Below are 57,671 nucleotides of genomic sequence, written 5' to 3' on the forward strand. Positions count from 1 at the left end.
GTTTACGCGCCATGGTGTAGATCGCATCGAGGCGTTCTTCCAGGTATTGCAGACGCGCGGGGTCGGCATCGAAGTTGTCGAGGAAGCGATTCAACTCGCCCACGGCCTCTTCAACCTGAATCTGCGCACTGGTCAGCAAGCTGCTGGCCTCTCCCAGCGCGCCAATTGAGTTGTTCACACTCGACAAGCGATTGAGGCTGGCGGTCAGGGCATTCAGGACATTGCCGGAATCACTTTCGCTGCACTGTTCGACCACTTGTCGGCAGATGCCCAGCAAGGTTTCAGCGTTGGTCAGGTTTTTGTGTTCCTGTTCCAGCTGCTCCAGTTCGTTTTCGCCGAGGCCGAGGTTTTCCAGCTCTTCGAGTTGATAGCTGAGCAATTGGTGGCGGGCGCGCTGCTCATCGCCGGAGTTGGACAGGCGTTCCAGCTCCTGGCGGGTCTGGCGCCAGCGTTGGGCGGCCAATTGCACCTGGCGGGCAAGGTCGGTGGCGCCCGCGTATTCGTCAAGCAGGCGGCGGTGGGTGTCGGTCTTGAGCAGGGATTGGTGCTCGTGCTGGCTGTGGATATCAATCAGCAATTCACCCAAGGCCTTGAGATCGCCGAGTGGGCAGGGGGTGCCATTGATATAGCCACGCGAGCGCCCTTCAGCGGTGATCACCCGACGCAGGATGCACGGGCCGTCGCTTTCGAGGTCGCGCTCGGCCAGCCAGTTACTGGCCTCGGGAATGTCGATCAGGTCGAAGGTGGCCAGGATGTCAGCCTTGTCGGCACCGGGGCGGACCACTCCACTGTCGGCGCGATCGCCCAGGGTCAGGCCGAGGGCGTCGAGCATGATCGACTTGCCGGCGCCGGTTTCCCCTGTGATCACACTCATCCCGCGATCGAGTTCGAGATCGAGATGTTCAACGATGGCGTAATTGTGTACGGACAGGTGCACCAGCATAAAGGCCGCTCCCAGGCTTTAGGTCTGGTTATTTATACAGTGTTTTATTTGCGGCTGACAATGGCCTCGCTTAGCTCGATTGGCTTGATCCGACGAAATCGCTAGCGCATCGAGGAATGACAATGCAGCTGTTTTTTGTAGGGTTAATCACAACAAACCCCTTGAAGCTGATTTTTGCGGCCCCATATAGCTGGACAGAAGCGCGAGTTGAGCTCGCGGACGATATTGAAAGGAGAAATCTATGGCTGACGAACAGACAGTGGATACGCAAAATCAAGATGCCAACCAGGGCTCCGCGGCTTCGGGTGAAGACCTCGCGGCTCGTGTACAAGTGCTCGAAGAGCAACTGGCAGGCGCGCAGGATCAGGCTTTGCGTGTTGCCGCCGATCTGCAGAACGTCCGCCGTCGGGCCGAGCAGGATGTCGAAAAGGCCCACAAATTTGCTCTGGAAAAATTTGCCGGTGATCTGCTGCCGATCATCGACAGTCTTGAGCGTGGTCTGGAGTTGTCCAACCCGGACGACGAAAGCATCCGCCCAATGCGTGAAGGCATCGAGCTGACGCTGAAAATGTTCCAGGACACCCTGAAGCGTTATCAGCTGGAAGCGATCGATCCGCATGGCGAACCGTTCAACGCCGTTCTTCATCAGGCAATGGCCATGCAGGAAAACGCCGACGTCGAGCCTAACAGCGTGCTCAAGGTGTTCCAGAAGGGCTATCAGCTCAATGGACGCCTGCTGCGCCCGGCCATGGTCGTGGTCAGCAAGGCTCCAGCGCCAGTTTCGCCTTCGATTGACGAGCAGGCTTGAAATTGGCCGCAAGGCCCCCATTTATAAGTCAAGCGTTTAAGTGCTACCGCAGTTAGCCACCACTGCTGCGGCAACCAAATCCAAAGTTTCGGGAGAGTTAACATGGGCAAAATTATCGGTATCGACCTGGGGACAACCAACTCCTGCGTCTCCGTGATGGAAAACGGCAAATCCAAAGTAATCGAAAACGCTGAAGGCGCGCGCACCACGCCGTCGATCATCGCGTACGCCAACGATGGCGAAATCCTCGTTGGCCAGTCGGCCAAGCGTCAGGCTGTGACCAATCCGCACAACACCCTCTATGCGGTGAAGCGTCTGATCGGTCGTAAGTTCGACGAAGAAGTCGTACAGAAAGACATCAAGATGGTCCCGTACAAAATCGCCAAGGCTGACAACGGCGACGCATGGGTTGAAGTGAACGGCCAGAAAATGTCGCCGCCACAGATCTCGGCTGAAATTCTGAAGAAAATGAAGAAGACCGCCGAAGACTACCTCGGCGAGCCAGTGACCGAAGCGGTGATCACCGTTCCGGCCTACTTCAACGACAGCCAGCGCCAGGCGACCAAAGACGCCGGCCGCATCGCGGGCCTGGACGTTAAGCGCATCATCAACGAACCAACCGCAGCCGCTCTGGCTTACGGTATGGACAAGGCGAAAGGCGATCACACCGTGATTGTTTACGACTTGGGCGGCGGTACTTTCGACGTTTCCGTGATCGAAATCGCTGAAGTCGATGGCGAGCACCAGTTCGAAGTACTGGCCACCAACGGTGACACGTTCCTGGGCGGTGAAGACTTTGACATTCGTCTGATCGACTACCTCGTCGACGAATTCAAGAAAGAAAGCGGCATGAACCTCAAAGGTGACCCGCTGGCGATGCAGCGCCTGAAAGAAGCCGCTGAAAAAGCCAAGATCGAGCTGTCCTCGGCGCTGTCGACCGACGTGAACCTGCCGTACATCACTGCAGACGCCACCGGTCCAAAGCACTTGAACGTGAAGATTTCTCGCGCCAAGTTGGAAGCACTGGTTGAAGACCTGGTTCAGCGCACCATCGAACCTTGCCGCATCGCTCTGAAAGACTCCGGTATCGACGTTGGCGCGATCAACGACGTGATCCTGGTCGGCGGTCAGACCCGTATGCCACTGGTTCAGAAGCTGGTAACCGAGTTCTTCGGCAAAGAAGCTCGTAAAGACGTGAACCCGGACGAAGCCGTTGCCATGGGTGCTGCTATCCAGGGCGCCGTATTGGCCGGTGACGTGAAAGACGTTCTGCTGCTCGACGTCAGCCCGCTGACCCTGGGTATCGAAACCATGGGTGGTGTGATGACTGCGCTGATCGAGAAAAACACCACGATTCCTACCAAGAAATCGCAAGTATTCTCGACTGCCGACGACAACCAGGGCGCCGTGACCATTCACGTGCTGCAAGGCGAGCGTAAGCAAGCCGCTCAGAACAAGTCTTTGGGCAAGTTCGACCTGGCCGAGATTCCACCAGCACCACGTGGCGTGCCACAAATCGAAGTGACCTTCGACATCGACGCCAACGGCATCCTGCACGTAGGCGCCAAAGACAAGGCCACCGGCAAGACGCAGTCGATCGTGATCAAGGCCAACTCCGGTCTGTCCGAGGAAGAGATTCAGCAGATGATTCGTGATGCTGAAACCAATGCCGACGAAGATCGCAAGTTCGAAGAACTGGCCGCTGCCCGCAACCAGGGCGATGCACTGGTTCACTCGACTCGCAAAATGGTCGCAGACGCTGGCGATAAAGTGACTGCTGAAGAGAAGACTGCAATCGAAGCCGCAGTGGTTGCCCTCGAAGCCGCCGTCAAAGGCGACGACAAGGCTGCCATCGAAGCCAAGGTTGAAGAGCTGTCGAAAGTCTCCGCTCCAGTGGCGCAGAAAATGTACGCCGAACAGGCTCAGCCTGCTGAAGGCGCGGCACCGCACGACGAAAAAGCTGAAAAGGCTGACGACGTTGTCGATGCCGAGTTCGAAGAAGTTAAAGACCACAAGTAAGTTGTTGGTCGCCCGGTTGACTGCCTTTAGGCGGTGACTGGTAGGATGTCGCCGCGCGGGAGCCTGCTCCCGCGTTGGCGTGTCTGGAGTACGCGAATTTTTGCAGCATGCGACAACGCTCGGGTGCTGATGGTATGGCCGGGAATGCTCCTGCTTTTCGAGCCGAAAGTACCGCATCGAATCAAAGACCAGGATCGTTGAATTGACGTGAGTTGGGTCCGGGCCTGTATTGGGGCTCAACGAGTTCGGCAGGGCTCAGGAGAGGTTTGCCGAACGTCCTCAAGAGTGCAAAGACTTATGGCAAAGCGTGACTATTACGAAGTATTGGGTGTTGAGCGTGGCTCAAGCGAAGCAGACCTGAAAAAGGCCTACCGTCGCCTGGCGATGAAGCACCATCCGGACCGTAATCCCGATGACAAAGCGTCGGAAGAGATGTTCAAAGAGGCCAATGAGGCCTATGAAGTGCTGTCCGATTCCAGCAAGCGCGCGGCGTACGACCAATACGGTCATGCCGGTGTCGACCCGAGCATGGGTGGCGGCGGTGCCGGGTTTGGCGGACAGAACTTCTCCGACATCTTTGGCGATGTTTTCAGTGACTTCTTCGGCGGCGGTCGCGGCGGTGCTCGCGGCGGTGCTCAGCGCGGCAGCGACCTGCGCTACACCTTGGAACTGAATCTGGAAGAAGCGGTACGCGGCACCACCGTGAATATTCGCGTTCCGACACTGGTCAACTGCAAGCCGTGCGAGGGCTCGGGTGCCAAGAAAGGCTCTTCGCCGGTCACCTGCCCGACGTGTGGCGGTATCGGTCAGGTCCGCATGCAGCAAGGTTTCTTCTCGGTGCAGCAGACCTGCCCGCGCTGCCATGGCCAGGGCAAGATCATTTCCGATCCGTGCAACTCCTGCAACGGTGACGGCCGCGTCGAAGAGTACAAAACCCTTTCCGTGAAAGTGCCGGCCGGTGTTGATACCGGTGATCGCATTCGCCTGTCCGGCGAAGGCGAGGCGGGCGCTCAGGGTGGGCCAACGGGCGACCTGTACGTGGTGATCAATGTGCGCGAGCACGCGATTTTCCAGCGCGACGGCAAGCACCTGTTCTGCGAAGTGCCGATCAGTTTCGTCGATGCGGCGCTGGGCGGCGAGCTGGAGATTCCGACCCTTGATGGTCGAGTCAAACTGAAAATCCCCGAGGGGACTCAGACCGGCAAGCAGTTCCGCGTTCGCGGCAAGGGCGTTGCGCCTGTGCGTGGCGGCGGTGCCGGTGACTTGATGTGCCGTGTGGCGGTGGAAACCCCGGTCAATCTGGGTCGTCGTCAGCGCGAATTGCTGGAAGAGTTCCGCAGCTCCCTGGCGGACGACAACAGCCATTCGCCGAAAACCACCGGTTGGTTCGAAGGCGTGAAGCGCTTCTTCGGCGATCTGTAGGAGTGAGCATGCGACGTATCGCTGTGATGGGTGCCGCTGGCCGCATGGGCAAAATCCTGGTTGAAGCGGTGCAGCAACGCGCGCCGCTGACCGGCCTGACCGCCGCTATCGTGCGCCCCGGCAGTACGCTGATTGGTGTGGATGCTGGTGAGCTGGCTTCGCTGGGGCGTATCGGCGTGCCGCTGTCCGGTCACGTAGAGGCGGTGGCAGAAGAATTCGATGTGTTGATCGATTTCACGCTGCCGGAAGTCATGCTGAAGAACCTGGCGTTCTGCCGCAAGGCGGGCAAGGCCATGGTCATCGGTACGACAGGGTTGGACGCTGCGCAGAAGCAGCTGCTGGCCGAGGCGGGCAAGGACATTCCTGTCGTGTTCGCGGCCAATTTCAGTGTCGGCGTGAACCTGTCGCTGAAGCTGCTCGACATGGCCGCGCGCGTGTTGGGTGATGATGCAGACATCGAAATCATCGAAGCTCATCATCGGCACAAGATCGATGCGCCTTCGGGCACGGCCCTGCGCATGGGTGAGGTGATTGCCAGTGCGCTGGATCGTGACCTGCAGAAGGTCGCGGTCTACGGGCGTGAAGGGCACACCGGTGCACGTGAGCGTGAAACGATCGGTTTTGCTACTGTTCGCGGCGGTGATGTGGTCGGCGATCACACGGTGTTGTTTGCATGTGAGGGTGAGCGCCTGGAAATCACGCACAAGGCGTCGAGTCGTATGACTTTCGCCAAGGGTGCTGTGCGTGCGGCGTTGTGGCTGGAGGGTCGCGAGCCGGGTCTCTACGACATGCAAGACGTGCTCGACCTGCGTTAAGATGCAGCTGAAACCGGGTTCCAGCATTGCGTTTGGGCCCGGTTTTATTACGCCAAGCGACGTCCTGTCGCATTCCCCGGCCTTTAAGGCTCATTGGCGGTAGACCAAAAATGCCTTTTTCTGTAAGCTACAGCTTTAGTGTGTTCACTAAAAGCGCGCAGAATAATTCAGTGAATGAGCGGGGTGACGTGTCCATACGTCACTCCGCTTTTTTACACCTGCGATCGCCCTTTCAGGCTTTATTTACGGGAGGTCTTCTTGACTAAGCCAGCCATACTCGCCCTTGCTGATGGCAGCATTTTTCGCGGCGAAGCCATTGGAGCCGACGGTCAAACCGTTGGTGAGGTGGTGTTTAACACCGCAATGACCGGCTATCAGGAAATCCTTACCGATCCTTCCTACGCCCAACAGATCGTTACCCTGACTTACCCGCACATCGGCAACACCGGCACCACGCCGGAAGACGCCGAGTCCGACCGCGTCTGGTCCGCTGGCTTGGTCATCCGTGACCTGCCACTGGTTGCGAGCAACTGGCGTAACACGATGTCCCTGTCCGACTACCTGAAAGCCAACAACGTTGTGGCCATCGCCGGTATCGACACCCGCCGCCTGACGCGCATCCTGCGTGAAAAAGGCGCGCAGAACGGCTGCATCATGGCCGGTGACAACATTTCCGAAGAAGCGGCCATCGCCGCAGCTCAAGGCTTCCCTGGCCTAAAAGGCATGGACCTGGCGAAAGTCGTCAGCACCAAGGAAACCTACGAGTGGCGCTCGACTGTCTGGGATTTGAAAACCGACAGCCACGCAACCATCGACGCGTCCGAGCTGCCGTACCACGTGGTTGCCTACGACTACGGCGTCAAGCTGAACATCCTGCGCATGCTGGTCGAGCGCGGTTGCCGCGTGACCGTGGTGCCGGCGCAAACGCCTGCCGCTGACGTGCTGGCGATGAAGCCGGACGGTGTGTTCCTGTCCAACGGCCCGGGTGATCCGGAGCCTTGCGACTACGCGATCCAGGCGATCAAGGACGTGCTGGAGACCGAGATTCCGGTATTCGGCATCTGCCTCGGTCACCAACTGTTGGCCCTGGCCTCTGGCGCCAAAACCCTGAAAATGGGTCACGGCCACCACGGTGCCAACCACCCGGTGCAAGACCTGGACAGCGGCGTGGTGATGATCACCAGCCAGAACCACGGTTTTGCGGTAGACGAAGCGACCCTGCCAGCCAACGTTCGCGCGATTCACAAATCGCTGTTCGACGGCACCCTGCAAGGCATCGAGCGTACCGACAAGAGCGCCTTCAGCTTCCAGGGTCACCCGGAAGCCAGCCCTGGCCCGAACGACGTAGCGCCTCTGTTCGATCGCTTCATCAACGAAATGGCCAAGCGACGCTGATCGCTAGCCTTGATGCAGCAAAGCTTGAGGGCGGTCCCGATAACGGCGGCCCCCTCAAGGCTTCAAAGATTGAACAAGACGGCTTGCCGACTGACCTGCGGATTTGAGTGACAAACCCATGCCAAAACGTACAGACATTAAAAGCATCCTGATTCTCGGCGCTGGCCCGATCGTTATCGGCCAGGCTTGCGAATTCGACTACTCCGGCGCCCAGGCCTGCAAAGCCCTGCGCGAGGAGGGTTACCGCGTCATCCTGGTGAACTCCAACCCAGCGACCATCATGACCGACCCGGACATGGCTGACGCCACGTACATCGAGCCGATCAAGTGGCAGACCGTTGCCAAGATCATCGAGAAAGAGCGTCCGGACGCGCTGCTGCCGACCATGGGTGGCCAGACCGCCCTGAACTGCGCCCTGGACCTGGAGCGCGAAGGCGTTCTGGAGAAGTTCGGCGTAGAGATGATCGGCGCCAATGCTGACACCATCGACAAGGCTGAAGACCGTTCGCGTTTCGACAAGGCGATGAAATCCATCGGCCTGGACTGCCCGCGCTCGGGTATCGCCCACAGCATGGAAGAAGCCAACGCAGTGCTCGAGAAGCTCGGCTTCCCGTGCATCATCCGTCCGTCCTTCACCATGGGCGGCACCGGTGGCGGTATCGCTTACAACCGTGAAGAGTTCGAAGAAATCTGCGCTCGCGGCCTCGACCTGTCTCCGACCAAAGAGCTGTTGATCGACGAATCCCTGATTGGCTGGAAAGAGTACGAGATGGAGGTTGTCCGCGATAAGAAGGACAACTGCATCATCGTCTGCTCCATCGAGAACTTTGACCCGATGGGTGTGCACACCGGTGACTCGATCACCGTTGCTCCGGCACAGACCCTGACGGACAAGGAATACCAGATCATGCGTAACGCCTCCCTGGCGGTACTGCGCGAGATCGGCGTGGAAACCGGTGGCTCCAACGTCCAGTTCGGCATCTGCCCGGACACTGGCCGCATGGTGGTCATCGAGATGAATCCGCGGGTATCCCGCTCTTCGGCACTGGCTTCGAAAGCTACGGGTTTCCCGATTGCGCGTATCGCTGCCAAGCTGGCGATCGGCTACACCCTGGACGAACTGCAGAACGAAATCACCGGCGGCGCGACTCCTGCGTCCTTCGAGCCGTCCATCGACTACGTCGTGACCAAGCTGCCACGCTTCGCCTTCGAGAAATTCCCGAAAGCCGACGCGCGCCTGACCACCCAGATGAAGTCGGTGGGTGAAGTCATGGCCATCGGCCGGACTTTCCAGGAATCCCTGCAGAAAGCCCTTCGCGGCCTGGAAGTGGGCGTTTGCGGCCTGGACGAGAAGCTCGACCTGAGCAACCCGGAAAGCATGAGCGTGCTCAAGCGCGAACTGACCGTGCCGGGTGCCGAGCGTATCTGGTACGTGGCTGACGCGTTCCGCGCCGGCCTGTCGGTCGAAGACATCTTCGGCATGAACATGATCGACCCGTGGTTCCTGGTACAGATCGAAGATCTGATCAAGGAAGAAGAGAAGGTCAAGACCCTGGGTCTGGCCAGCATCGACAAAGACATGATGTTCCGCCTCAAGCGCAAAGGTTTCTCCGACATGCGTCTGGCCAAGCTGCTGGGCGTGACCGAGAAGAACCTGCGTCGCCACCGTCACAAGCTGGAGATCTTCCCGGTCTACAAGCGCGTTGACACCTGCGCGGCCGAGTTCGCCACCGACACCGCCTACATGTACTCGACTTACGAGGAAGAGTGCGAAGCCGCGCCGTCGGGCCGCGACAAGATCATGATCCTCGGCGGCGGTCCTAACCGTATCGGCCAAGGCATCGAGTTCGACTACTGCTGCGTGCACGCGGCATTGGCCCTGCGCGAAGACGGTTACGAGACCATCATGGTCAACTGCAACCCGGAAACCGTTTCCACCGACTACGACACCTCCGATCGCCTGTACTTCGAACCAGTGACCCTGGAAGACGTGCTGGAAATCTGCCGCGTCGAGAAGCCTAAAGGCGTGATCGTCCAGTACGGCGGCCAGACCCCGCTGAAACTGGCGCGTGCCCTGGAAGAAGCCGGCGTGCCGATCATTGGCACCAGCCCTGACGCCATCGACCGCGCCGAAGACCGCGAGCGCTTCCAGCAGATGGTCGAGCGCCTGAACCTGCGTCAGCCGCCAAACGCGACTGTGCGCAGCGAAGACGAAGCGATTCGTGCTGCCAGCAAGATCGGTTACCCGCTGGTGGTGCGTCCGTCCTACGTGTTGGGCGGTCGTGCGATGGAAATCGTCTACGAAGAAGAAGAGCTCAAGCGCTACCTGCGTGACGCGGTGAAAGTGTCCAACGACAGCCCGGTGCTGCTCGACCACTTCCTCAACTGCGCCATCGAAATGGACGTGGATGCGGTCTGCGACGGCACCGACGTGGTGATCGGCGCGATCATGCAGCACATCGAGCAGGCCGGTGTTCACTCCGGTGACTCCGCATGCTCCCTGCCGCCGTACTCGCTGCCTGCGCATATCCAGGACGAGATGCGCGAACAGGTCAAGAAAATGGCCCTGGAACTGGGCGTTGTCGGGCTGATGAACGTGCAGTTGGCGCTGCAAGGCGAAGACATCTACGTCATCGAAGTCAACCCGCGTGCTTCCCGTACCGTACCGTTTGTGTCCAAGTGCATCGGTGTTTCCCTGGCAATGATCGCTGCACGCGTGATGGCCGGTAAGACCCTGAAGGAAATTGGCTTCACCAAAGAAATCATTCCGAACTTCTACAGCGTGAAAGAGGCGGTGTTCCCATTCGCCAAATTCCCTGGTGTGGACCCGATCCTCGGCCCAGAGATGAAGTCCACCGGTGAAGTGATGGGCGTGGGCGACACCTTCGGCGAAGCGTTCGCCAAGGCCCAAATGGGCGCCAGCGAAGTGCTGCCGACCGGCGGTACCGCGTTCATCAGCGTGCGTGACGATGACAAGCCACTGGTTGCAGGCGTAGCCCGTGATCTGATCAACTTGGGCTTCGAAGTGGTTGCCACTGCCGGTACTGCCAAGCTGATCGAAGCCGCAGGCCTGAAAGTGCGTCGTGTGAACAAAGTGACTGAGGGTCGCCCGCACGTGGTCGACATGATCAAGAACGACGAAGTTACCTTGATCATCAACACCACAGAAGGTCGTCAGTCGATCGCTGACTCGTACTCCATTCGTCGTAATGCCTTGCAGCACAAGATCTACTGCACCACCACCATTGCTGCTGGCGAAGCCATCTGCGAAGCGCTGAAGTTCGGTCCCGAGAAGACCGTGCGCCGCTTGCAGGATCTACACGCAGGATTGAAGGCATGATCAAGTACCCAATGACCGTCCAGGGCGCGAAAGCCCTGGAAGAAGAACACGCTCACCTGACCAAGGTTGTCCGTCCGAAGCTCAGCCAGGACATCGGCACGGCCCGCGAGTTGGGTGACTTGAAGGAAAACGCCGAATACCACGCTGCTCGCGAGCAGCAAGGTATGGTCGAGGCGCGGATTCGTGACATCGAAGGTCGGATCCAGAATCAGGTCATCATCGATGTCACGACCATTCCTCACACCGGCAAAGTGATTTTCGGCACCACCGTTGAAATCGCCAACGTCGAGACGGATGAGCGCGTCACTTACCACATCGTGGGTGAGGATGAAGCTGACTTCAAACTCGGCAAAATTTCGGTAGGTTCGCCATTGGCCCGCGCCTTGATTGCCAAGGAAGAGGGTGATGTGGTTGCTGTGAAAACGCCGGGTGGCGTTATCGAGTACGAGATTGTCGAAGTCCGCCACATCTGAAAGAAGGCGCCCGCTGCGTGCGGGCGCCATGCTTTGGCAGCTAACTCAGATGTTGTGGGTTGGTGGCCTGTGGCTGTTACACATCGGTCTGCTGCCGGTGCTGGGCCAAATTGGCTTGGCGCCGCTGTTGATCGACGAAATTGCAGGCATGCTGAATGCGCTGATGGTGGCTTTCGCCTCGGCGTGTGTCATTTTTCAGGCTTTGGTGCTGGTCCAGGCCGAGGGCCTTGCCAGTCTATTGCGCGATATTCGTGGGCAATTGCTGCTGATGGCGCTGTGTGCGTGCGCGATGTTTTTCGCGGTGCGTATCGGCTGGCCGGATGCAGTGCGTTGGCAGGTGTTCAGCTATCTTGTTCTGGGCTTTTCCGGGCTGGTGCTGGTCTTGCAGGCAGTGCCAGGATGGAGCGGCAGGGTGCGCGAAGCACACCCTTGACCCTTGTCATCACTTGAAGCGATGGACGTTCGACAGCTGCTTGTTGACGCTGAAGTTCTTGCGGTAAATCAGTGCCATCTTGCCGATGACTTGAACCAGATCCGCTTTGCCCACCTTGCAGAGTTCTGCAATGGACGCCAGGCGCGATTCGCGATCGAGAATGTTGAGCTTGATTTTGATCAGCTCGTGATCCGCCAAAGCGCGTTCAAGTTCGGCTAACACACCTTCAGTCAAACCGTTGTCAGCCACGATCAAAACTGGTTTCAGATGGTGGCCAATGGATTTGTACTGTTTCTTCTGCTCTTGAGTGAGCGGCATAATCTGACCCTTTCGTCTGGATTCTGTAAAATGGCGGCCATTTTACCCGAGGGTTCGTGGATCCGCCCAATTAATCACGACCCTTATCATCGAGGTGCCCAATGGCGCGTTCCAAGACAAGCCTTGGTTGGCTGAAAAGACATGTCAATGATCCCTATGTGAAGCAGGCGCAGAAGGATGGTTACCGCTCGCGCGCGAGTTACAAGCTTCTGGAGGTCCAGGAGAAATACAAGCTGATCCGTCCGGGTATGAGCGTTGTCGACTTGGGAGCGGCGCCCGGCGGCTGGTCGCAGGTCACTAGTCGGCTGATCGGTGGTCAGGGGCGTCTGATCGCCTCGGACATCCTGGAAATGGACAGCATTCCGGACGTGACTTTCATCCAGGGTGACTTCACCCAGGACGAAGTGCTCGCTCAGATCCTTGAAGCCGTGGGTAATTCGCAGGTGGACCTTGTGATTTCCGATATGGCCCCCAATATGAGTGGTACGCCTGAGGTGGACATGCCAAAAGCCATGTTTCTATGTGAGCTGGCGCTTGATCTGGCGGCTCGGATACTCAAGCCGGGTGGCAATTTCGTGATCAAGGTGTTTCAGGGCGAAGGGTTTGATGCTTACGTGAAGGACGCTCGTCAGAAATTCGACAAGGTCCAGATGATCAAGCCGGACTCTTCCCGTGGCAGTTCCCGCGAGCAATACATGCTGGCTTGGGGCTACCGCGGCCGTAGCGAGTAAATCGAGGTTTTTTTGCGGGTCGATAGGATTTTCGTATTTCGTCCTGTGGGAAATAGCGAATATTGTGTAGGAAGTGTTTCACAAAGGGTTACAGACGGCGCCTGCCAGTGTTGTAGGTAATGTAGTAAGTTAGGCCGGTGAATATCATGCGAAGCGCGCGCCATTAGCGGCGCTTGCTTCAGAGGGTAGTTAATTGAACGATATGGCAAAGAATCTGATCCTGTGGTTGATCATCGCGGCTGTCCTCGTGACGGTGATGAACAACTTCTCCAGCCCTAACGAGCCGCAGACCCTCAACTATTCCGACTTCATCCAGCAGGTCAAGGATGGCAAGGTCGAGCGCGTAGCCGTTGATGGCTATGTGATTACCGGTAAGCGCAACGATGGCGACAGCTTCAAGACCATTCGTCCTGCGATCCAGGACAACGGTCTGATCGGCGATCTCGTGGACAACCACGTGGTAGTCGAAGGCAAGCAGCCTGAACAGCAAAGCATCTGGACTCAGCTCCTGGTCGCGAGCTTCCCGATCCTGGTGATCATCGCTGTCTTCATGTTCTTCATGCGGCAGATGCAGGGCGGTGCCGGAGGCAAGGGCGGGCCGATGAGCTTCGGCAAGAGCAAGGCGCGCCTGCTCTCCGAAGACCAGGTGAAAACCACCCTGGCTGACGTTGCCGGTTGCGACGAGGCCAAGGAAGAAGTCGGCGAACTGGTCGAGTTCCTTCGCGATCCGGGCAAGTTCCAGCGTCTGGGTGGCCGCATTCCTCGCGGCGTGCTGATGGTCGGTCCTCCGGGTACCGGTAAAACCTTGCTGGCCAAGGCGATTGCCGGCGAAGCCAAAGTGCCGTTCTTTACCATTTCCGGTTCCGACTTTGTCGAAATGTTTGTCGGTGTCGGTGCCAGTCGTGTTCGCGACATGTTCGAGCAGGCCAAGAAACATGCGCCATGCATCATCTTCATCGATGAAATCGACGCTGTTGGTCGCCACCGTGGCGCCGGCATGGGCGGTGGTCACGATGAGCGCGAGCAGACGCTCAACCAGTTGCTGGTAGAGATGGACGGCTTCGAAATGAATGACGGCATCATCGTCATCGCCGCCACCAACCGCCCGGACGTATTGGACCCGGCGTTGCTGCGTCCAGGCCGTTTCGACCGTCAGGTTGTGGTCGGTCTGCCGGACATCCGCGGTCGCGAGCAGATTCTCAAGGTCCACATGCGCAAAGTGCCAATGGGTGACGACGTTGCTCCGGCCGTGATCGCTCGTGGCACGCCTGGCTTCTCGGGTGCTGACCTCGCCAACCTTGTGAACGAGGCGTCGCTGTTCGCCGCCCGCACCGGCAAGCGCATCGTCGAGATGAAAGAGTTCGAGCTCGCGAAAGACAAGATCATGATGGGCGCCGAGCGCAAATCCATGGTCATGTCCGAGAAAGAGAAGCAGAACACCGCTTATCACGAAGCAGGCCACGCCATTGTGGGTCGCGTCGTGCCTGAGCATGATCCGGTCTACAAAGTGTCAATCATCCCGCGCGGTCGTGCGCTGGGTGTGACCATGTTCCTGCCGGAAGAAGATCGCTATAGCCTGTCCAAGCGTGCGTTGATCAGCCAGATCTGCTCGCTGTACGGCGGTCGTATCGCTGAAGAGATGACTTTGGGCTTTGACGGTGTCACTACCGGCGCATCCAACGACATCATGCGTGCCAGTCAGATTGCACGGAACATGGTGACCAAGTGGGGGCTGTCGGAGAAACTCGGCCCATTGATGTACGCCGAAGAAGAGGGCGAAGTGTTCCTCGGTCGCGGCGGCGGTGGTCAGAGTGCAAGCTTCTCCGGTGAGACAGCCAAGCTGATCGACTCCGAAGTACGCAGCATCATTGACCAGTGCTACGGCACGGCCAAGCAGATCCTGACGGATAACCGTGACAAGCTCGATGCCATGGCTGATGCCTTGATGAAGTACGAAACGATCGACGCCGATCAGATCGACGACATCATGGCGGGTCGTACGCCTCGCGAGCCTCGCGACTGGTCGGGCGGCACCGGTACCTCCGGAACGCCTCCGGTGGTACAGGACGAGCGTCCGGAAACACCGATCGGCGGTCCGGCTGCTGACGTTTAAGGTTTGAAATGACTTCTGTTCAGTCCTCGACCCGGTTGCCTTGCGGCAACCGGGTTCTTGATTTAGCCCAGACGCATGTCATGGGCATTCTCAATGTCACCCCCGATTCCTTTTCCGATGGCGGCCAATACAGCCAGCTCGATGCGGCGCTGCGCCACGCCGAAGCCATGGTGCTGGCGGGCGCCACGCTGATTGATGTCGGTGGCGAGTCGACCCGGCCCGGTGCCAGGGCGGTTTCGCCGCTCGAAGAACTGGAGCGTGTAGCGCCGATCGTCGAGCGCATCAACCGTGAGCTGGATGTAATTATTTCGGTTGATACCTCCACACCAGCTGTCATGCGCGAAGCGGCGCGGCTGGGGGCCGGTTTGATCAATGACGTCCGTTCGCTACGTCGAGAGGGGGCTCTGGATGCGGCGGCCGCCACGGGCCTGCCGGTTTGTCTGATGCATATGCTCGGTGAGCCGGGCGACATGCAGGACAATCCGCATTATCGGGACGTCACCCAAGAGGTCGGAGAGTTTCTTGTCGAGCGCATGGCGCAGTGTGCATCAGTCGGAATTCCGGCTGAGCGGATCATCCTTGATCCGGGTTTCGGCTTCGCGAAAACCTTGCAGCACAACCTGAGCTTGTTCAAACATATGGAAGCCCTGCATGCCTTGGGGCGGCCCCTTTTGGTCGGGGTTTCGCGAAAGAGCATGATAGGTCAGGCCTTGAATCGCCCGGTCGGAGAGCGACTGCATGGCGGTTTGGCACTCGCGGCGCTGGCTTCATTCAAGGGGGCGCGTATATTGCGCGTCCATGATGTGGCCGAAACCGTCGATGTGGTGCGGATGATCGCCGCGGTGGAATCAGCCGAATAAGAATGATGGAGCACTTATGACTAAGAAATACTTTGGCACCGACGGCATTCGTGGTCGGGTCGGCGTGTACCCGATTACTCCTGAATTCATGCTCAAGCTCGGTTGGGCTGCGGGCATGGCGTTCCGCAAAATGGGCGCCTGCAAGGTACTGGTAGGCAAAGACACCCGGATCTCCGGGTACATGTTCGAATCGGCGCTCGAGGCCGGGCTGACTTCGGCGGGCGCCGACGTGATGCTCCTGGGCCCGATGCCGACGCCGGCCATTGCCTACCTGACGCGTACGTTCCATGCCGAAGCCGGGATTGTGATCAGTGCCTCGCACAATCCTCATGATGACAACGGCATCAAGTTTTTCTCAGGCAAGGGCACCAAGCTGCCGGATGAAGTCGAGCATATGATCGAGGAGTTGCTCGATACCCCGATGACCGTGGTTGAGTCGAGCAAGATCGGCAAAGTGTCGCGAATCAACGATGCTTCGGGCCGTTACATTGAATTCTGCAAGAGCAGCGTACCGACCGGCACCAGCTTTTCGGGTCTGAAGATCGTGATCGATTGCGCTCACGGTGCGACCTACAAGGTGGCGCCTAGCGTATTCCGCGAGTTGGGTGCTGACGTCGTTGTGCTTTCCGCGCAGCCAAACGGCCTGAACATCAATGACAACTGCGGTTCGACCCATATGGGTCAGTTGCAGGCTGCTGTTCTGGCCGAGCATGCCGATCTGGGTATTGCCTTCGATGGTGATGGTGACCGGGTCCTGATGGTCGATCACACCGGCGCCGTTGTCGATGGTGACGAACTACTGTTCATCATCGCTCGCGACTTGCATGAGCGAGACTTGTTGAAAGGCGGTGTAGTCGGGACATTGATGAGCAATCTGGGGCTGGAACTGGCCCTCGCGGATCTGTCGATTCCTTTTGTGCGTGCCAACGTCGGTGACCGTTATGTGATCGCGGATCTGCTGGAGCGCAATTGGCTGGTAGGTGGTGAGAACTCGGGCCATATCGTCTGTTTCAATCACACCACCACCGGTGATGCGATCATTGCTGCGTTGCAGGTACTGATGGCCTTGAAGACTCGCTCCGAAGGGCTGGCCCAGGCCCGTCAGTCGCTGCGCAAGTGTCCTCAGGTGTTGATCAACGTGCGTTTCGGTGGTGGTGCGAGCCCGCTGGAACATCCGTCGGTCAAGGAGGCGAGCGAGCGCGTTACCAAGGCGATGGCCGGGCGAGGGCGCGTGCTATTGCGCAAGTCCGGTACCGAGCCGTTGGTGCGGGTCATGGTCGAAGGTGAGGACGAAACACAGGTTCGCGGCTACGCCGAAGAGCTGGCAAAACTGGTTGCTGAAGTTTCTGCCTGAATTCGGCTTGCCAGCCATGATTGTGTTGGGTAACATCTGCGCCCACTTTGACCGACGAGGTACAGCATGCGTCGCCCTATGGTAGCTGGTAACTGGAAGATGCACGGTACCCGCGCCAGCGTCGCTGAGCTGATCGAAGGCTTGCGTAATTTGGCCTTGCCGAGCGGTGTTGATGTAGCGGTATTCCCGTCTTTCTTGCACGTCAACCAAGTGATTGATGGGCTGGAAGGCAAGTCGATCAAGGTCGGCGCGCAGAACGCTGCGGTGGAATCCAAACAAGGTGCATTGACTGGTGAGGTTGCGCCGAGTCAGTTGGCTGATGAGGGTTGTTCCCTGGTGCTTGTCGGGCATTCCGAACGCCGCCAGATCATCGGCGAGAGTGATGAAACGCTGATTCGCAAGTTCGCAGCGGCACAGGAATGCGGTTTGATTCCAGTGTTGTGCATTGGGGAAACCCTTGAGCAGCGCGAAGCCGGTAAAACGCTTGAGGTTGTCGGTCATCAGCTCGGCAGCGTCATCGAGAAGCTGGGTGTCGGTGTTTTTGCAAAGGCAGTAATCGCTTACGAGCCGGTCTGGGCCATTGGCACTGGGCTGACTGCTTCGCCGCAACAGGCGCAGGATGTGCATTCAGCCATTCGCGCTCAGTTGGCGGCAGAGAATTCTGAAGTCGCACAAGGTGTGCGGCTTCTATACGGCGGCAGCGTGAAGGCGGCCAATGCGGTCGAACTGTTCGGCATGCCGGATATCGATGGGGGGCTCATTGGTGGAGCTTCCCTGAATGCAGATGAGTTCGGTGCGATTATTCGCGCCGCGGGAAACTGAAAAAATGCTGGAAACAGTCGTAGTCGTTTTTCATCTGCTGGGTGCATTGGGCGTAGTTGCTCTGGTTTTGCTGCAGCAGGGTAAAGGTGCGGATGCTGGTGCGTCTTTCGGAGCAGGTGCTTCAAATACTGTGTTCGGAAGCCAAGGTTCCTCTACCTTTCTTAGTAAGTTTACTGCTATACTTGCCGCCGGTTTCTTCATAACCAGCTTAGGGTTAGGTTACTTTGCTAAAGAGAAAGCTCACCAGCTGACTCAAGTAGGTTTGCCAAACCCGGCAGTGTTGGAAGTTCCAAAGCAACAACCGGCTTCTGATGATGTACCGGTGCTTCAAGAGCAAAAGTCGGCTACTCCAGCGACTGACGTGCCTCCAGCTCAAGAGCAAAAGTAAGAAGGGTTTCAAACGTAGTATTGCCGAGGTGGTGGAATTGGTAGACACGCAACCTTGAGGTGGTTGTGCCCATAGGGTGTAGGGGTTCGAGTCCCCTTCTCGGTACCAATTATCAGGAGAGCCCGCTGTTGCGGGCTTTCTTGTAGGTGGAAGGTTACATTGACCCTGTAAGGGATCGGTCGTATACTTCCGCCCCAGCTTTGTCGCGGGGTGGAGCAGTCTGGTAGCTCGTCGGGCTCATAACCCGAAGGTCGTCGGTTCAAATCCGGCCCCCGCAACCAGTTTAAGGAGCCCCTTTTAAGGGGCTTTTTGTTAGCTGGACACTTTCTACGCCGCTGTTCGACGGCGTTTCAAGGATGGGCGTTTCGCCCATTTTTTTATTTTGCATAGCATGCACATACATGCACGAGGGGGTTCAGGTGTCGAGCAAGCTAGAAGAGTTGCAGGCCTTGTTGGCCCCGGTGGTCGTGGCCCTAGGCTATGAATGCTGGGGTATTGAGTTTTCGGCTCAAGGTCGCCACTCAATGTTGCGCGTTTATATTGATAAAGAAGGTGGCGTGCTGGTGGACGATTGCGCCATCGTCAGTCGTCAGATCAGCGGTGTCCTGGACGTTGAAGATCCAATCGCCGTTGAGTACACCCTTGAAGTTTCCTCGCCTGGCATGGAACGCCCACTGTTCACTATTGAGCAGTTTGCAAAATTTGCCGGTGAACAAGTGAAGATCAAGCTGCGCTCGCCTTTTGAAGGACGACGCAACTTTCAGGGCCTTCTGCGCGGTGTAGAAGAGCAGGACGTCGTGGTGCAGGTTGAAGACCATGAGTTCCTGTTGCCGATCGATATGATCGACAAGGCCAACATTATTCCCAGTTTTGACTGAGACGCGGATCCCGCGGATCCAATGGCTTGCGAAAGGCGAGGCGTACGATGAGCAAAGAAGTACTGCTGGTTGTTGAGTCGGTATCCAATGAAAAGGGCGTACCGGCAAACGTAATTTTTGAAGCGCTGGAGCTGGCTTTGGCCACTGCTACCAAAAAGCGTTTCGAGGACGAAGTCGATCTGCGTGTGGAAATCAATCGCCACACCGGTGCTTACGAGACATTCCGTCGCTGGACGGTTGTCGAAGAAGCAGACCTGGACGATCCGGCCATCGAGACCTGGCCGAGCAAGGTTGCCGAAACGCACCCTGGAGCCCAGGTTGGTGATGTAGTCGAAGAAAAAATCGAATCCATCGAGTTCGGCCGCATTGCTGCGCAGACTGCCAAGCAAGTCATTGTGCAGAAAGTTCGCGAAGCCGAGCGCGCTCAAGTCGTTGACGCTTATCGCGAGCGCTTGGGAGAAATCATCTCCGGCACCGTGAAGAAAGTGACCCGCGACAACGTGATCGTCGACCTGGGCAACAACGCTGAAGCGTTGCTGGCTCGTGAAGACATCATTTCTCGCGAAACCTTCCGGGTTGGCGTGCGTCTGCGTGCGCTGCTCAAGGAAATCCGCACCGAGAACCGCGGCCCGCAGCTGATCCTGTCGCGTACCGCGCCGGAAATGCTGATCGAGTTGTTCCGCATCGAAGTGCCGGAAATCGCTGAAGGCCTGATCGAAGTAATGGCTGCCTCCCGTGACCCGGGTTCGCGCGCCAAGATCGCGGTCCGCTCCAAGGACAAACGCATCGACCCACAGGGCGCTTGCATCGGTATGCGCGGTTCGCGCGTCCAGGCAGTGTCGGGTGAGTTGGGCGGTGAGCGTGTTGATATCGTCCTGTGGGACGACAATCCGGCACAGTTCGTAATCAACGCCATGTCCCCGGCTGAGGTTGCGGCAATTATCGTTGACGAAGATGCCCATGCAATGGATATCGCCGTTGGCGCAGACAATCTGGCTCAGGCCATCGGTCGCGGTGGTCAGAACGTGCGTCTGGCTAGCCAATTGACTGGCTGGACCCTGAACGTGATGACCGAATCGGACATCCAGGCTAAGCAGCAAGCAGAAACCGGCGACATCCTGCGCAACTTCATCGACGAGCTGGAAGTCGACGAAGACCTGGCACAGGTGCTGGTAGATGAAGGCTTCACCAGCCTGGAAGAGATTGCCTACGTACCGGTGGAGGAAATGCTCAACATCGATGGCTTTGACGAAGAAACCGTCAACGAGCTTCGCGCTCGTGCCAAGGATCGTTTGTTGACCAAAGCCATCGCTACTGAGGAAAAGCTGGCAGACGCCCATCCGGCCGAAGACCTGCTCTCGCTTGAGGGTATGGACAAGGATTTGGCGATGGAACTGGCGGTGCGCGGCGTAATTACCCGCGAAGACCTGGCCGAGCAGTCTATTGACGATCTGCTCGACATCGACGGCATTGACGATGATCGTGCCGGCAAGTTGATCATGGCCGCCCGAGCCCATTGGTTCGAGTAATTAGGCGCGGCCTGAGGAGAGAAGTGCATGACGCAAGTCACGGTGAAACAACTGGCCGATGAGGTCAAAACACCGGTAGAGCGCCTGTTGCAGCAGATGCGTGAGGCAGGTCTGCCGCACACCGCCGCCGAAGAACATGTGACTGACAGTGAGAAGCAATCTTTGCTGACTCACTTGAAAAGCAGCCACAAGGCGAAAGTGGAAGAACCACGCAAGATCACGCTGCAGCGTAAAACCACCAGCACCCTGCGTGTTGCTGGCAGCAAAAGCATCAGCGTTGAAGTACGCAAGAAGAAAGTCTTCGTACAGCGCAGCCCGGAAGAAATCGAAGCCGAGCGCAAACGCGAACTGGATGAACGTCGCGCAGTAGATAATGCTGCACGTCAGAAGGCTGAAGAAGAAGCCAAGCGTCGCGCCGAAGAAGAAGCGCGTCGCCAGCCTGCTGCTGCGCAAACCGCTACCAACGACGCAGTCGCGGCTCCTGCTGCGTCCGCCGAACCTGTGCGTGCAAGCGCTCCGGTTGTGGCTGCTGCTCCAGCACCGTCTGCAGACGTTCGTAACAAGCAGAACGAACAGCGCCGTCCGGACAAACCACGTGCAGACGATAACAATCGTCGCAGCGGTGGTGGCGACGGCGAGCGTAAAAACGCTCCGCATCGTGCCTCGGTTAAAGAGAAAGCGCCTGCTCCACGCGTTGCTCCACGTACTACCGACGAAGAAAGCGATGGCTTCCGTCGTGGTGGTCGCGGCAAGGCCAAGCTGAAGAAACGCAACGCTCACGGTTTCCAGAGCCCAACCGGCCCTGTCGTGCGTGATGTGCAGATTGGCGAGACCATCACTGTTGGCGATCTCGCCAATCAGATGTCGGTCAAGGCTGCTGAAATCATCAAGTTCATGTTCAAACTGGGTACTCCAGCGACCATCAACCAGGTGCTTGATCAGGAAACTGCTCAACTGGTAGCCGAAGAACTGGGCCACAAAGTGACCCTGGTCAGCGACACCGCCCTGGAAGACTCCCTGGCCGAGTCCCTGAAGTTTGAAGGTGAGACGTTCTCCCGTGCGCCGGTTGTGACCGTAATGGGCCACGTTGACCACGGTAAAACCTCGCTGCTCGACTACATCCGTCGTGCCAAGGTAGCTGCTGGCGAAGCCGGCGGTATCACCCAGCACATCGGTGCGTACCACGTTGAAACTGATCGCGGCATGGTCACGTTCCTCGACACCCCGGGTCACGCTGCGTTTACCGCCATGCGTGCTCGTGGTGCCAAGGCGACTGACATCGTGATCCTGGTAGTTGCAGCGGACGACGGCGTAATGCCGCAGACCATTGAAGCTGTCCAGCACGCCAAGGCTGCCGGTGTTCCACTGGTGGTTGCAGTGAACAAGATCGACAAGCCGGGCGCTGATCTCGATCGCATCCGTAGCGAACTGTCGGTTCACGGCGTGACCTCGGAAGAGTGGGGCGGCGACACCCCGTTCGTATCGGTTTCGGCGAAAGTCGGTACAGGTGTGGACGAGTTGCTCGAAGCTGTCCTGCTGCAAGCTGAAGTTCTTGAATTGAAAGCGACTCCTTCGGCTCCTGGCCGTGGCGTCGTGGTTGAATCGCGTCTCGACAAAGGTCGTGGCCCGGTTGCAACCGTTCTGGTTCAAGACGGTACCCTGCGCCAAGGCGACATGGTCCTGGTCGGTTCGAACTATGGCCGTGTACGTGCCATGCTCGACGAGAACGGCAAGCCAATCAAGGAAGCCGGTCCTTCCATCCCTGTCGAGATCCTCGGCCTGGACGGTACCCCGGACGCTGGCGACGAGATGAGCGTGTTGTCGGACGAGAAGAAAGCCCGTGAAGTGGCTCTGTTCCGTCAAGGCAAGTTCCGCGAAGTCAAACTGGCTCGCGCTCACGCCGGCAAGCTGGAAAACATCTTTGAAAACATGGGCCAGGCAGAGAAGAAGACGCTTAACATCGTCCTCAAATCTGACGTCCGTGGTTCGCTGGAAGCGTTGAACGGTGCCCTTAACGGCCTGGGTAACGACGAAGTGCAAGTGCGTGTTGTCGGTGGCGGTGTCGGTGGTATCACCGAGTCCGACGCTAACCTGGCGCTGGCCTCCAACGCTGTACTGTTCGGTTTCAACGTGCGTGCCGATGCCGGCGCTCGCAAGATCGTCGAGCAGGAAGGTCTGGATATGCGTTACTACAACGTGATCTACGACATCATCGAAGACGTCAAGAAAGCCCTCACCGGTATGCTGGGCAGCGATGTTCGCGAGAACATCCTGGGTATCGCTGAAGTGCGTGACGTGTTCCGCTCGCCGAAGTTTGGCGCGATCGCCGGTTGCATGGTGCTCGAAGGTGTTGTTCACCGTAACCGTCCAATCCGTGTACTGCGTGAAGACATCGTTATCTTCGAAGGCGAGCTGGAATCCCTGCGCCGCTTCAAGGATGACGCTTCTGAAGTACGTGCCGGCATGGAATGCGGTATTGGCGTCAAGAGCTACAACGACGTCAAAGCTGGCGACAAGATCGAAGTCTACGAGAAGGTTCAGGTTGCTCGCAGCCTCTAACTCGCGCACTTCAAGGGCCACGCCAAGCCGCCGCATGCAGATGCGCGGCAACGCGTCAGGACTCTAAACGCAACGCCCGGTCTGGCTTTTGTCAGGCCGGGCGTTTGCCGCTTTCAGACCCCACGGGTTTCACCGTGAGGCAGTAACAGGTAACAAGACATGGCAAAAGAATACAGCCGTACCCAACGTATCGGCGATCAGATGCAGCGTGAGCTGGCACAGCTGATCCGTCGTGAAGTCAAAGACCCGCGCGTCGGCCTGGTCACCATTACCGCTGTTGAAGTCAGCCGTGACGTCGGTCACGCCAAGATTTTCATCACCGTCATGGGCCAGGACAACGCCGAGGACATCGCGCAAAGCATCAAGGTGCTCAACTCCGCCGCCGGTTTCCTGCGCATGCAGTTGGCTCGTGAAATGAAGTTGCGCAGCGTTCCGCAGTTGCATTTCCACTACGACGAAAGCGTCGTGCGTGGCGCGCACCTGTCGGCCCTGATCGAACGTGCGGTGGCTGAAGACAATCAGCACCCGGTTGCGGCAGAAGCCGAAGACACCAAGGAGTAATCGGTGGCTCAGGTCAAACGTATCCGTCGTAACGTCAGCGGCATCATCCTGCTCGACAAGCCGCTGGGGTTTACCTCCAACGCGGCGTTGCAGAAGGTTCGCTGGTTGCTGAACGCCGAGAAGGCCGGTCACACCGGCAGCCTCGACCCGCTGGCCACCGGCGTGCTGCCGTTGTGCTTCGGTGAGGCCACCAAGTTTTCGCAATACCTGCTCGATTCCGACAAGGGTTACGAAACCCTGGCGCAACTGGGCAAAACCACCACCACGGCGGATGCCGAAGGTGAAGTTTTGCAGGAGCGTCCGGTGACCGTTGGTCGCTCCGATGTCGAAGCGGTATTGCCGAAATTTCGTGGGCAAATCAGTCAGATACCACCGATGTACTCGGCGCTCAAGCGTGATGGCCAGCCGCTGTACAAGCTGGCGCGTGCAGGCGAAGTAGTGGAGCGCGAACCGCGTTCTGTTACTATTGCGCGCTTGGAATTGCTGGCCTTCGAAGGCGATACTGCGCGGCTTGCGGTGGATTGCACCAAAGGCACCTATATCCGCACCCTGGTGGAGGATATTGGCGAAGCACTCGGCTGTGGCGCTTACGTTGCGCAATTGCGACGTACCCAGGCCGGGCCTTTCACGCTGGCGCAGACTGTCACGCTCGAAGAGCTGGAAGCGGTACATGCCGAAGGTGGCAACGAAGCGGTTGATCGCTTCCTGATGCCATCGGACAGTGGCCTGCTGGATTGGCCATTGTTGCAGTTCTCGGAGCACAGCTCGTTCTACTGGCTCAACGGCCAACCGGTACGAGCCCCGGATGCACCGAAGTTCGGCATGGTACGGGTACAGGATCACAACGGTCGCTTCATCGGTATCGGTGAAGTGAGCGAAGACGGGCGCATCGCGCCGCGTCGACTGATTCGGTCAGAATGACCGGACGAGGGTGGCTGTTAACAGGCACGGTCACTACTCATTTTTAGATACAGGGATTTGTCCCTGGCCTGTTGAAGCTGTTTTTCTGAAACAGTTTCCTGATAAAAGGATTGCCTCATGGCTCTCGACGTTCAAGAAAAAGCTCAAATCGTAGCTGACTACCAGCAAGCTGTTGGTGACACTGGTTCGCCAGAAGTGCAAGTTGCACTGCTGACCCACAACATCAACAAACTGCAAGGTCACTTCAAGGCCAACGGTAAAGATCACCACTCCCGTCGTGGTCTGATCCGCATGGTAAACCAGCGCCGTAAGCTGCTGGACTACCTGAAAGGCAAGGATCTGGGCCGTTACCAGGCTCTGATCGGTCGCCTGGGTCTGCGTCGCTAATAAGCGATTGCGCTAGAGGTTGGTTGTCTGTCGTGCATCAGTGGGTTTCCGCTGGTGCATGGCAGGCTCCCAGCCTCAAGTTTTATCTGGATACACGTTTTACCCTGGACAGGCGTTGGGCCGATTCCCGACATTGCCCAAGAATTTCGCAAGAAGACAAGTTCCCCAAGAGCCACAAAGAAGGTAGGACACCGTGAACCCGGTTATCAAAAAATTCCAGTTCGGTCAGTCGACCGTTACCCTCGAGACAGGCCGTATCGCCCGTCAAGCCTCCGGCGCAGTGCTGGTTACCGTTGACGACGACGTCACCGTATTGGTGACCGTTGTTGGCGCCAAGCACGCTGACCCAAGCAAAGGCTTCTTCCCTCTTTCCGTTCACTACCAGGAAAAGACTTACGCTGCCGGTAAGATCCCTGGCGGTTTCTTCAAGCGCGAAGGCCGTCCTTCCGAGAAAGAAACCCTGACTTCCCGACTGATCGACCGTCCGATCCGTCCACTTTTCCCAGAAGGCTTCATGAACGAAGTGCAGGTTGTCTGCACTGTCGTTTCCACCAGCAAGAAGACCGATCCGGACATCGCTGCGATGATCGGTACCTCGGCTGCCCTGGCCATCTCCGGCATTCCTTTCGATGGCCCGATCGGCTGTGCACGCGTTGCGTTCCACGAAAGCACCGGCTACCTGCTGAACCCGACTTACGAACAACAGAAAGCATCGAGCCTGGACATGGTCGTTGCCGGTACTTCGGAAGCCGTTCTGATGGTTGAATCGGAAGCCAAAGAGCTGACCGAAGACCAGATGCTGGGCGCGGTACTGTTTGCTCACGACGAGTTCCAGGTTGTGATCAACGCTGTTAAAGAGCTGGCGGCTGAAGCTGCCAAGCCAACTTGGGCTTGGGCTCCACAAGCTGAAGCCACCGAACTGCTGGGCGCTATCCGCTCCGAGTTCGGCGCTGCTATCTCCGACGCCTATACCATCACCGTCAAGGCCGACCGTTACGCTCGCCTGGGCGAGCTGAAGGACCAGGTTGTTGCCAAGCTGTCCGGTGAAGAAGGCCAGCCTTCTTCCAGCGAAGTGAAAGCAGCGTTTGGCGAAATCGAATACCGCACCGTTCGCGAAAACATCGTAAACGGCAAGCCACGTATCGACGGCCGCGACACCAAGACCGTACGTCCTCTGAACATCGAAGTCGGTGTTCTGCCAAAGACCCACGGTTCGGCGCTGTTCACCCGTGGCGAAACCCAGGCTCTGGTAGTTGCAACACTGGGCACCGCCCGTGACGCACAACTGCTGGATACCCTGGAAGGCGAGAAAAAAGACCCGTTCATGCTGCACTACAACTTCCCTCCGTTCTCGGTCGGTGAGTGCGGTCGCATGGGTGGCGCTGGTCGTCGCGAAATCGGTCACGGCCGTCTGGCCCGTCGTTCGATTGCAGCCATGCTGCCTGCTGCCGACGTGTTCCCGTACACCATCCGTGTTGTGTCGGAAATCACCGAGTCTAACGGTTCCAGCTCCATGGCTTCCGTTTGCGGTGCTTCCCTGGCACTGATGGACGCCGGTGTGCCGATGAAGGCGCCGGTTGCTGGTATCGCCATGGGCCTGGTTAAAGAAGGCGAGAAGTTCGCCATCCTGACCGACATCCTGGGCGACGAAGATCACCTCGGCGACATGGACTTCAAAGTAGCCGGTACCGCCAAAGGTGTTACCGCGCTGCAGATGGACATCAAGATCAAAGGCATCACCGAAGAAATCATGGAAATCGCTCTGGGCCAAGCCCTGGAAGCGCGCCTGAACATCCTCGGTCAGATGAACCAGATCATTGGTCAGTCCCGCACTGAACTGTCGGAAAACGCTCCGACCATGATCGCGATGAAAATCGACACCGACAAAATCCGTGATGTCATCGGTAAAGGCGGCGCGACTATTCGTGCGATCTGCGAAGAGACCAAGGCTTCGATCGATATCGAAGACGACGGCTCGATCAAGATCTTCGGCGAAACCAAGGAAGCGGCTGAAGCAGCACGTCAGCGCGTTCTGGGTATCACCGCAGAAGCTGAAATCGGCAAGATCTACGTTGGTAAGGTTGAGCGCATCGTCGACTTCGGCGCATTCGTCAACATCCTGCCGGGCAAGGACGGTCTGGTTCACATCTCGATGCTGAGCGATGCTCGCGTTGAGAAAGTGACCGACATCCTGAAAGAAGGCCAGGAAGTGGAAGTGCTGGTACTGGACGTGGACAACCGCGGCCGTATCAAGCTGTCCATCAAAGACGTAGCAGCTGCCAAGGCTTCGGGCGTTTAATGACCCCCCGCCTGACCGCTTCAACGTTGTAAAAAATGCCCCGCAGTGAAAACTCCGGGGCATTTTTTTGTCTGCAAAACAGGGCTTGAAGTTGCTGCCTCTCAAGCCCGATGCTAGGTTTAGCGCACTGCCCGTGTAGCTCAGTCGGTAGAGCAGCGCACTCGTAACGCGAAGGTCGCAGGTTCGATTCCTGTCTCGGCACCATCCCCTGTTATTTCACCTTGCTCCTCAGATCATCAACGGTCCGTTTGAGCTGATCCAGTTGACTGTCCTGATTGCTGACGTCCCGTTTCAGACTGGACAGGTCGCTGGAACTCGCGCTGGAGTTCGAGCCGGCGCTGCGCTTAACGTCTTCCACCTGACTGGCGAGTTTCTTCAATTCGCTGTCCTGTGCGCTGACCGTGCGCTTGAGGTCGCTCACTTCACTGGAACTGGAACTTGAGCTGGAACTCGAGCCACTGCTGCGCTTGAGATCGTCCATCTGACTCGAGAGTTTTTTCAGGCCGTTTTCCTGTTCGGCGACGCTGCGCTTGAGATCGCTCACTTCGCTGGAGCTGGCGCTTGAACCGGAGTTCGAGCCGCTGCTGCGTTTGAGGTCATCCACCGCTTTGGCGAGGTTCTTCAGGCCGGTTTCTTGCTCACTGACTGTGCGCTTGAGGTTTGCCACTTCGCTCGAGTTTGAACTGGAGTTCGAACCGCTGTTGCGTTTGAGCTCCTCCAATTGCTTGGTGAGTTCTTTCAGGTCCTTGTCCTGGTCGGTAGCAGAGCGTTTGAGGTTGGTGATCTCACTGGTACTCGAGCTGGAACTCGTTCCGCTGTTGCGCTTGAGTTCTTCAATGAGGCGCGCCTGCGCTTCGAGGTCTTTTTTTAATTCCTTGATGTCATCCGTGTTGGTTTTAACGGTGCGCTGTAGTGCTTCCACCCCCTCAACACTGAGATTGCTCCTGACCATGACGTCTTTACCGTACCGGTTGTTGACGACGAGGAATCTGTCGGAGGAAGAAGGGTTGTCTGAGGTGAACTCCAAACTGGCCTGGGCCGTATTGGTCAGTGCCAGGTTGCCGAGCAAAAGGGCGGCCATGCCGGTTGCAAACAGGGTAGACGGAAGCTTCGAAAAATTGCGCGTCACCTGAGTTCCTTGTGAAGTGCCTAGATGGCACATCGCTATGACTTTGCTTTTTGAGGCTTGTTCCGGTGTGGCGAGGGAATATTTTCAGAAAAACCGCTCAGCGGTTTTTTTGTAGATTTGATGTAAAAGTCCATATAAATCGTCTTCCAAACGTCCTATATTCGGACCTTGTACGAGCATCACCCTGCAGTTTTCAAATGATCCACGAATGGTTCTGAAGGCCAGACAAACCGGGCTTCACACGGTTTTTTGCGTCAGAGAGATCCTTGATGATCCAGATCCATCTTCCATTCCCCCGATCAGCGAGAACGACATGACCGTTAAAGAATTGACCCAGGAAGCCAGGCACGAAGAAGCGCTGAAGAAGTACGTGCTGGACGCGCCCCAACTGCTGGAAGAGATCAAGGACTTGCCCGCCGACGATCAGAAAGACCAGATTCAATGGGCGTTCGAGGATGAGGCAGAAGCCCAGGGCTTGCAGCCGTGGGAGCTGACGCTCAAGTACACCTCTAGCCCGGAAGAGTTTGAAACCGCGCGCCTGGTGTTGCATAAAGAGGCGGCCGAGGTGTTGGGTGTCGAGTGGGAAGAGTACTGCGAGATGAATAATCTGGTGGTCTGACAAAAACGCCAGCCTCAATGAGGCTGGCGTTTTTCATTCAACAAGGCGTAATCAGAGGCTTAAACGCATCGACAGATCGACAGCCTTTACGTCCTTGGTCATCGCACCAATCGAAATGTAATCCACCCCGGTTTCTGCGATCGGCAACAGCGTGCTCTCGTTGATGCCGCCGCTGGCTTCCAGTTTTGCCTTGCCGCCATTCAGGCGCACGGCTTCACGCATGTCATCCAGGCTCAATTCGTCGAGCATGATGATGTCGGCACCGCCCGCCAGTGCTTCTTTCAGCTCCGCCAGGTTTTCCACTTCGATCTCCACCGGTTTGCCCGGGGCAATCTTGTGCGCGGCGCTGATTGCCTCAGGGATGCCACCGCAGGCGGCGATGTGGTTTTCCTTGATCAGGAAGGCGTCGTACAGGCCGATTCGGTGGTTATGGCAGCCGCCGCAGGTCACGGCGTACTTTTGCGCAAGACGCAGACCTGGCAGGGTTTTACGGGTGTCGAGCAGCTTCACCTGCGTCTGGGCGACGAAATCCGCCAGGTATTGCGCGCGAGTGGCCACGCCGGAGAGCAACTGCAGGAAATTCAGGGCGCTGCGTTCGCCTGTCAGCAGCGAGCGAGCGGGGCCTTCGAGGTGGAACAGCGCTTGATTGGGCTTCACCCGTTCGCCATCGCGCACCTGCCAATGCACAGCAACGCGTGGGTCCAGTTGCCGGAAAACCGCATCAACCCACGCTGTGCCGGCGATGACTGCGGCGTCGCGGGTGATGATGGTGGCTTTGGCCAGGCGTTCAGCCGGGATCAGTTGCGCGGTGATGTCGCCGCTGCCGATGTCTTCGAGCAACGCACGGCGCACGTTGGCTTCGATTTCGGCGGTCAGATCGGCGAGACGTAGATTCGGCATAACGGACTCCACAAACAAAGTGGCCCGATTATAGGGCCATGGTGCGGGGCAACCCAAGGCGCGCGAGACCTTCCGTGCGCTCTGAAACCTGCATTTGGTCGATTCCCTTGAGCCATCGAGGTTAAGCGGCGTTCCTCTACATGTGTCTATTTCAAAGGGAAGCAAAGAGTCTGCTGGCACACGGGACATCTTTTGCAAGATAATTCGCCTTGTATTTGACGCCATGGCTTTGACGCATCTTTGGTTCGCCGATTATTGAATGACTGCGCACGGGCATTGTCTTCTGTTGCGCGGGGCTGTGAGGCTGGCGTACCCGATTGTTCTAACCGAACCGAAGAATTACCGTTGCAGGAGACCAGGATGCACAACGACGGGAATGTAGTGCCTTTGCGCAAGGCAGCTACCGATCAGGCGAGTCACTCGCCGCTCGCCCGCCTGCCTGTGATTCTGCTTCAGGTTCGCGACAAGGCCGCTCAACAGCTCAGGCATGCGCTGCAGGAATTGTTCGATAACGCCGACGACACGCTGTTCGAAATGGCTGACCGGGCCAGTGATGACGTCGAGCAGAACATCTTTTTTGAAGCCATGCGCGACTTGCGCCTCAAGCGCAAAAATATCGAGCGGGTGTTTCTTGAACAATTCTTCGAGGCGTTTGTCCGTCTCGCAGGCAGTCTTCAGATGGCTTTGCCTCAGGCATTCGATAGCCCGGCGCAACAGTCTGGCGATGACCTGGAACGTCGCGTAGCGGTGGAGGCCATGGTTAATAAAGTGCTGAACCACGACGGCTTTGCGCTTGATCAATTGACCGCCCGACTCAGCACGTTGCTGACCAAGAAGCTTGTGACTGCGCACAATCCGCTGGGCCCGGCGATGCTCTGTGAGTATTTCATGCAGGCTGGCCGCAACCTGGGGGTCGAGATCAAGGTCAAGCTGATCATCCTGAAGCTTTTCGAACGCTATGTGCTCAGTGATGCCGACCAGCTCTACACCGAAGCCAACCAGATATTGATCGCCACCGGGATATTGCCCGACCTGAAGCCTGCCCCGAATCGGCGTGCCATTGATCGTGCGCAGGCCAGTGCCCGTGCCGAACCCGTCGAGGCTGGCGATCGTTCCGACAGCACGCCAATCGACGACAGCGTGCTGGAAGTGTTCGCGGCGTTGCAGGGGTTGCTGTTCCACGTGCGTGGCAGTGTCGCGCCAACGCTGGAGACCAGTGCTCAGGCACAACCGATATCCACCCGCGACCTGCTGCGGCTGCTCTCGCACTTGCAGCAGTACGTGCCGGCGCCTGCGCTCCAGGACGACTTCGACCTGCGAAACCAGCTTGAGCAACTGCTGACCCGAGTCAGCGTCAAAAGCGGCAAGTCGCGCGTGGTCGGTGTCGCTGACGAAGATGTGATCAACCTGATCGCCATGCTCTTCGAATGCATCCTTGATGATCGCAATCTGCCGGACTCGCTCAAGGCGCTGATCGGACGCTTACAGATCCCGATGCTGAAAGTGGCCGTGCTCGACAAGAGTTTCTTCAGTCGCAGCAGTCACCCGGCCCGCCGTCTGCTCAACGAAATTGCCGCCGCGGCCCTGGGCTGGGGCGAGTGCGATGACCATGAGCGCGACAGTTTGTACCTGCGCATCGAGCAAGTGGTGCAGCGTTTGTTGAACGACTTTGTCGATGATCCGGCGATTTTCTCCGAATTACTGGCGGATTTTCTCGCGTTCACCAACGACGAACGCCGGCGCAGCGAGTTGTTGGAGCAGCGTACCCGCGACGCCGAAGAAGGCCGCGCCAAAACCGAACTGGCCCGGCAACGCGTCGAGCTGGCGTTGAATCAGGCGCTGTTGGGCAAAGTGCTGCCGCAACGGGTGGTGGCGTTTGTTCAGGACGCCTGGAGCCAGGTGCTGCTGCTGACCTGCCTCAAGCACGGCGATCAGTCCGCCGAGTGGCATGCCGATGTGCAAACCATGGCGCAATTGATCTGGAGCGTGCAGCGCCATGACGAAACTGACGCAAGCCTGCGCCTGTTGGCGTTGGTGCCAGGGTTGCTCAAGGCCTTGCGCGACGGGTTGAGCCGTTCGGCGTTCGATCCGTTCGCCACCGGAGAGTTTTTCAGCGATCTGGAAGGCTTGCACGTTCAACTGTTCGAGCGTGCGGACCAGGCACCGGCCGCCACCAATACTGGCGATGCGCCGCTGATGGTTGAAGTGCTCGAAGAAATCGATCTGCTCACCGCCGACGAAGGGCCGCTCGAAACGGTCTCGGTGCGCTTGCCGGCGGATGATCCGGGCCTGCTTCAGGTCGATCAGTTGCACGCGGGTTGCTGGGTCGAATTTCAGGAAGACGAGGAAAACACCTTGCGCTGCAAGCTCGCCGCGATCATCGAAGCCACGGGCAAGTATATTTTCGTCAACCGCACCGGGATGAAAGTGCTGGAGCGCAGCCGTACCGGGTTGGCGCTGGATTTTCGTCGTGGCGCGGTGCGCATCCTCGATGACACCTTGCTGTTCGATCGGGCCCTGGAGTCGGTGGTCGGCAACCTGCGGCGACTCAATCGCGGCAAGTGATCGCGCGCCGAGGGTCTATCGCGGCATACTGGGCACCAACACAGTCGTCGTTGAAGGAACCTGTATGCAGTTGGACCCCGCGAGCGGTTGGTGTCAGGGAGTGCGTTTATGCCCCTCACCCAACTTCAATGCGCGCCCCACGGGCGAAATTTCCCTGCTGGTGATCCACAACATCAGTCTGCCGCCGGCGCAGTTTGCCACCGGCAAGGTGCAGGAATTTTTCCAGAACCGGCTGGATGTCACAGAGCATCCCTACTTTGAAGGGATCGCTGACCTACGGGTGTCTGCGCATTTTCTGATTGAGCGTGACGGCACCGTCACTCAGTTTGTCTCTTGTCTTGAGCGTGCCTGGCATGCCGGTGTGTCGTGTTTCGACGGCCGGGAAACCTGTAACGATTTTTCCGTGGGTATTGAGCTTGAAGGCACGGATGATCTGCCGTTCACCGATGCTCAATATGACGCGTTGACGGCCCTGACCTTGCAGCTGCAAAGCGCTTTTACGGGTATTACCGCGCAGCGCATCTGCGGGCATAGCGACATCGCACCAGGGCGCAAGACTGATCCGGGACCGGCGTTCGACTGGGCGCGTTATCGCGCGGCCCTGGCTAAAGAGGAAGCACAATGAGTTTTCTGGTGTTGCTGTTGGCGGTCTGGATCGAGAAGTTCTCGGCCCTGCGCCATCGGGTTCAGCGTGATGGCGGTTGGGTGCGCGAGTTGCACAAGCTTGAAGCCAGCCCGCGTCTGGTCAATCGTCCGTGGTTGATTCTGCTGATTCTGGTGCTGCTGCCGGTGGCGCTGCTGGGGTTGCTGCTGGTGGTGCTGGAGCCGGTTGCTTACGGTCTGTTGGCGTTGCCGGTGCATTTGCTGGTGGTGATTTATAGCCTGGGGCGTGGTGATTTGCTGGCCGGTCTGGGGCCGTTTCGCGATGCTTGGCGCCGGGAAGACCTGCAAGCTGCCGCGCATGTGGCGAAACGTGACCTGGATATTTGTGCCGACAACGGCGAGCAGTTGCTGGAGCGGGTTCAGGCTCAACTGTTGTGGGAGGCTTACCAAAGCTTCTTTGCAGTGATTTTCTGGTACTTCCTGTTGGGGCCGGTGGCGGCGTTGAGCTATCGACTACTGGCACTCGCTGAAGAACACGGCCAGAACCCGGCCGTCGTCGAGCGCGCCGCTCAACTGCGTCACGCGTTCGATTGGATGCCGGTGCGTCTGCTGGCGGCGAGTTTTGCGCTGGTCGGCAACTTTGTCGCCGTCAGTCGGGTGATGCTGCACGAATTGCTGAACTGGAACATCAGCGCCGCGCAATTGATCGAGAAGGTCGGGCTGGTGGCCGGTGAAATTCCTGCGCCGGTGGTCGGGCCCGATGGCATCAACAGCCTCGACCGGATCTGGGAGCTGCTGCTGCGTGCCGCGGTGCTCTGGTACGCCGGTTTTGCGCTGTGGACAGTCCTTGCCTAAACACCACCTTCTGTAGGAGTCAGCTTGCTGGCGATGCCTGCGCCTCGGTGTTTCAGGAACACCGCATTGAGGCCATCGCCGGCAAGCCGGCTCCTACAGGGACAGGGTTGGCATGGCGCCTTTTGAACGGCAGGACCCTCTCGTTCGATAAGCTGGCGTTAACCTTAAGTTACAAAACCCCCCGCCGATTTGAGCTATACAGAGACAGCACTCAATAGTGGCTATCTGCTGCTTGTCTGTGCCTGCCAATAAAAATAAGAAATCCAAGGGAGACTTCCAGTGAAGAGCTTGCTCTATCCCGCCGTCGCACTAATGAATCGCCTGAGCTTCGGCATGAAGTTCAGCCTGATCAGCGTTCTGTTCCTGGTGCCCATGCTGGTGACCAACTTTTATCTGGTGCGTGATTCCTATCGCGAATTCCAGGGCACCCGAGTGGAACTGCAGAGCCTCGACCTGCTGGGCAGCAGCCTGACGCTTCGACGCGATCTGGAAACTCTGAACAACCTGGTACAGATCAACGTCTACCTGGGCCAGGCCGGCAAGGCCGGCAATCTCGAATCCCAGATCACCGACCTGGAACACAGTGTTCTGGCTCGCCTGCAAGGGCTGACGGCGATGACCACCGATGCGGAACAGATTACGGTTTTCGATGGCAAGCGCGACGAGATGATCACCGCGTTCAAGGCCCAGCAAACGGAAAACTCGTTGCAAAGCAAAAGTGCGCTGATCGGCAAGTTGCTCGGCAACGCGCAAATTTTCAGCCAGATCATCGCCAGTCAGGCCGGTTTGAGCCGTGACAATCAGAGCGACATGCGTCAGCTCACCGAACTCATCACCAACGTCACGCCGCCCGTCACCCAGACCTTGGGCGATGGCCGCGCCATGGGCTCTTACTCGCTGGGGCAAGGGTTTCTCAATTCGTCGTCGAGCACCCGTTTCGATGAGTTGCTGGCGCAGATCGAAAAGCTGCAGGCCGAGTACGGTCTGAAGTTGCAGGATGCGCTGGGCTCAAGCAAGGCGGCACGTGAAACCCTGGCGGCGCAGGCCGAGAGCAGCAAGGCGTCGCTGAAAAAGGCCAGTGAACTGTTCGAAGAACAGGTGGTGATGGCAGACACCCTCGATGCGCCGTGGCAGGCTTTTTACGATCAGGTCACCGGCCTGATGGACCAGACTTACCAACTCAACGAAGCCACCCTGAAATTCCTCGATACCCAGTTGCAACAACGGCTGACCCAGAACCGCACGCACATGGTCTTGCAGGCCGTGGCGCTGACGGTGGTGTTTGTGCTGATTTTTTACCTCTACGGCGGCTTCTACGCCTCGACCCGCACCACCCTCAAACGCCTTGGCGCGATGATGGACAAGGTCGCGGCCGGCGACATGACCGTGACCTTCAACGCCAACAGCCGTGACGAGCTGGGCGAATTGGGCGAGGTGTTCAACGGCACGGTGAAGAAAATCCATGACTTGATCGAGCGTGTCGGCCATACCGTCGGGGAAGTCGAGCGTCAGGCCTGTCAGGTCGAGAACGTATCCGCCCAGAGCAACCAGGCTGTCGCGGGGCAACGCTCGCAAATCGAACAGGTCGCCACGGCGATGAACCAAATGTCGGCCACCTCACTGGAGGTGGCCCGCAGCGCAGCCGCGGCGGTCAGCAGCGCCCACAGCGTCAATGACGAAACCATCAGCGGTCGCGGGTTGGTGGAGTCTCAGCAGGGCAGCATTGCTGCGCTGGCGAGCGAAATCGATCAGTCGGTGCTGGTGATCAATCAACTGGCCAGTGACAGCCAGTCCATCAGTCGCGTGCTGGAAGTGATCAAAAGCATCGCCGAACAGACCAACCTGCTGGCGCTCAACGCAGCCATCGAGGCGGCCAGGGCCGGCGAGCAAGGCCGAGGTTTCGCGGTGGTGGCGGACGAGGTCCGGACCCTGGCCAAACGCACCCAGCAATCGACCGAAGAAATCGAACAGATGATCGCCAAACTGCACAGCGGTGTCGGCGCCGCAGTGAAGGCCATGGGCACCAGCCATCAAATGGCCAATGGCACGGTGGGGCAGTCGGAAAAGGTCCAGCAGGCGCTGGAAAATATTCTTGGGGCGGTAGGCATGATCGTCGATCAGAACCAGCAGATCGCCGCCGCCGTGGAACAACAGACTGCCGTCGCCCACGACATCGACCAGAACATCGTCGAGATCAACCGGGCTGGCGAACGCACCGCCGAAGGGGCACACAAGACCGAAGATGCCAGCCGGGCGCTGTCGGCTCAGGTGGTTGAGCTCAAACAGCTGATCAGCGCCTTCCGGGTCTGAAGAACCGCGTAACCCCTGTAGGAGCAAGCTTGCTCCTACAGATTTGTGCATCGTCTGTAGTACTTGTTCCCGTTACGTGTAGGCAGTATCCGATTTCCCTGCAGGCTCTGGCATTTGGTCTTCAATGAAGGATTATCCACAACCCTGACCTACCTTGAGGAGGCTCGGTTATGTCCTTCGCTACAACTGGAATCCAAGGGCACTGTGCTCATTGCGGAAACACTCGGCGACTCGAACCCTGGCAACTCAACGCCATCGCAATCAACGAAGCATTCTCTTGTTCCCACTGCCACAAAGCCTTGCAACTGAGCGATCCGAAGCAGATCAGGCGCATCAAGTCCCTCGACTCACTCGCGATGCTGCGGGCAAGCACGATGGTGATGGTATGCACCGCGTTGCTGGTGTTATTGGTGATGGAGTGGGTCGGGCTACTCAACGTGGTCGAGCAGCTGAATTTTTCGCTGATCGCGATTCTGGTCTACTTCGTGGTCATCCGGTTCGCCCGACACCGCCACCATATGACGCTGATTCTGGAAGCTGCCAAGGCTCACGCCGACTGACTACCAGTTGAACAGCTCGCACACATTGGCCGTGCTGACAGCCGCCAACCGTTCAGGACTGATCGCCATGATTTCAGCCAGCGCCTCGCAGATCGCCGGCAAATGCGCCGGGCTGTTGCGCTGACCGGGAAACATGGCGGGGGCCATGTCCGGTGAGTCGGTTTCCAGCACCACCGATTCCAACGGCAGCTCGGCCAGCACGCGGTGCATGCGCAAGGCCTGCGGCCAGGTCGCCGCGCCGCCAAGGCCCAGTTTGAAACCGAGCCTGATGTACTCGCGGGCCTCTTCCTTGCTGCCGGCGAAGGCGTGAATGATGCCTGTGCGTTTCAACTTGAAGCGCTTGAGCGTGGCAATCACCGCGGCATGGCTGCGTCGCACGTGAATCAGTGCCGGCAGATTGAAATCCGCCGCCAATTGCAGTTGTGCCTCAAACAGCGCTTGCTGGCGCTCACGGTCGAGGGTTTCGATGAAGTAATCGAGGCCGATCTCACCCACCGCGCACAGCTGTCGATGGCCGGTTAAACGGCTGAGCCAATCGCCGAGTTCGGGTAAATCTTCAGGCCGATGCTGCTCCAGATACACCGGGTGCAAACCGAACGCCGCATGCAGATCGGGATCGCTTTGCACCAGATCCCAAACTCGCTGCCAATTGGCCTGATAAACCCCCAGCACCACCATCCGCCGCACGCCAAGGGCGCGGCTCTCGGCGAGCAGCGCCGGGCGGTCCTCGTCGAAATCCGGAAAGTCCAGATGAGTGTGGCTGTCGATCAGCTCCACGGTTCAGTCCTGGCGAATACGCTGCTTGAAGGTCCGCGCGATGGCTTGCACGCCGGGCTGGTAATCAGACTGCTCAATGGCGGCCAGGGCCAGTTGCAGTGCTTTGTCGGCGATCAACTGGTGTTGCTGGGCCATGGCGTTGACCGGCAGTGGCAGGAAGTCCAGCAACTGCGTGTCGCCGAATGTGCCCAGGCGCAGCGGGCGGGTTTTCAACGGGAAGTCGTGCAAAGCGTCGAATACGCCTTGAAGCAGCACGTAGGAGGTGGTCACCAGCGCATCCGGCAAATGCCCCAGGCGCTGAAGCATTTCTTCCATCAACTGCTTGCCGCACTCGCGGCTGAACGATTCGCCGTGTTCGATCAGGATCTCGCCTTTGAAACCGCTCAGTGCTTCCTTGAATCCCGCCGCCCGCTCCTGGCTGATGCTCAGTTCGGGACGTGCACCGATCAGGGCGATCTGCTTGGGCAACGGATCGAGCAAGCTGCGCGTCAGTTGCAGACTGGCTTCGCGATCATCACTGATCACCGAGCAGAAATGCTCGGGCTCCATGACCCGGTCGATGGCGATGATCGGAATGCCTTTGGCTTGTAGCTGTCGGTAACTGTCGTCACCGGCCGGCAGGCAACTGGCGACGATCAAGGCGTCGCAACGTCGGGCGCGGAACAGTTGCAGCAGTTGCCGTTCGCTGTCCGGCGCATCGTCGGAACTGGCGATCAGCAACTGATAACCACGGGCCCGGGCACCTTGTTCCAGCAGCTTGGCGATTCGCGCGTAACTGGGGTTTTCCAGGTCCGGCAGAATGAAACCCAGCGTGCGGGTGTGCCGACTGCGCAGCCCGGCCGCTTGCGGGTTGGGCGTGAAGCCATGTTGTTCGACGACCGCGCGCACGCGCTCGACGGTGGCACTGCTGATGCGTTGCTGTGCGGCCTTGCCATTGATGACATAACTGGCGGTGGTCACGGACACACCGGCCAGTTGGGCGATATCACTGAGTTTCAACTCGGGTTTTCCTTGTTTGTCGGCCGACATTTTCGCCAATCCTACCCGATTCAGGCAGGCAACTATTGTCGCAACCTATCCGACAGGTTGGGCTTCAAGGATGGGACATAATCGAGTAACGTGCCAATCATTCTAGATTAAACGTTTCAGCAGGCGTATTTTCTACGTTATAGGTTCATTTGGCCGGTTCTGCCGCGAAACCGCCAAAAGTGATGATTAAGGGCCTAAGCTGATTCATTCAAAACAATACCTGGTGCCTCAATGCGCCAAAAAGGAGAAAGCATGCTCGAGCTCACCCTAGAGCAGATTTCCATGGGCCAGTCGGCCGTGGACAAGTCCGCAGCGTTGCATTTACTGGCAGGGCATCTGGTCGCCGATGGTCTGGTGGCCGAGGGGTATCTCGCCGGTTTGCAGGCGCGCGAAGCCCAGGGCTCGACCTTTCTCGGTCAAGGTATTGCCATCCCCCACGGTACGCCGCAAACCCGCGACCAGGTGTTTTCCACTGGCGTGCGGCTGATGCAATTCCCTGAAGGCGTGGATTGGGGCGACGGCCAGATCGTCTATTTGGCGATCGGCATTGCAGCCAAATCCGATGAGCACTTGCGCCTGCTGCAACTGCTGACCCGCGCCCTCGGCGAAACCGATCTGGGCCAGGCCCTGCGTCGCGCCAGTTCTGCCGAAGCGTTGCTGAAGCTGCTGCAAGGCGCGCCGCAGGAACTGGCACTGGATGCACAGATGATCGGCCTCGGCGTATCGGCCGATGACTTCGAAGAACTGGTCTGGCGCGGTGCGCGTTTGCTGCGTCAGGCGGATTGCGTGAGCAATGGTTTTTCTGCGGTGTTGCAGCAAGTCGAAGCGTTGCCGCTGGGCGATGGCTTGTGGTGGTTGCACAGTGAGCAAACGGTCAAGCGTCCGGGCCTGGCGTTTGTCACGCCGGACAAACCGATACGCTACCTCGGCCAGCCGCTCAGCGGCCTGTTCTGTCTGGCCAGCCTCGGCGAGGCGCACCAGGCCTTGCTCGAACGCCTTTGCGCGTTGCTGATCGAAGGCCGTGGTCATGAACTGGGGCGCGCCACCAGCAGCCGTAAAGTCCTCGAAGTGCTCGGCGGTGAACTGCCGGCGGACTGGCCCAGCGCACGCATTGCGCTGGCCAATGCCCACGGTTTGCACGCGCGCCCGGCGAAAATCCTCGCGCAACTGGCGAAGAGTTTTGACGGTGAGATTCGCGTGCTCATTGTCGATGGCCAGGACAGCGCGGTGTCGGTGAAAAGCTTGAGCAAACTGCTGAGCCTCGGCGCCCGTCGCGGTCAGGTGTTGGAATTCATCGCTGAGCCGAGCATCGCCGCCGATGCCTTGCCCGCCTTGCTGGCCGCGATCGAAGAAGGCCTCGGTGAAGAAATCGAGCCATTGCCTGCGGTTAGCCAACAACGTGAAGTGATCGCGGAGGTGGCCGAAGTGCTGCTCGCCCCGGCATCCGGCAGCCTGGTTCAGGCCATCCCTGCCGCGCCGGGCATTGCCATCGGCCCGGCACACATTCAAGTACTGCAAACCATCGAATACCCGCTGCGCGGTGAGTCCGCCGCCATTGAACGCGAGCGTCTCCAGCAAGCGCTGGCGCACGTGCGTCGTGACATCGAAGGCTTGATCGAGCGCAGCAAATCCAAAGCCATTCGCGAGATTTTCATCACCCACCAGGAAATGCTCGACGACCCGGAATTGACCGACGAAGTCGAAACTCGCCTCAAGCAGGGCGAAAGCGCCGAAGCGGCGTGGATGGCGGTGATTGAAGCCGCAGCGAAGCAACAGGAATCGCTGCAGGACGCCTTGCTCGCCGAGCGTGCGGCAGATTTGCGCGATATCGGCCGTCGCGTGTTGGCGCAACTGTGCGGCGTCGAGACGCCCAATGAACCCGATCAGCCGTACATCCTGGTCATGGACGAAGTCGGTCCTTCCGACGTCGCGCGTCTTGATCCTGCCCGTGTCGCCGGCATTCTCACCGCCCGTGGCGGCGCCACCGCGCACAGCGCCATCGTCGCCCGAGCGCTGGGTATTCCAGCATTGGTCGGCGCCGGTGCGGCGGTGTTGCTGCTGGCACCGGGCACGCCGTTGCTGCTCGACGGCCAGCGCGGTCGCCTGCATGTGGACGCCGATGCGGCGACCCTGCAGCGCGCCACCGAAGAGCGCGACACCCGCGAGCAACGCTTGAAAGCCGCCGCCGAACAACGTCATCAACCGGCGCTGACCACTGACGGCTACGCGGTCGAAGTGTTCGCCAACATCGGCGAAAGCGCAGGCGTCACCAGCGCCGTGGAGCAGGGCGCCGAAGGCATCGGCTTGCTGCGCACCGAACTGATTTTCATGGCCCACTCGCAGGCGCCGGACGAAGCGACTCAGGAAGTCGAATACCGTCGTGTACTCGATGGCCTCGCCGGTCGGCCACTGGTGGTACGCACCCTCGACGTCGGCGGCGACAAACCGCTGCCGTATTGGCCGATCGCAAAAGAAGAAAACCCGTTCCTCGGCGTGCGCGGCATTCGCCTGACCTTGCAGCGTCCGCAGATCATGGAAGCGCAATTGCGCGCCCTGCTGCGCGCCGCTGACAACCGCCCGCTGCGCATCATGTTCCCGATGGTTGGCAGCGTTGACGAGTGGCGTCAGGCCCGAGACATGACCGAGCGCCTGCGTCTGGAAATCCCGGTGGCGGACCTGCAACTGGGGATCATGATCGAAGTACCTTCGGCGGCATTGCTGGCGCCGGTGCTGGCCAAGGAAGTCGACTTCTTCAGCGTCGGCACCAACGACCTCACCCAATACACCCTGGCCATCGACCGTGGTCATCCGACTTTGTCGGCCCAGGCGGACGGCTTGCATCCGGCGGTGCTGCAACTGATCGACATCACCGTGCGTGCGGCCCATGCCCATGGCAAGTGGGTCGGCGTGTGCGGCGAGCTGGCGGCCGATCCGCTGGCGGTGCCGGTGCTGGTCGGCCTCGGTGTGGATGAGTTGAGCGTATCGGGCCGCAGCATCGCCGAGGTCAAGGCGCGCATTCGCGAACTCAGCCTGACCCAGACTCAAACCCTCGCCCGACAGGCCCTGGCCGTCGGCAGCGCAAATGAAGTGCGCGCATTAGTGGAGGCCCTGTAATGGCCAAGATCCTGACCCTGACCCTCAACCCGGCGCTGGACCTGACGGTGCAGTTGCCGCGCCTCGAGCCCGGCCAGGTCAATCGCAGTGACGAGATGCACACCCACGCTGCCGGTAAAGGCGTGAACGTGGCGCAGGTGCTGGCGGACCTTGGGCATTCGCTCACCGTCAGCGGTTTCCTCGGCGAGGACAACCTTCAGGCGTTCGAAGCCCTGTTCGTCAAACGCGGTTTTGTCGACGCGTTTATCCGCGTTCCCGGCGAGACACGCAGCAACCTCAAACTGGCGGAAAGCGCCGGGCGCATCACCGACATCAACGGCCCCGGGCCGAAGGTCAGTGAAGCGGCGCAGCAGGCGTTGCTCGATCGACTGGATCAGATTGCGCCGGGGCATGACGTGGTCGTTGTCGCCGGCAGTCTGCCGCAAGGCGTCAGTCCTGAATGGTTGCGGGCACTGATTCTGCGCTTGAAAAATCTTGGCTTGAACGTCGCCCTGGACACTAGTGGTGAAGCATTGCGCGAAGCACTCAAGGCCGGTCCGTGGTTGATCAAACCCAACACCGAAGAACTGGCCGAAGTGCTCGGCTGTGAAGTGGTTTCGGTCGCGGCTCAAGCCGAAGCTGCGAGCCGCTTGCATGCGCAAGGCATCGAGCACGTGGTGATTTCCCACGGCGCCGACGGCGTGAACTGGTTCAGTGTTGGCTCGGCGATGCATGCCACGCCACCCAAGGTTAGCGTCGCCAGTACGGTGGGCGCAGGGGATTCGTTACTGGCCGGCATGCTCCACGGTCTGCTCAGCGCCGACACACCGGAACAGACCCTGCGCACTGCCACGGCGATTGCCGCGATGGCGGTGACCCAGATCGGTTTCGGAATCGGCGATGCGGCTCAATTGGCGCGGCTTGAACAGGGTGTGCGCGTGCGTCCCCTGACAGAACAATAAGAGGGTTTGTCATGAAGTTAGCCATTGTTACGGCTTGCCCCAACGGCATGGTCACCAGCGTGCTTTGTGCCCGCTTGCTCGATGCCGCAGCGCAGCGTCAGGGCTGGAGCACCAGCGTCGAAGTGGTGGATGCGGCGCACCCGGAGCGCCAGTTGTCGGCGGCCACAATTGAAGCGGCCGAATGGGTGTTGCTGGTGACCAGCGCGCCAGTGGATATGTCGCGATTCATTGGCAAGCGGGTGTTCCAAAGCACCCCGGCGCATGCCCTGCAAGATGTCGAAGTCGTGCTGCGTCGCGGTGCTGAAGACGCTGAGGTTTACCTCGCCCCCGCAGCGGTCGCCGAACCGGTGGCCGTCACGAAAAACGCGCCCCGGCTGGTCGCGATCACCGCGTGCCCGACCGGCGTTGCACATACCTTCATGGCCGCTGAGGCTTTGCAGCAAGCGGCGAAACGTTTGGGCTACGACCTGCAAGTCGAAACCCAGGGCTCGGTCGGTGCTCGCAATCCGTTGAGTGCGACGGCGATTGCCGACGCCGACGTGGTGCTATTGGCCTGCGATATCGAAGTCGCGACCGAGCGTTTTGCCGGCAAGAAAATCTATCGCTGCGGCACGGGTATCGCCTTGAAGCAAGCCGAAGCGACGCTGAACAAAGCGCTGGCCGAAGGCCAGCAGGAAAGCGCCGCGACCGGCGCCAAAGGTCCGGCCAAACAGGAGAAGACCGGCGTCTACAAACACCTGCTGACCGGTGTGTCGTTCATGCTGCCGATGGTGGTGGCGGGCGGCCTGATGATCGCGTTGTCGTTCGTCTTCGGCATCACCGCGTTCAAGGAAGAAGGCACCCTCGCCGCGGCCCTGATGCAGATCGGCGGCGAGACCGCGTTCAAGCTGATGGTGCCGCTGCTGGCGGGCTACATCGCCTACTCGATTGCCGACCGTCCGGGCCTTGCGCCGGGGATGATTGGCGGCTTGCTGGCGAGCACGCTGGGTGCCGGTTTCATCGGCGGGATCATTGCCGGGTTCATCGCCGGTTACGCGGCGCAGGCGATCAATCGGTATGCGCGTTTGCCGCAAAGCCTCGAAGCGCTGAAACCGATCCTGATCATCCCGTTGCTGGCGAGTCTGTTCACCGGTCTGGTGATGATCTATGTGGTCGGCAAGCCGGTGGCCGGGATGCTCGCGGGGCTCACGCATTTCCTCGACAGCATGGGCACCACCAACGCGATTCTGCTCGGCGTATTGCTGGGCGGCATGATGTGCGTCGACCTCGGTGGCCCGATCAACAAAGCCGCGTATGCCTTCTCGGTGGGGCTGCTGGCGTCGCAGAGTTATGCGCCAATGGCCGCGACGATGGCGGCCGGCATGGTACCGCCGATTGGCCTGGGCATTGCCACGTTCATTGCCCGGCGCAAGTTCGCCCAGGCTGAGCGCGAAGCAGGTAAAGCGGCGTTGGTGCTGGGGTTGTGCTTCATCTCCGAAGGCGCGATTCCGTTTGCCGCCAAGGACCCGCTGCGGGTGCTTCCGGCGAGCATCGCCGGGGGGGCGCTGACGGGGGCGTTGTCGATGTATTTCGGCTGCAAACTGATGGCGCCGCACGGTGGGTTGTTTGTGTTGGCGATCCCGAATGCGATCAACCATGCGCTGCTTTATTTGCTGGCGATTGTCGCCGGGAGTTTGCTGACGGCGGTGGTGTATGCGGTGGTCAAGCGACCGGAAGTTGTTGAGCCGGCGGCAGAGCCCGTCAGCGCATAACCCGCCCCTGGAGCCGGCTTGCTGGCGATGGCGGTCTTTCAGCCAACATAAATGTTGAATGTCAGTCCGTCATCGCGGGCAAGCCCGCTCCCACAGGTTATGGCGTTGAACACCCGTCTTGTGTACGACAGAGATCACTGTGGGAGCGGGCTTGCCCGCGATGGCGTCAGCGACAACACCATCAAACCGAGGTGCGCCTCCTCCCGCTGCAACGCCCGCGCCTGAACCACATCCGGCACAGCACAGCCCTCACGCATCGCCAAACAAAGAAGGTGGCAGCCGTACGCGGGTTGGCCGACCGGGTACAGAAACCGGCGCACCCGAAGGTGTCCCACGCACAGCTGCCATAAAATATTCAAGTGGGGGATACCGAAGGCTCACAGGTAGCAGCTGATATACAGCATTAGGTTCCTGGGCAATTTAGTCATTGCGAGACGTTCAATTGCCTTGATCTGCCTGGCGGTCAGAAGATGGCTCGCCATGGCATCCTCTTCCTTATGCCAAGCCATTATCGGCATCAGGACATCGGTGGTTACGGTCGGGGGTAAATCGGTTTCGAATACAGCCAGGTCGCTGGCTTCTTCTCTTCCGTAAATCTGAAACTTCAAATCATATTTCATGGTTCAACCTTCCCGGTTCTGTTTGCTGGCTTTGTCTGCGCCCCGTGATTACCCGAGGGAGCCTCAAACTACTTGGATCGTTCAGGCGCTGGCGTGAGGACATTTCCCAAATCCAGCGCTGAAATTTCCTACTCCTTGGTAGGAACAGGAGGCACGATGAAAAATCAGAGCGAATACCTGCCGATCTGCAATTGCAGGGTTGCCCTGCAACATAGAGTCTTCGATAGGGCTCTGTGGTGTTGGCTGATTTGCGTGTCACGCCCGGTTCACACGGTCATGTTTTAGTTTTCCTTTTTCAGGGAGTACACCATGAGCGAATTCAACCTCAGTCGCCGTCGTGTCATCCAAGTGGTCGGCGCCGGGATTCTGCTTCCCGGCCTCGCGCCGGCGGTGATCGCTTCGGTCAAGGATCGGCCGCAACTCACCGATGGCGTGCAGTCCGGCGACGTGCTGGGCGACCGGGCGATGGTCTGGAGCCGCAGCGATCGTGCGGCGCGGATGGTGGTGGAGTGGGACACCCGCAGCCTGTTCACCAACCCTCGGCGTTTTGTCTCGCCACTGGCGGATGCCCGCAGTGATTTCACCGCGCGGGTCGAGCTCAGCGGTCTGCCCGCCGGCCAGGCGATTTTCTATCGCGTGCATTTCGAAGACGCTCAGAGCGGCGTCACCAGCGAGCCCTGGTTCGGCCACTTGCGCAGCGTGCCGCAGACCCGGCGCGACATTCGTTTCGTCTGGAGCGGCGACACCGTCGGCCAGGGTTTCGGCATCAACCCGGATATCGGCGGCATGCGCATCTACGAAGCCATGCGCCTGCGCCTGCCGGACTTCTTTATCCACAGCGGCGACACCATCTACGCGGACGGCCCGGTGCCGGCGCAGCTTATTACTGAAAGTGGCCGCGTGTGGCGCAACATCACCAGCGAGGCCAAGAGCAAAGTGGCCGAAACCCTCGACGAGTATCGCGGCAATTACCGCTACAACCTGATGGACGAAAACGTCCGTCGTTTCAACGCCGAAGTGCCGCAGATCTGGCAGTGGGACGACCACGAAGTGGTGAACAACTGTTCGCCGGGCAAGCAATTGGACGAGCGCTACAAGAGCAAGGATATCCACAGCCTGGTGGGGCGCGCGCGTCAGGCCTGGCTGGAATATGCACCGATGCGTTTGCAGAGCGCCGACGGTGGCGGGCGGATTTATCGCAAGCTCGGTTATGGGCCGATGCTGGATGTGTTTGTGCTCGACATGCGCAGTTATCGTGAGGCCAATGATGACAACCTCGGTGCAGCCAAACCCTTTCTCGGACGTGAGCAACTGGACTGGCTCAAGCGTGAATTGAAAACCTCCACTGCCCAATGGAAGGTCATCGCCGCCGACATGCCGATCGGCCTCGGCGTCCCCGACGGAGAAGTCAGGCCGGGAGTGGCGCGCTGGGAGGCGGTGGCCAATGGCGAACCGGGACCGGCTCAGGGGCGCGAACTGGAAATCGCTGAACTGCTCGGGTTTCTACGGGCACAGCAGGTGCGTAATTTTGTATTCCTGACGGCCGATGTGCATTACTGCGCGGCGCATCACTATCATCCGGATCGTGCCGCGTTTCAGGACTTCGAACCGTTTTGGGAATTTGTTGCCGGGCCGTTGAATGCGGGGAGTTTCGGACCTAATCCGCTGGATAAAACCTTCGGGCCCGAGGTGGTTTTCGAGAAGGCACCCCCGGCGCAGAACACCTCACCGTTTGCCGGGTTTCAGTTTTTTGGCGAGGTGAACATTGAGGGGGCGACGGGGGAGATGAGTGTGGTGTTGCGGGATCTGGATGGGGTCAGTGTGTTTGAACAGAAATTGCAGCTGCTGTAAGAACGAATCGGAATTACTGACTTAAGTACGCTGTTCGCTTATTGCCAATCAATATAGTTGTCTGTCATTTCTTACAGGTGTTTTTCGGTGGGTTTTATTTAGGCTGAATCAAAACCAACCGAGTAATAGCTGATGAAATATATAAATGGACAACCAGGGTCAGCGTGGAAGACCGTTGTATCTCTGCTCTTTTGTACGCTCGCGCTGTCTGCTTGCCAAAAAACCAATGAAACTAATGCAGGTATATGTAATGGGGATTGGGGATTAGTCGCAGGTTGGGTTTGTGATATCGGTTTTCCCGGAAACGAAAAGAACTGCTTTGTTTTCGCAAAAGATGTAGATCGTAACGGTGCTTACCGAAGCAATACGAGCGACGTCTGCATTCTTGATTACCAGATGGATCAAGAAAATATTGACTGCGACAAGATGTGCCGGGATCACGACTGCTCTAAAGTTCGATGCCCGGCGGCTCAGGACATCGAGCGTCTTGATAAGCGGCTCAATATCAAAAAGCGGTCCACAGGCAGCGACCCATTGACGTCACCTTCAGCTTGAGAACCTGCCCTGACGGCAAATATTAATTTGACGTCAGGTGCTTCATTTCCCCTCAGTAAACGTCGCGGCGGTAGCGGCCCTGCTCAATCAGGCGATCAACTTCTTCAATCCCCAGCACTTCGTTGAGCACGTGATCCACCCCCGAGGCCATCCCCTGCAAGCTGCCGCAGATGTAAATGACGGCACCGTCGGCCAGCCATTGCTTGAGCAAACCGGCCGACTCGCGCAGGCGATCCTGCACGTAAATCTTCTCGGCCTGATCCCGCGAAAACGCCAGGTCCAACCGTTCCAGATCCCCTGAAATCAACCAATCCTCAAGCTCCGCGCGACAGAGGAAATCGTGCTCGCGATTTCGCTCGCCAAACAGCAGCCAATGGCGAGTTTGCCCATCGGCAATCCGCGCCTTGAGCAAACTGCGCAGCCCGGCAAGGCCGGTGCCGTTGCCCAGCAGGATCATCGGCGCCGGTTCGACGGGCAGATGGAAGCCGCTGTTGCGGCGAACCCGCAGGCTGATGGTGCTGCCCAGCGGCGCGTGTTCGGTCAGCCATCCGGAGCCGACGCCCAGGCTGCCGTCGGGATGCAGCTCCTGGCGCACGATCAGTTCCAGCACGCCGTCGGCGGCAATCGAGGCGATGGAGTATTCGCGCAGGGCCAACGGCACCAGCGCGTCCACCAGCGCTTGGGCGTGCAGACCGACAAGGTGCGTGCGGTTTCCGGGCAATTGTCGAGTGGCGAGTGCTTGTTCCAGCGCTTGCGACAAGCCATCGAGCACCACCGAGGCGCGACCGTCGATCCCCAGGCCATCGAGGAAATGCTCGATCGCCCACGAGCAGTTACGCGGCAACACTTCCACCAGATCACCGGCCAGCCAACTGCTGGTGGTCGGCGCGCTGAGGCCCAGCAGGTACACCGGCGAGCCGCTGCTGTCCGGGTTCATCAAGTCGCGACGGCTCAGCGTCCAGTTGTCGTAGCTCGGCGCTTGCCAGGTGTCCACGGGGGCCTGTCCGGTTAGTAGACCGAGTTGCTGCTGCCAGTGACGCAAGGCGTAAGGGTCGCCGCAGTCGACTTCCACCGGCGCGAACAGGTGCTTGCCGCCGTGTTCGCCGAGCCAGGCATGCAAGCGTCGGGCGAAACCGCAGAAGTGTTGATACTGCCGGTCACCGAGTCCGAGCACGGCGTAATTCAGGCTCTCCAGGCTCAATGCCCGGCCCAGCACTTTGCGTTCGAAACCACGGGCGCTGTCCGGCGCTTCGCCGTCGCCGAAGGTGCTGACCACGAACAGCGCATTGCTGGAGTTGCGCAGGTCTTGCTCGCTGACATTGGCCAGCGGCTGAACCTTCACCGGCAGGCCTGCCGCTTGCAGTTGACCGGCGGTCTGCCACGCCAGTTGTTCGGCAAACCCGCTTTGGCTGGCGAAGCCGATCAGCCACGCCGGAGCATCGCTGTCCGGTTGTTCGAGGCCTTTGCGGGCGTCCTTGATCTGCTTTTTCTTGCGTCGACGATCCAGGTACAGCAACCAGCCGGTGATGAAAAACAGCGGCATGGTCAGTGCGCTGAGCGTCAGGACGATTCGTCCGACAATCCCGAAGTAACTGCCGACGTGCAGCGCGTAGATGCTCGTCAGCAGTTGCGCCTTGAAGCTTTTGTCGCTGTAGCGGTCATGGCGTTTGACGAGGCCGGTGGCCGGATCGAGGGTGATCTGGTTCAGCGCGCGGTCGTGGGGCGAGGAGTTCAACAGGTAGAACACCGTCGCGGGTTGCCCGGCCACGGGCGGCATACGAATGTTGTAGGCACTCAGTGCCGGGCCGGCGGCGCTGTAAATGCTGCTCCACATCGCGGCGTAATCGGCCGTCGGCGCCGGGCCTTCTGGTGCCGGGCCACGATTGCGAACCCGCTCATTCTGCGGCGCATCGGACAGCAATCGGGTCAGGCCCTTGTTGTACCACTCGTAAGACCAGGACAACCCGGTCAGCGCCGCCAGCAGGTAAAACACCAGGCACCAGGTGCCGGCCACCGAGTGCAAATCCCAGTTGAAGCTGCGGCCCGTTTTCTTCCAGTCGAGGGTCAGCCAGGCGCGCCAGCTTTTCCATTGGCGCGGCCAGCGCAGGTAAAGGCCGGACAGGCAGAAGAACACCAGGATCAGCGTACAGGCGCCGGTGATTTGCCGACCGGTATCGCCCATGGCGAGGAAGCGGTGCAGTTGCAGCATCAGGCCGAAGAAGTCCTGGCCGGTGACCTCACCCAGGAACTCGGCGGTGTAGGGATCGAAGTAGCGCATCTCACCGCGACGCTCGCCCGGTGGCGGGGTAAAGGACACCCGCGCGGCGTTGCCACTGTCGGTGTCGACCCAGATCATCGCGACTTTCTTGCCCGATGCACCCTCGATTTTTTCCACCAGCTCAGCGGGCGGCAGCACGCCGGCGACCTGTTTCTCGACCTGCAACACCGACGGGTTGAGTGCGCGCAGGATTTCGTCCTCAAACGACACCGTCGCCCCGGTGATGCCCATCAGGGCCAGGACCAGCCCGGCACTGATACCGAAAAACCAGTGCAACTGGAACAGGGTTTTCTTCAACACGTCACTCGCCTTGTTCGTTGTAAAAATTGTCATCACGGCGCGCATTATGCCGTGGGTTGTCGAGAAGCATTCTTTTTACGCACAAAAGCCCCGTTCATGTGGATGAACGGGGCCTCGCGTCCCTGTAGGAGCGAGCTTGCTCGCGATGATCGTTAACGATAACGGGGCAAACCTGACACCCCGCGCTGTTTTCGAATTCTTCGCGAGCAAGCTCGCTCCTGCAGGGGGTTGGTTAGAAGTGGAAGTTGGTGCTCAACAGCGCAGTACGCCCCGCCGCTTGATTGGCGAAGTGGGTCGAAAAGGCTTTGTCGTAGTAGGTTTCGTCGGTCAGGTTCTGCACGTTCAATTGCAGGTCGATGTTTTTGGTCAGCTTGTAAGCGGCCATCGCGTCGTAACGAACGTAGGAATCAACCATGGTGGTGTTGGCCGTGCTACCGAACACATCGTCAACGTAGAACGCACCGCCGCCGATGGTCAGCTTCGGCGTGACTTGATAAGTCGTCCACAGGCTGGCGCTGTTTTTCGGCGTGTTTGGCAGTTGGTTGCCGTTGTTGGCTTTGTTGGCCGGGAGGTCACCACCGTCGACTTGCTCGCTGTCCATGTAGGCGTAACCGGCAAAGACTTGCCATTTTTCGGTGATCTTGCCGGTGGCCGACAATTCAAGACCTTGAACGCGGGTTTTGCCGGCGTTTTCATAGGACGTGGTGTTGACTTGAACCCGGGCGTTTTCTTTCTCTGTGCGGAAAATATCCGCGGTCAGCGACAGACGATCATTGAGGAAGTCCCACTTGGTGCCGATTTCATAGTTCTTGGTGGTTTCCGGCTCCATGTCGCTGCTCAGCAAGTTGCCGTTGCGATCCGGTGTGCCGCCCAATGGGTTGCCGTCCTGGCCTTCGCCAAGGGTTGCGCCCGGCGGAGTGGCGGAGGTTGCGTATGACGCATAGATGCTGCCGTTCTCGGCTGGTTTGTACACCACGCCGAACTGACCGGTGACAAATTCACTGACGTCGTCACCTTTGGAGGTCGTCGTGCCGGCTGCGTTGTAAGTCTTGTATTTAGTGTCGAAGTGATCGTAGCGCAGGCCCATGTTCACCAGCCATTGCTCGGACAATTCCAGGGTGTCGAACACATACAGCGCGTAGGTGTTGGCCTTGGTGTCAGTGCCGGCGTAGTTGCGCGAGATCGCACCGTTCCATGGATCGTTCGGGTTTGGATTCGACAGCGACGTGCAGTTGTAGCCACTTGGCGCGCCGATGATCGCAGGGCGGCAGGTGTTCGTCGCTGCGGCAGTGGCCGGTGTGGTGTCGGTGTTGACGTCGTACGAAGATTTTTGGCTCTCTTCACGGCTGAACTCAATGCCGGTGGAGAAGCTGTTCTTGAACCCGGCGATATAGACATCACCAAACAGATCGGTCTGGTTGGTCGTCGTCTCGGTGTTGCTCACGCGGGTGTTGGCCCGGCGCCAGACGCTGCCGTTGTTGACGTTGCCCTTACTGTCATCCGGCTGGGTCAGGATGTAATCCTGCATGCTGGAGCCATGACGCAGGGTGTTCTTGATCGTCAGCACGTCGTTCAGGTCGTGTTCGATGGCGAAGGTTGCGGTGTCGGTACGACCTTTGCGGAAATCGCGATCCAGGCCATAGAAGTTGCTGCTGTCGCCGCCATCGTTTGGCTTGTCCGGATTAGCCTTGGTGCGCGTAGCCGAACCGGCGACCGGGATGCTGTACGGGATGCCAGAATCCGGCGTGTCGTTACTTTCCAAATGGTAGTAATCGAGGTTTACGCGGGTGTCGGTACCGAGGCCGAAGACGAGGGAGGGTGCAATCCCCCAACGGTCGTAATCAACGCTGTCACGCCCGGCGACGTTGCTTTCGTGGCTCATCAGGTTGAGACGGCCAGCGGCGCTGTCGGTGAACTGATAGTTACCATCCATTGTGTAGCGCTGGGTTTGGTCAGAACCCCAAGTGAAGCCACCGTCGAACGAATTGCCCAGATGAGCTTTTTTGCTGACCAGGTTGATCGTGCCGCCAGCCGCACCACGGCCCCCGATCGCAGAGTTCGGGCCCTTGCTTACTTCGATCGATTCAACGGCGAAGATCTCGCGGCTCTGCGAACCAGTGTCGCGTACGCCATCGAGGTAGGTGTCGCCCTGGGCATCGAAACCGCGAATGAACGGACGGTCACCCTGCGGGTTGCCGCCTTCGCCGGCACCGAAGGTGATGCCGGGAACGGTACGCAGCGCGTCCTGCATGTTCAGGGCACCAGTGTCCTTGAGGACTTGTTGCGGGATGACGGTGATCGAGCGTGGCGTGTTGACCAGCGGCGCGGTGTACTTGGGCGAGGAGGCTTTTTCGACGTTGTAGGAAGTCTGATCCTGGGCTTCGCCGGTGATGGCAGTGGCGTCCAGGGAAATCGCATTGTTCGGCGCTTTTTCGGTCTTTTCGGCGGCGAAAACCATGTGGCCCGCAGAGCCAGCAGTGATTGCCACGCCAATTGCAGAAGCGAGCAAACGCGGTGAACTGACAGGTAATTGTGGTTGTTGGCGTGACATGTGAATTCCCCTCCCCAAGGATTTGAGGCCGCGGAATATAGGCTAAGCGAGTATTCTTATCAATTGCGAAATATTGCTATTCGCAATGAATTTACATTCTTTACAATTTTCCCTTACGGTTTTTGCTGTTTCATTCGTCTCGGGGGTTTTACAGCGTCAATAAGAATCAATACCATTGACGTTCCTTTGCCTCCAGGTGTTTCTCATGTTGCTGCACATTCCCGGCGTGTTCGCTAAAGAAGAAGTGCAGCGCATCCGCGAAGCTCTGGAACAGGCGGATTGGGCCGACGGCAAGATCACCGCCGGCTACCAGTCGGCCAAGGCCAAACACAATCTGCAACTGCCGGAGGGTCATCCACTGGCCAAGGAAGTCGGCGCGGCGATGCTGGAACGGTTGTGGAAAAATCCGCTGTTCATGTCGGCGGCGTTGCCGCACAAGGTTTTCCCGCCGTTGCTGAACTGCTACACGGCGGGCGGCAGTTTCGACTTTCATATCGACAACGCCGTGCGTCAGCCCAAAGGCAGCATCGAGCGGGTGCGCACGGACTTGTCGGCGACCCTGTTCTTCAGCGAACCGGACGACTACGACGGCGGCGAACTGGAAATCCAGGACACTTTTGGCACCCAGCGCGTGAAATTACCGGCCGGCGACATGGTCTTGTACCCCGGCACCAGCCTGCACAAGGTCAATGCCGTCACGCGCGGCACACGGTTCGCTTCATTCTTCTGGACCCAAAGCCTGGTCCGTGAAGACAGCCAGCGCGCGCTGCTGTTCGAGATGGACGGGGCGATCCAGCAATTGACGCAGGACATGCCCGACCATCCCTCACTGATCCGCCTGACCGGCACGTATCACAACCTGCTGCGTCGCTGGGTCGAGGTATGAGTTTTCAATTGCGCCGCGAGGAAGTACTCGACGGAGACCGCCTCAAAGCCATGCTCGACGAAAGTCCCGCGCGTGCCGCTCAGGCCGTCCTGATCGCTGCCCGTGAAGGCGTGCTCGACGCCCAGGCCTTGCTCGGGCAGATTCTGCTGGACGGACGAGGCATCGAACAGGATCAGCCGCTGGCCGTGCGCTGGTTCGAAATCGCCGCCCAGGGCGGGCATCTGATGGCGCGCAACATGCTGGGGCGTTGTCATGAACATGGCTGGGGGTGTGCGGCAGATGCCTCGGTCGCCGCGCGGCATTACCGGGTTGCAGCAGAGGCCGGGCTGGATTGGGCGATGTACAACTACGCCAATTTGCTGGCCACCGGGCGCGGGGTGGTCGAGGATCAGTTGCAAGCACTGAGTCTTTATCGTCGCGCCGCGGAGCTGGGACATGCGAAGTCGATGAACCTGCTCGGGCGTTATCTGGAAGACGGGCGGGCCTGCCCGGCAGATCCGCAAGCTGCGCGTCACTGGTATCGACGCTCGGCGGTTGGTGGAGACTTTCGTGGGCAGTTCAGTTATGCCGCGGTGCTGGCGGCTGAAGAACACATCGACGAAGCGCTGGGCTGGTTGCGCAAGGCATTGGCCGGCGGCAATCTGAATTTCTTGCGGGTGGCGAGTAAAGCGTTGTTGAACGCAACCGATCCACAGATTCGTGCCCTGGCAACCGACTATGCCGAGCGCCACGCCGAACTCGAACAGGCACTAGCCCCCCTGTAGGAGCTACCAGCGATGGTCGTTAACGATAACGCGTGTTTGCTGGCAGAACGTGGTGCTCTTTAGTCCATCGCTGGCAAGCCAGCTCCTACAGGGAACGGCGTTTTTCGGATAAAAAAAAGCCCATGACACGTCATGGGCTTTTTGATGTCTGCGTGCAGCGTTTACACGTAGAACGACTTCAGCGGCGGAAAGCCGTTGAATTCAACCGCGCTGTAACTGGTGGTGTACGCACCGGTCGACAACCAGTACAAACGATCGCCGATCGCCAGGTTCAGCGGCAAACCGTACTTGTAGTTCTCGTACATGATGTCGGCGCTGTCGCAGGTCGGGCCGGCGATGACCACTTCTTCCATTTCGCCTTTCTTCTCGGTCCAGATCGGGAACTTGATGGCTTCGTCCATGGTTTCGATCAGGCCGGAGAACTTGCCCACATCCGTGTACACCCAGCGCTCTACTGCGGTACGGGATTTACGCGCGACCAGCACCACTTCGCTGACCAGGATGCCGGCGTTGGCGATCAACGAACGGCCCGGTTCCAGGATGATTTCCGGCAGCTCGTCGCCGAAGTCTTCCTTGAGGAAACGGATGATTTCTTCAGCGTAGGTTTCCAGGCTGTTGGTGCGGGTGATGTAGTTGGCCGGGAAGCCGCCACCCATATTGATCAGCTTGAGGTGGATGCCGTCTTCTTCTTTCAGACGCTCGAAGATCACTTTGACCTTGGCGATCGCGGCGTCCCAAACGCTGATGTCGCGCTGTTGCGAACCGACGTGGAACGAGATGCCGTAAGGCACCAGGCCCAGGTCACGAGCGAGGATCAGCAGGTCCATGGCCATGTCGGTCTGGCAGCCGAATTTGCGCGACAGAGGCCAGTCAGCGGTTGTGGAGCCTTCGGTGAGGATGCGCACGTAGACTTTCGAACCCGGTGCCGCCTTGGCGATGTTGCGCAGGTCGGCTTCGGAGTCGGTGGCATACAGACGCACGCCCTTCTCGTAGAAGTAGCGGATGTCCTTGGATTTCTTGATGGTGTTGCCGTAGCTGATGCGATCCGGGCCGACACCCTGATTCATCACTTTGTCGAGCTCGTAGATCGAGGCGATGTCGAAGCTCGAGCCTTTCTCTTTGAGCAGGTCGATGATTTCGACGGCCGGGTTGGCCTTGACCGCGTAGTAGACCTTGGCGAATTCGAAACCGGCGCGCAGGTCGTCATAGGCCTGGCTGATCATCGCGGTGTCGATCACCACGAACGGGGTTTCTTGTTTGTCGGCGAACGCCTTCATTTTCTGGAAGGTATCGCGCGCGAAATAGTCTTCGACGTTGATCGACATGCTGGGAACTCCTACTGGCAAACTGAATTAATCAATGGGTGCAAATGAACGTCCTCCGTATCCCCACTTTGGTTCGCCTACTTCCCAAGGCATGTCGCCGAAAGCAAAAAGGCCACGGGAGGCGGTGCTTCCCTTGGCCTTGCTGTCTCGTCGTCAGTACTTGAGCCGGATGGATCGTTTCCAGCATGGACGTTCGGCGCGAACTTTAGGGCGTGAGGGGCTTGAGATCAACAAAAAATGTCGCGTTTTTGCACACTTCCGTCGTGCGGTCCCGGACAGTTACTGATGTAACCGACCTGCATGACAGTGTGATGTTCCCGTAGAAGGGAGATTTGAGGGGTTTCAGAGGGAATGGTTGTGCGCCATTCGCGAGCAAGCCCGCTCCCACAGGGGATTTGTGTTGATGCACAGATCCAATGTGGTAGCGGGCTTGCTCGCGAAGGCGTCAGATCAGGCGACGGCAGTCTCGGCTGGCGAAACAATGCTGGTCTTGCCGCCACGCGACTTGCCGGAACTCAGATACTCGGCAATCGATTCCTGGGTCACTTCCCCGAGGAACACGTGCTCGGCATCCATCACCGGCAGCCACGAGCGATTGAGCTCGTACATCCGCGACAGCAGGATGCGCAAATGCTCGTCATACGCCGCCGTGGCGTTGAACTCGCGCAGGTACTGCGCGCAAGTACCGGTCTGACGGTGCAGGTCGCGACGTCGTACATAACCCAGCGCCTTGTTCTCATTGTCAGTGACCACCACATAACGACGATCCAGTTCGTCCATCAGCTCCAGGGCCTCGGCCACCGGGGTTTCCGGGCTCACCGACGGCGCGTTGTCCGCCGCGTCTTCGGCTTTCACCAACAACAGACGCTTGAGGGTGCTGTCCTGGCCGACGAAGTTGCTGACAAAGTCGTCCGCCGGGTGCGCCAGCAGGGTGTCCGGGTGATCGATCTGCAACAATTTGCCGGCGCGGAAGATCGCAATCTTGTCGCCCAGCTTGATCGCTTCGTCGATGTCGTGGCTGACCATGATCACGGTCTTGTTCAGCGCCCGTTGCATCTCGAAGAATTCGTTCTGGATCATCTCGCGGTTGATCGGGTCGACCGCACCGAACGGCTCATCCATCAGCAATAGCGGTGCATCCGCCGCCAGTGCGCGAATCACCCCGATCCGCTGCTGCTGACCACCGGACAATTCACGCGGGTAACGATTCAGATACTGCTTTGGCTCCAGCTTGATCATGCTCATCAACTCGCGGGCGCGGTCGTGGCATTTCTGTTTGTCCCAGCCCAGCAGGCGCGGAACGATGGTGATGTTTTCCTCGATGGTCATGTTCGGGAACAGGCCAATCTGCTGGATCACATAACCGATGTTGCGGCGCAGGGTCACGGCGTCGAGGTCGGTGGTGTCTTCGCCGTTGATCAGAATCTTGCCCGAGGTGGGTTTGATCAGGCGGTTGATCATCTTCAGCGTGGTGCTTTTGCCGCAACCCGATGGCCCGAGGAACACACAGATTTCGCCTTCGTTGACGGTCAGGCTGACCGAGTCCACGGCTTTCACGTCTTTGCCGTTGCTTTGGAAGGTCTTGCTGAGGTTTTGAAGTTCGATCATTTCAGGAGTCCTTTTGGAGTCAGCGTGCGTTGCAGCCATTGCAAAAGCAGGTCGGCGAAGATGGCCAGGAGACTGACCAGCACGGCGCCGACGATCAGCATCGACATGTCGCTGCGGCTGATGGAAGCGAGAATGAGTACACCGAGGCCACCGGCGCCGATGGTCGCGGCGATGGTCATGACGCCGATGTTCATGACCACGGCGGTGCGCACACCGGCAAGAATGACCGGCACGGCAATCGGCAGTTCGACCATGCGCAGGCGCTGGCCGAAGGTCATGCCGATGCCCCGCGCGGCTTCGCGAATGCCCGGTTCAACGCCGGTCAGGGCGAGGTAGGTGTTACGCATGATCGGCAGCAGCGAGTACAGAAACACCGCGGTGATCGCTGGCATCGGCCCGAGGCCCTGGCCGA

Annotated in this window: 46 protein-coding genes and 3 tRNA genes (2 of these 49 cut by a window edge); 37 read left to right on the top strand and 12 right to left on the bottom strand. The window is 58.8% G+C overall.

What is annotated here, in order from left to right:
- Positions 1–943, bottom strand: partial view of a DNA repair protein RecN gene (gene recN, locus ACI77H_RS28195; protein ID WP_407015065.1) — the 5' portion only. 731 nt of this gene lie to the left of the window's left edge; 943 of the gene's 1,674 nt are visible here — the first part of the coding sequence; it begins with the start codon at positions 941–943; its stop codon lies off the left edge, out of view.
- Positions 944–1,184: 241 nt separating this feature from the next.
- Here recN and grpE point away from each other — a divergent pair, with 241 nt between their 5' ends.
- From grpE to ACI77H_RS28235, 8 genes are all read left to right on the top strand, one after another.
- Positions 1,185–1,751 (top strand): nucleotide exchange factor GrpE, encoded by a 567-nt coding sequence (gene grpE / locus ACI77H_RS28200; protein WP_407015066.1) that lies wholly within the window; start codon positions 1,185–1,187, stop codon positions 1,749–1,751.
- A gap of 102 nt (positions 1,752–1,853) precedes the next feature.
- Positions 1,854–3,770 carry a molecular chaperone DnaK gene (gene dnaK / locus ACI77H_RS28205; RefSeq protein WP_407015067.1) on the top strand — a complete coding sequence of 639 codons (1,917 nt, stop codon included), beginning with the start codon at positions 1,854–1,856 and terminating at the stop codon, positions 3,768–3,770.
- Positions 3,771–4,067: 297 nt separating this feature from the next.
- A complete protein-coding gene (gene dnaJ, locus ACI77H_RS28210; RefSeq protein ID WP_407015069.1) occupies positions 4,068–5,192 on the top strand; it encodes a molecular chaperone DnaJ in 1,125 nt (374 codons plus the stop codon).
- 8 nt (positions 5,193–5,200) lie between these two features.
- Positions 5,201–6,007 carry a 4-hydroxy-tetrahydrodipicolinate reductase gene (gene dapB / locus ACI77H_RS28215; protein WP_407015070.1) on the top strand — a complete coding sequence of 269 codons (807 nt, stop codon included), beginning with the start codon at positions 5,201–5,203 and terminating at the stop codon, positions 6,005–6,007.
- 258 nt (positions 6,008–6,265) lie between these two features.
- Positions 6,266–7,402: a glutamine-hydrolyzing carbamoyl-phosphate synthase small subunit gene (gene carA / locus ACI77H_RS28220; RefSeq protein WP_214380586.1), complete on the top strand. Its 1,137-nt coding sequence runs from the start codon at positions 6,266–6,268 to the stop codon at positions 7,400–7,402.
- Positions 7,403–7,520: 118 nt separating this feature from the next.
- Positions 7,521–10,742: a carbamoyl-phosphate synthase large subunit gene (gene carB / locus ACI77H_RS28225; RefSeq protein ID WP_407015071.1), complete on the top strand. Its 3,222-nt coding sequence runs from the start codon at positions 7,521–7,523 to the stop codon at positions 10,740–10,742.
- A complete protein-coding gene (gene greA / locus ACI77H_RS28230) occupies positions 10,739–11,215 on the top strand; it encodes a transcription elongation factor GreA (protein WP_150633542.1) in 477 nt (158 codons plus the stop codon). Before carB ends, greA begins: the two co-directional genes overlap by 4 nt.
- Positions 11,216–11,243: 28 nt before the next feature.
- A complete protein-coding gene (locus ACI77H_RS28235; protein ID WP_407015116.1) occupies positions 11,244–11,648 on the top strand; it encodes an MFS transporter in 405 nt (134 codons plus the stop codon).
- A gap of 9 nt (positions 11,649–11,657) precedes the next feature.
- Here the strand turns inward: ACI77H_RS28235 and ACI77H_RS28240 are convergent, their stop codons facing one another.
- Positions 11,658–11,966 (bottom strand): YhbY family RNA-binding protein, encoded by a 309-nt coding sequence (locus ACI77H_RS28240; RefSeq protein ID WP_007942889.1) that lies wholly within the window; start codon positions 11,964–11,966, stop codon positions 11,658–11,660.
- 101 nt (positions 11,967–12,067) lie between these two features.
- On the opposite strand from ACI77H_RS28240, the gene rlmE reads away from it, so the two are divergent.
- From rlmE to ACI77H_RS28320, 16 genes are all read left to right on the top strand, one after another.
- Positions 12,068–12,697, top strand: coding sequence for a 23S rRNA (uridine(2552)-2'-O)-methyltransferase RlmE (gene rlmE, locus ACI77H_RS28245; RefSeq protein WP_007900501.1), 630 nt, complete (start codon positions 12,068–12,070; stop codon positions 12,695–12,697).
- A 202-nt stretch (positions 12,698–12,899) separates the two neighbouring features.
- A complete protein-coding gene (ftsH, locus tag ACI77H_RS28250) occupies positions 12,900–14,810 on the top strand; it encodes an ATP-dependent zinc metalloprotease FtsH (protein ID WP_032828773.1) in 1,911 nt (636 codons plus the stop codon).
- 8 nt (positions 14,811–14,818) lie between these two features.
- The gene (folP, locus tag ACI77H_RS28255) at positions 14,819–15,670 is read left to right on the top strand and encodes a dihydropteroate synthase (protein WP_407015074.1); all 852 of its coding nucleotides are present in this window, start codon (positions 14,819–14,821) and stop codon (positions 15,668–15,670) included.
- A 16-nt stretch (positions 15,671–15,686) separates the two neighbouring features.
- The gene (glmM, locus tag ACI77H_RS28260) at positions 15,687–17,024 is read left to right on the top strand and encodes a phosphoglucosamine mutase (RefSeq protein WP_407015075.1); all 1,338 of its coding nucleotides are present in this window, start codon (positions 15,687–15,689) and stop codon (positions 17,022–17,024) included.
- A gap of 66 nt (positions 17,025–17,090) precedes the next feature.
- Positions 17,091–17,846 (top strand): triose-phosphate isomerase, encoded by a 756-nt coding sequence (gene tpiA, locus ACI77H_RS28265; RefSeq protein WP_407015076.1) that lies wholly within the window; start codon positions 17,091–17,093, stop codon positions 17,844–17,846.
- A 4-nt stretch (positions 17,847–17,850) separates the two neighbouring features.
- The gene (gene secG / locus ACI77H_RS28270) at positions 17,851–18,234 is read left to right on the top strand and encodes a preprotein translocase subunit SecG (RefSeq protein ID WP_017336473.1); all 384 of its coding nucleotides are present in this window, start codon (positions 17,851–17,853) and stop codon (positions 18,232–18,234) included.
- 22 nt (positions 18,235–18,256) lie between these two features.
- A tRNA-Leu gene (locus ACI77H_RS28275) sits at positions 18,257–18,342 on the top strand.
- A gap of 96 nt (positions 18,343–18,438) precedes the next feature.
- Positions 18,439–18,515, top strand: a tRNA-Met gene (locus ACI77H_RS28280).
- A gap of 138 nt (positions 18,516–18,653) precedes the next feature.
- The gene (rimP, locus tag ACI77H_RS28285) at positions 18,654–19,112 is read left to right on the top strand and encodes a ribosome maturation factor RimP (RefSeq protein ID WP_010463487.1); all 459 of its coding nucleotides are present in this window, start codon (positions 18,654–18,656) and stop codon (positions 19,110–19,112) included.
- Positions 19,113–19,159: 47 nt separating this feature from the next.
- Entirely contained in the window at positions 19,160–20,641 is a 1,482-nt protein-coding gene (nusA, locus tag ACI77H_RS28290) for a transcription termination factor NusA (protein WP_045060041.1), read from the top strand.
- 27 nt (positions 20,642–20,668) lie between these two features.
- Positions 20,669–23,200: a translation initiation factor IF-2 gene (infB, locus tag ACI77H_RS28295; protein WP_407015079.1), complete on the top strand. Its 2,532-nt coding sequence runs from the start codon at positions 20,669–20,671 to the stop codon at positions 23,198–23,200.
- A 159-nt stretch (positions 23,201–23,359) separates the two neighbouring features.
- Positions 23,360–23,761 carry a 30S ribosome-binding factor RbfA gene (gene rbfA, locus ACI77H_RS28300; RefSeq protein WP_008149016.1) on the top strand — a complete coding sequence of 134 codons (402 nt, stop codon included), beginning with the start codon at positions 23,360–23,362 and terminating at the stop codon, positions 23,759–23,761.
- 3 nt (positions 23,762–23,764) lie between these two features.
- Positions 23,765–24,682 carry a tRNA pseudouridine(55) synthase TruB gene (gene truB, locus ACI77H_RS28305; RefSeq protein ID WP_407015081.1) on the top strand — a complete coding sequence of 306 codons (918 nt, stop codon included), beginning with the start codon at positions 23,765–23,767 and terminating at the stop codon, positions 24,680–24,682.
- A gap of 117 nt (positions 24,683–24,799) precedes the next feature.
- Positions 24,800–25,069 carry a 30S ribosomal protein S15 gene (rpsO, locus tag ACI77H_RS28310; protein WP_003176135.1) on the top strand — a complete coding sequence of 90 codons (270 nt, stop codon included), beginning with the start codon at positions 24,800–24,802 and terminating at the stop codon, positions 25,067–25,069.
- A gap of 193 nt (positions 25,070–25,262) precedes the next feature.
- Positions 25,263–27,368 (top strand): polyribonucleotide nucleotidyltransferase, encoded by a 2,106-nt coding sequence (gene pnp / locus ACI77H_RS28315; protein WP_407015083.1) that lies wholly within the window; start codon positions 25,263–25,265, stop codon positions 27,366–27,368.
- 129 nt (positions 27,369–27,497) lie between these two features.
- Positions 27,498–27,572 (top strand) — tRNA-Thr (locus ACI77H_RS28320).
- A gap of 7 nt (positions 27,573–27,579) precedes the next feature.
- Here the strand turns inward: ACI77H_RS28320 and ACI77H_RS28325 are convergent.
- Complete coding sequence (locus tag ACI77H_RS28325; protein WP_407015118.1) at positions 27,580–28,449, bottom strand: hypothetical protein; 870 nt, start codon at positions 28,447–28,449, stop codon at positions 27,580–27,582.
- A 361-nt stretch (positions 28,450–28,810) separates the two neighbouring features.
- Between ACI77H_RS28325 and ACI77H_RS28330 the strand changes: the two genes are divergently transcribed.
- Positions 28,811–29,116 carry a DUF6388 family protein gene (locus ACI77H_RS28330; RefSeq protein ID WP_407015084.1) on the top strand — a complete coding sequence of 102 codons (306 nt, stop codon included), beginning with the start codon at positions 28,811–28,813 and terminating at the stop codon, positions 29,114–29,116.
- A 51-nt stretch (positions 29,117–29,167) separates the two neighbouring features.
- Here the strand turns inward: ACI77H_RS28330 and nadC are convergent, their stop codons facing one another.
- Positions 29,168–30,016, bottom strand: coding sequence for a carboxylating nicotinate-nucleotide diphosphorylase (nadC, locus tag ACI77H_RS28335; protein WP_407015086.1), 849 nt, complete (start codon positions 30,014–30,016; stop codon positions 29,168–29,170).
- A 360-nt stretch (positions 30,017–30,376) separates the two neighbouring features.
- On the opposite strand from nadC, the gene ACI77H_RS28340 reads away from it, so the two are divergent.
- From ACI77H_RS28340 to ACI77H_RS28360, 5 genes are all read left to right on the top strand, one after another.
- Positions 30,377–32,581 (top strand): DUF1631 domain-containing protein, encoded by a 2,205-nt coding sequence (locus ACI77H_RS28340; protein WP_407015087.1) that lies wholly within the window; start codon positions 30,377–30,379, stop codon positions 32,579–32,581.
- A 64-nt stretch (positions 32,582–32,645) separates the two neighbouring features.
- Entirely contained in the window at positions 32,646–33,206 is a 561-nt protein-coding gene (gene ampD / locus ACI77H_RS28345; RefSeq protein ID WP_407015089.1) for a 1,6-anhydro-N-acetylmuramyl-L-alanine amidase AmpD, read from the top strand.
- On the top strand, positions 33,203–34,039 hold the full coding sequence (gene ampE, locus ACI77H_RS28350; protein ID WP_407015091.1) for a regulatory signaling modulator protein AmpE: 837 nt from the start codon (positions 33,203–33,205) through the stop codon (positions 34,037–34,039). The genes ampD and ampE overlap by 4 nt, the downstream gene beginning before the upstream one ends.
- Positions 34,040–34,318: 279 nt before the next feature.
- Positions 34,319–36,349, top strand: coding sequence for a methyl-accepting chemotaxis protein (locus tag ACI77H_RS28355; protein WP_407015092.1), 2,031 nt, complete (start codon positions 34,319–34,321; stop codon positions 36,347–36,349).
- 170 nt (positions 36,350–36,519) lie between these two features.
- Complete coding sequence (locus ACI77H_RS28360; RefSeq protein WP_407015093.1) at positions 36,520–36,909, top strand: hypothetical protein; 390 nt, start codon at positions 36,520–36,522, stop codon at positions 36,907–36,909.
- Here the strand turns inward: ACI77H_RS28360 and ACI77H_RS28365 are convergent, their stop codons facing one another.
- Together ACI77H_RS28365 and cra are read right to left on the bottom strand one after the other, a co-directional pair.
- Positions 36,910–37,686 carry a TatD family hydrolase gene (locus ACI77H_RS28365; RefSeq protein ID WP_407015094.1) on the bottom strand — a complete coding sequence of 259 codons (777 nt, stop codon included), beginning with the start codon at positions 37,684–37,686 and terminating at the stop codon, positions 36,910–36,912.
- Between the two features lie 3 nt (positions 37,687–37,689).
- Positions 37,690–38,685, bottom strand: a complete 996-nt coding sequence (gene cra / locus ACI77H_RS28370) for a catabolite repressor/activator (protein WP_407015120.1) — start codon at positions 38,683–38,685, stop codon at positions 37,690–37,692.
- Positions 38,686–38,967: 282 nt separating this feature from the next.
- On the opposite strand from cra, the gene ptsP reads away from it, so the two are divergent.
- From ptsP to ACI77H_RS28385, 3 genes are read left to right on the top strand one after another with little or no spacing between them, the layout of a single operon-like run.
- Complete coding sequence (ptsP, locus tag ACI77H_RS28375) at positions 38,968–41,829, top strand: phosphoenolpyruvate--protein phosphotransferase (protein ID WP_407015096.1); 2,862 nt, start codon at positions 38,968–38,970, stop codon at positions 41,827–41,829.
- Positions 41,829–42,770, top strand: coding sequence for a 1-phosphofructokinase (gene pfkB / locus ACI77H_RS28380; protein WP_407015097.1), 942 nt, complete (start codon positions 41,829–41,831; stop codon positions 42,768–42,770). Before ptsP ends, pfkB begins: the two co-directional genes overlap by 1 nt.
- A gap of 11 nt (positions 42,771–42,781) precedes the next feature.
- A complete protein-coding gene (locus tag ACI77H_RS28385) occupies positions 42,782–44,521 on the top strand; it encodes a PTS fructose-like transporter subunit IIB (protein WP_407015098.1) in 1,740 nt (579 codons plus the stop codon).
- A 377-nt stretch (positions 44,522–44,898) separates the two neighbouring features.
- Here ACI77H_RS28385 and ACI77H_RS28390 read toward each other — a convergent pair whose 3' ends face one another.
- Positions 44,899–45,141: a pyocin S6 family toxin immunity protein gene (locus ACI77H_RS28390; protein ID WP_407015099.1), complete on the bottom strand. Its 243-nt coding sequence runs from the start codon at positions 45,139–45,141 to the stop codon at positions 44,899–44,901.
- Positions 45,142–45,450: 309 nt separating this feature from the next.
- Here ACI77H_RS28390 and ACI77H_RS28395 point away from each other — a divergent pair, with 309 nt between their 5' ends.
- Together ACI77H_RS28395 and ACI77H_RS28400 are read left to right on the top strand one after the other, a co-directional pair.
- Positions 45,451–46,992: an alkaline phosphatase D family protein gene (locus tag ACI77H_RS28395; RefSeq protein WP_407015100.1), complete on the top strand. Its 1,542-nt coding sequence runs from the start codon at positions 45,451–45,453 to the stop codon at positions 46,990–46,992.
- 132 nt (positions 46,993–47,124) lie between these two features.
- On the top strand, positions 47,125–47,547 hold the full coding sequence (locus ACI77H_RS28400; protein WP_407015101.1) for a hypothetical protein: 423 nt from the start codon (positions 47,125–47,127) through the stop codon (positions 47,545–47,547).
- Between the two features lie 52 nt (positions 47,548–47,599).
- Here the strand turns inward: ACI77H_RS28400 and ACI77H_RS28405 are convergent, their stop codons facing one another.
- Positions 47,600–50,125, bottom strand: coding sequence for a PepSY domain-containing protein (locus ACI77H_RS28405; protein WP_407015121.1), 2,526 nt, complete (start codon positions 50,123–50,125; stop codon positions 47,600–47,602).
- Between the two features lie 232 nt (positions 50,126–50,357).
- The gene (locus tag ACI77H_RS28410; protein ID WP_407015102.1) at positions 50,358–52,676 is read right to left on the bottom strand and encodes a TonB-dependent receptor; all 2,319 of its coding nucleotides are present in this window, start codon (positions 52,674–52,676) and stop codon (positions 50,358–50,360) included.
- 205 nt (positions 52,677–52,881) lie between these two features.
- Between ACI77H_RS28410 and ACI77H_RS28415 the strand changes: the two genes are divergently transcribed.
- Both ACI77H_RS28415 and ACI77H_RS28420 read left to right on the top strand, forming a co-directional pair.
- On the top strand, positions 52,882–53,562 hold the full coding sequence (locus tag ACI77H_RS28415; protein ID WP_282480011.1) for a Fe2+-dependent dioxygenase: 681 nt from the start codon (positions 52,882–52,884) through the stop codon (positions 53,560–53,562).
- A complete protein-coding gene (locus ACI77H_RS28420) occupies positions 53,559–54,326 on the top strand; it encodes a tetratricopeptide repeat protein (protein WP_407015103.1) in 768 nt (255 codons plus the stop codon). The genes ACI77H_RS28415 and ACI77H_RS28420 overlap by 4 nt, the downstream gene beginning before the upstream one ends.
- A 161-nt stretch (positions 54,327–54,487) precedes the next feature.
- On the opposite strand, the gene ACI77H_RS28425 is transcribed toward ACI77H_RS28420, so the two are convergent.
- From ACI77H_RS28425 to ACI77H_RS28435, 3 genes are all read right to left on the bottom strand, one after another.
- Complete coding sequence (locus ACI77H_RS28425; RefSeq protein WP_407015104.1) at positions 54,488–55,651, bottom strand: type III PLP-dependent enzyme; 1,164 nt, start codon at positions 55,649–55,651, stop codon at positions 54,488–54,490.
- A 450-nt stretch (positions 55,652–56,101) separates the two neighbouring features.
- Positions 56,102–57,259 (bottom strand): betaine/proline/choline family ABC transporter ATP-binding protein, encoded by a 1,158-nt coding sequence (locus ACI77H_RS28430; protein ID WP_407015106.1) that lies wholly within the window; start codon positions 57,257–57,259, stop codon positions 56,102–56,104.
- Positions 57,256–57,671, bottom strand: partial view of an ABC transporter permease gene (locus ACI77H_RS28435; RefSeq protein WP_007942812.1) — the 3' portion only. It continues 238 nt past the right edge of the window; only the last 416 of its 654 coding nucleotides appear in the window; its start codon lies off the right edge, out of view; it ends in the stop codon at positions 57,256–57,258. Before ACI77H_RS28435 ends, ACI77H_RS28430 begins: the two co-directional genes overlap by 4 nt.

The organism is Pseudomonas sp. O230 (assembly GCF_045447035.1).
Classification (GTDB): domain Bacteria; phylum Pseudomonadota; class Gammaproteobacteria; order Pseudomonadales; family Pseudomonadaceae; genus Aquipseudomonas.

What these genes read in the sequence shown, in the direction of transcription:
- grpE (WP_407015066.1), top strand. Translation starts at nt 1,185, where the DNA reads ATGGCTGACGAACAGACAGTGGATACGCAAAATCAAGATGCCAACCAG.
- dnaK (WP_407015067.1), top strand. Translation starts at nt 1,854, where the DNA reads ATGGGCAAAATTATCGGTATCGACCTGGGGACAACCAACTCCTGCGTC.
- dnaJ (WP_407015069.1), top strand. Translation starts at nt 4,068, where the DNA reads ATGGCAAAGCGTGACTATTACGAAGTATTGGGTGTTGAGCGTGGCTCA.
- dapB (WP_407015070.1), top strand. Translation starts at nt 5,201, where the DNA reads ATGCGACGTATCGCTGTGATGGGTGCCGCTGGCCGCATGGGCAAAATC.
- carB (WP_407015071.1), top strand. Translation starts at nt 7,521, where the DNA reads ATGCCAAAACGTACAGACATTAAAAGCATCCTGATTCTCGGCGCTGGC.
- greA (WP_150633542.1), top strand. Translation starts at nt 10,739, where the DNA reads ATGATCAAGTACCCAATGACCGTCCAGGGCGCGAAAGCCCTGGAAGAA.
- ACI77H_RS28235 (WP_407015116.1), top strand. Translation starts at nt 11,244, where the DNA reads ATGCTTTGGCAGCTAACTCAGATGTTGTGGGTTGGTGGCCTGTGGCTG.
- ACI77H_RS28240 (WP_007942889.1), bottom strand. Translation starts at nt 11,966, where the DNA reads ATGCCGCTCACTCAAGAGCAGAAGAAACAGTACAAATCCATTGGCCAC.
- rlmE (WP_007900501.1), top strand. Translation starts at nt 12,068, where the DNA reads ATGGCGCGTTCCAAGACAAGCCTTGGTTGGCTGAAAAGACATGTCAAT.
- ftsH (WP_032828773.1), top strand. Translation starts at nt 12,900, where the DNA reads ATGGCAAAGAATCTGATCCTGTGGTTGATCATCGCGGCTGTCCTCGTG.
- folP (WP_407015074.1), top strand. Translation starts at nt 14,819, where the DNA reads ATGACTTCTGTTCAGTCCTCGACCCGGTTGCCTTGCGGCAACCGGGTT.
- glmM (WP_407015075.1), top strand. Translation starts at nt 15,687, where the DNA reads ATGACTAAGAAATACTTTGGCACCGACGGCATTCGTGGTCGGGTCGGC.
- tpiA (WP_407015076.1), top strand. Translation starts at nt 17,091, where the DNA reads ATGCGTCGCCCTATGGTAGCTGGTAACTGGAAGATGCACGGTACCCGC.
- secG (WP_017336473.1), top strand. Translation starts at nt 17,851, where the DNA reads ATGCTGGAAACAGTCGTAGTCGTTTTTCATCTGCTGGGTGCATTGGGC.
- nusA (WP_045060041.1), top strand. Translation starts at nt 19,160, where the DNA reads ATGAGCAAAGAAGTACTGCTGGTTGTTGAGTCGGTATCCAATGAAAAG.
- infB (WP_407015079.1), top strand. Translation starts at nt 20,669, where the DNA reads ATGACGCAAGTCACGGTGAAACAACTGGCCGATGAGGTCAAAACACCG.
- rbfA (WP_008149016.1), top strand. Translation starts at nt 23,360, where the DNA reads ATGGCAAAAGAATACAGCCGTACCCAACGTATCGGCGATCAGATGCAG.
- rpsO (WP_003176135.1), top strand. Translation starts at nt 24,800, where the DNA reads ATGGCTCTCGACGTTCAAGAAAAAGCTCAAATCGTAGCTGACTACCAG.
- ACI77H_RS28325 (WP_407015118.1), bottom strand. Translation starts at nt 28,449, where the DNA reads ATGGCCGCCCTTTTGCTCGGCAACCTGGCACTGACCAATACGGCCCAG.
- ACI77H_RS28330 (WP_407015084.1), top strand. Translation starts at nt 28,811, where the DNA reads ATGACCGTTAAAGAATTGACCCAGGAAGCCAGGCACGAAGAAGCGCTG.
- nadC (WP_407015086.1), bottom strand. Translation starts at nt 30,016, where the DNA reads ATGCCGAATCTACGTCTCGCCGATCTGACCGCCGAAATCGAAGCCAAC.
- ACI77H_RS28340 (WP_407015087.1), top strand. Translation starts at nt 30,377, where the DNA reads ATGCACAACGACGGGAATGTAGTGCCTTTGCGCAAGGCAGCTACCGAT.
- ampD (WP_407015089.1), top strand. Translation starts at nt 32,646, where the DNA reads ATGCAGTTGGACCCCGCGAGCGGTTGGTGTCAGGGAGTGCGTTTATGC.
- ampE (WP_407015091.1), top strand. Translation starts at nt 33,203, where the DNA reads ATGAGTTTTCTGGTGTTGCTGTTGGCGGTCTGGATCGAGAAGTTCTCG.
- ACI77H_RS28360 (WP_407015093.1), top strand. Translation starts at nt 36,520, where the DNA reads ATGTCCTTCGCTACAACTGGAATCCAAGGGCACTGTGCTCATTGCGGA.
- ptsP (WP_407015096.1), top strand. Translation starts at nt 38,968, where the DNA reads ATGCTCGAGCTCACCCTAGAGCAGATTTCCATGGGCCAGTCGGCCGTG.
- pfkB (WP_407015097.1), top strand. Translation starts at nt 41,829, where the DNA reads ATGGCCAAGATCCTGACCCTGACCCTCAACCCGGCGCTGGACCTGACG.
- ACI77H_RS28385 (WP_407015098.1), top strand. Translation starts at nt 42,782, where the DNA reads ATGAAGTTAGCCATTGTTACGGCTTGCCCCAACGGCATGGTCACCAGC.
- ACI77H_RS28390 (WP_407015099.1), bottom strand. Translation starts at nt 45,141, where the DNA reads ATGAAATATGATTTGAAGTTTCAGATTTACGGAAGAGAAGAAGCCAGC.
- ACI77H_RS28395 (WP_407015100.1), top strand. Translation starts at nt 45,451, where the DNA reads ATGAGCGAATTCAACCTCAGTCGCCGTCGTGTCATCCAAGTGGTCGGC.
- ACI77H_RS28400 (WP_407015101.1), top strand. Translation starts at nt 47,125, where the DNA reads ATGAAATATATAAATGGACAACCAGGGTCAGCGTGGAAGACCGTTGTA.
- ACI77H_RS28410 (WP_407015102.1), bottom strand. Translation starts at nt 52,676, where the DNA reads ATGTCACGCCAACAACCACAATTACCTGTCAGTTCACCGCGTTTGCTC.
- ACI77H_RS28415 (WP_282480011.1), top strand. Translation starts at nt 52,882, where the DNA reads ATGTTGCTGCACATTCCCGGCGTGTTCGCTAAAGAAGAAGTGCAGCGC.
- ACI77H_RS28420 (WP_407015103.1), top strand. Translation starts at nt 53,559, where the DNA reads ATGAGTTTTCAATTGCGCCGCGAGGAAGTACTCGACGGAGACCGCCTC.
- ACI77H_RS28425 (WP_407015104.1), bottom strand. Translation starts at nt 55,651, where the DNA reads ATGTCGATCAACGTCGAAGACTATTTCGCGCGCGATACCTTCCAGAAA.
- ACI77H_RS28430 (WP_407015106.1), bottom strand. Translation starts at nt 57,259, where the DNA reads ATGATCGAACTTCAAAACCTCAGCAAGACCTTCCAAAGCAACGGCAAA.